This window comes from Streptomyces thermocarboxydovorans, assembly GCF_039524635.1.
Lineage (GTDB): Bacteria > Actinomycetota > Actinomycetes > Streptomycetales > Streptomycetaceae > Streptomyces > Streptomyces thermocarboxydovorans.
Map to the genome: position 1 here is coordinate 1 of NZ_BAAAGU010000011.1, position 57,246 is coordinate 57,246.

The 57,246-nt window shown below is 72.0% G+C and carries 48 protein-coding genes, 1 tRNA gene, 2 pseudogenes and 1 riboswitch (1 of these 52 only partly in view); of the genes and pseudogenes, 33 read left to right on the plus strand and 18 right to left on the minus strand.

From position 1 onward, the window contains the following. Positions 1-151: 151 nt before the first annotated feature. Positions 152-901, minus strand: a complete 750-nt coding sequence (locus tag ABD198_RS07025; protein WP_343998543.1) for a class II aldolase/adducin family protein — start codon at positions 899-901, stop codon at positions 152-154. A gap of 194 nt (positions 902-1,095) precedes the next feature. Here ABD198_RS07025 and ABD198_RS07030 point away from each other — a divergent pair, with 194 nt between their 5' ends. The 10 genes from ABD198_RS07030 (at position 1,096) to cobI (ending at position 14,991) form a co-directional block, all read left to right on the plus strand. Then, positions 1,096-1,848, plus strand: a complete 753-nt coding sequence (locus ABD198_RS07030) for a lysozyme (protein WP_343998545.1) — start codon at positions 1,096-1,098, stop codon at positions 1,846-1,848. A gap of 177 nt (positions 1,849-2,025) precedes the next feature. Next, positions 2,026-3,303, plus strand: coding sequence for an inorganic phosphate transporter (locus tag ABD198_RS07035; protein WP_343998547.1), 1,278 nt, complete (start codon positions 2,026-2,028; stop codon positions 3,301-3,303). A gap of 45 nt (positions 3,304-3,348) precedes the next feature. Further along, positions 3,349-3,573 (plus strand): hypothetical protein, encoded by a 225-nt coding sequence (locus ABD198_RS07040; RefSeq protein ID WP_343998548.1) that lies wholly within the window; start codon positions 3,349-3,351, stop codon positions 3,571-3,573. 127 nt (positions 3,574-3,700) lie between these two features. Continuing rightward, a riboswitch (cobalamin riboswitch) is annotated at positions 3,701-3,840 on the plus strand. A 133-nt stretch (positions 3,841-3,973) separates the two neighbouring features. Beyond that, positions 3,974-4,915 (plus strand): cobalamin biosynthesis protein, encoded by a 942-nt coding sequence (locus tag ABD198_RS07045; RefSeq protein ID WP_343998550.1) that lies wholly within the window; start codon positions 3,974-3,976, stop codon positions 4,913-4,915. Then, positions 4,912-6,447, plus strand: coding sequence for a cobyric acid synthase (locus tag ABD198_RS07050; protein ID WP_343998551.1), 1,536 nt, complete (start codon positions 4,912-4,914; stop codon positions 6,445-6,447). The genes ABD198_RS07045 and ABD198_RS07050 overlap by 4 nt, the downstream gene beginning before the upstream one ends. Next, positions 6,444-10,094, plus strand: coding sequence for a cobaltochelatase subunit CobN (cobN, locus tag ABD198_RS07055; protein ID WP_343998552.1), 3,651 nt, complete (start codon positions 6,444-6,446; stop codon positions 10,092-10,094). Before ABD198_RS07050 ends, cobN begins: the two co-directional genes overlap by 4 nt. 169 nt (positions 10,095-10,263) lie before the next feature. Continuing rightward, positions 10,264-12,252 carry a putative cobaltochelatase gene (locus ABD198_RS07060; protein WP_343998553.1) on the plus strand — a complete coding sequence of 663 codons (1,989 nt, stop codon included), beginning with the start codon at positions 10,264-10,266 and terminating at the stop codon, positions 12,250-12,252. Beyond that, positions 12,252-12,851, plus strand: coding sequence for a cob(I)yrinic acid a,c-diamide adenosyltransferase (cobO, locus tag ABD198_RS07065; RefSeq protein ID WP_343998555.1), 600 nt, complete (start codon positions 12,252-12,254; stop codon positions 12,849-12,851). The genes ABD198_RS07060 and cobO overlap by 1 nt, the downstream gene beginning before the upstream one ends. After that, complete coding sequence (locus ABD198_RS07070; RefSeq protein ID WP_343998557.1) at positions 12,845-14,263, plus strand: cobyrinic acid a,c-diamide synthase CobB; 1,419 nt, start codon at positions 12,845-12,847, stop codon at positions 14,261-14,263. Before cobO ends, ABD198_RS07070 begins: the two co-directional genes overlap by 7 nt. After that, the gene (gene cobI / locus ABD198_RS07075) at positions 14,260-14,991 is read left to right on the plus strand and encodes a precorrin-2 C(20)-methyltransferase (RefSeq protein WP_343998559.1); all 732 of its coding nucleotides are present in this window, start codon (positions 14,260-14,262) and stop codon (positions 14,989-14,991) included. The genes ABD198_RS07070 and cobI overlap by 4 nt, the downstream gene beginning before the upstream one ends. A 17-nt stretch (positions 14,992-15,008) precedes the next feature. On the opposite strand, the gene ABD198_RS07080 is transcribed toward cobI, so the two are convergent. Next, a complete protein-coding gene (locus ABD198_RS07080; protein ID WP_343998561.1) occupies positions 15,009-15,737 on the minus strand; it encodes a ZIP family metal transporter in 729 nt (242 codons plus the stop codon). Positions 15,738-15,847: 110 nt separating this feature from the next. Between ABD198_RS07080 and cobM the strand changes: the two genes are divergently transcribed. The 6 genes from cobM to cobC are packed head-to-tail and all read left to right on the plus strand — an operon-like array spanning position 15,848 to position 22,150. Next, positions 15,848-16,666, plus strand: coding sequence for a precorrin-4 C(11)-methyltransferase (gene cobM, locus ABD198_RS07085; RefSeq protein ID WP_343998563.1), 819 nt, complete (start codon positions 15,848-15,850; stop codon positions 16,664-16,666). Next, entirely contained in the window at positions 16,663-17,913 is a 1,251-nt protein-coding gene (cbiE, locus tag ABD198_RS07090; RefSeq protein ID WP_343998565.1) for a precorrin-6y C5,15-methyltransferase (decarboxylating) subunit CbiE, read from the plus strand. Before cobM ends, cbiE begins: the two co-directional genes overlap by 4 nt. Continuing rightward, the gene (gene cobJ / locus ABD198_RS07095; protein WP_343998567.1) at positions 17,910-19,592 is read left to right on the plus strand and encodes a precorrin-3B C(17)-methyltransferase; all 1,683 of its coding nucleotides are present in this window, start codon (positions 17,910-17,912) and stop codon (positions 19,590-19,592) included. The genes cbiE and cobJ overlap by 4 nt, the downstream gene beginning before the upstream one ends. Then, positions 19,589-20,185 carry a precorrin-8X methylmutase gene (locus tag ABD198_RS07100; RefSeq protein ID WP_343998569.1) on the plus strand — a complete coding sequence of 199 codons (597 nt, stop codon included), beginning with the start codon at positions 19,589-19,591 and terminating at the stop codon, positions 20,183-20,185. Before cobJ ends, ABD198_RS07100 begins: the two co-directional genes overlap by 4 nt. After that, the gene (locus tag ABD198_RS07105) at positions 20,182-21,096 is read left to right on the plus strand and encodes a sirohydrochlorin chelatase (RefSeq protein WP_343998571.1); all 915 of its coding nucleotides are present in this window, start codon (positions 20,182-20,184) and stop codon (positions 21,094-21,096) included. The genes ABD198_RS07100 and ABD198_RS07105 overlap by 4 nt, the downstream gene beginning before the upstream one ends. Next, complete coding sequence (gene cobC / locus ABD198_RS07110; RefSeq protein WP_425580429.1) at positions 21,068-22,150, plus strand: Rv2231c family histidinol phosphate aminotransferase CobC; 1,083 nt, start codon at positions 21,068-21,070, stop codon at positions 22,148-22,150. The genes ABD198_RS07105 and cobC overlap by 29 nt, the downstream gene beginning before the upstream one ends. Before the next feature lie 150 nt (positions 22,151-22,300). Here the strand turns inward: cobC and ABD198_RS07115 are convergent, their stop codons facing one another. From ABD198_RS07115 to ABD198_RS07135, 5 genes are all read right to left on the minus strand, one after another. Then, positions 22,301-23,239, minus strand: coding sequence for an SCO1860 family LAETG-anchored protein (locus tag ABD198_RS07115; RefSeq protein WP_343998575.1), 939 nt, complete (start codon positions 23,237-23,239; stop codon positions 22,301-22,303). Positions 23,240-23,538: 299 nt separating this feature from the next. Next, the gene (locus ABD198_RS07120; protein WP_343998577.1) at positions 23,539-24,630 is read right to left on the minus strand and encodes an amidohydrolase family protein; all 1,092 of its coding nucleotides are present in this window, start codon (positions 24,628-24,630) and stop codon (positions 23,539-23,541) included. Between the two features lie 44 nt (positions 24,631-24,674). Continuing rightward, positions 24,675-25,466: an amino acid ABC transporter ATP-binding protein gene (locus ABD198_RS07125; RefSeq protein ID WP_343998579.1), complete on the minus strand. Its 792-nt coding sequence runs from the start codon at positions 25,464-25,466 to the stop codon at positions 24,675-24,677. Continuing rightward, on the minus strand, positions 25,463-26,296 hold the full coding sequence (locus ABD198_RS07130; protein ID WP_343998581.1) for an amino acid ABC transporter permease: 834 nt from the start codon (positions 26,294-26,296) through the stop codon (positions 25,463-25,465). Before ABD198_RS07130 ends, ABD198_RS07125 begins: the two co-directional genes overlap by 4 nt. Further along, positions 26,293-27,144, minus strand: coding sequence for a transporter substrate-binding domain-containing protein (locus ABD198_RS07135; RefSeq protein ID WP_343998583.1), 852 nt, complete (start codon positions 27,142-27,144; stop codon positions 26,293-26,295). The genes ABD198_RS07130 and ABD198_RS07135 overlap by 4 nt, the downstream gene beginning before the upstream one ends. 173 nt (positions 27,145-27,317) lie before the next feature. Between ABD198_RS07135 and ABD198_RS07140 the strand changes: the two genes are divergently transcribed. The 6 genes from ABD198_RS07140 to thpD all read left to right on the plus strand — a co-directional run bounded on the left by ABD198_RS07140 (position 27,318) and on the right by thpD (position 33,005). Beyond that, positions 27,318-28,418 carry a pyridoxal-phosphate-dependent aminotransferase family protein gene (locus ABD198_RS07140; RefSeq protein ID WP_343998585.1) on the plus strand — a complete coding sequence of 367 codons (1,101 nt, stop codon included), beginning with the start codon at positions 27,318-27,320 and terminating at the stop codon, positions 28,416-28,418. A 230-nt stretch (positions 28,419-28,648) separates the two neighbouring features. After that, on the plus strand, positions 28,649-29,194 hold the full coding sequence (locus tag ABD198_RS07145; protein WP_343998587.1) for a DinB family protein: 546 nt from the start codon (positions 28,649-28,651) through the stop codon (positions 29,192-29,194). Between the two features lie 365 nt (positions 29,195-29,559). After that, complete coding sequence (gene ectA, locus ABD198_RS07150; protein ID WP_343998589.1) at positions 29,560-30,066, plus strand: diaminobutyrate acetyltransferase; 507 nt, start codon at positions 29,560-29,562, stop codon at positions 30,064-30,066. A gap of 285 nt (positions 30,067-30,351) precedes the next feature. Beyond that, complete coding sequence (ectB, locus tag ABD198_RS07155; protein WP_343998591.1) at positions 30,352-31,623, plus strand: diaminobutyrate--2-oxoglutarate transaminase; 1,272 nt, start codon at positions 30,352-30,354, stop codon at positions 31,621-31,623. Between the two features lie 65 nt (positions 31,624-31,688). Next, positions 31,689-32,087, plus strand: a complete 399-nt coding sequence (locus ABD198_RS07160) for an ectoine synthase (protein ID WP_343998593.1) — start codon at positions 31,689-31,691, stop codon at positions 32,085-32,087. Positions 32,088-32,093: 6 nt separating this feature from the next. Further along, the gene (gene thpD / locus ABD198_RS07165; protein ID WP_343998595.1) at positions 32,094-33,005 is read left to right on the plus strand and encodes an ectoine hydroxylase; all 912 of its coding nucleotides are present in this window, start codon (positions 32,094-32,096) and stop codon (positions 33,003-33,005) included. 157 nt (positions 33,006-33,162) lie between these two features. Here the strand turns inward: thpD and ABD198_RS07170 are convergent, their stop codons facing one another. From ABD198_RS07170 to ABD198_RS07180, 3 genes and pseudogenes are all read right to left on the minus strand, one after another. Further along, entirely contained in the window at positions 33,163-34,215 is a 1,053-nt protein-coding gene (locus ABD198_RS07170) for an aminotransferase class V-fold PLP-dependent enzyme (RefSeq protein WP_343998597.1), read from the minus strand. A 113-nt stretch (positions 34,216-34,328) separates the two neighbouring features. Next, a pseudogene (locus ABD198_RS07175) lies at positions 34,329-34,475 on the minus strand (DsbA family oxidoreductase); the annotation flags it as partial. Positions 34,476-34,633: 158 nt separating this feature from the next. Further along, on the minus strand, positions 34,634-36,163 hold the full coding sequence (locus ABD198_RS07180; protein ID WP_343998599.1) for an aldehyde dehydrogenase (NADP(+)): 1,530 nt from the start codon (positions 36,161-36,163) through the stop codon (positions 34,634-34,636). 110 nt (positions 36,164-36,273) lie between these two features. Between ABD198_RS07180 and ABD198_RS07185 the strand changes: the two genes are divergently transcribed. From ABD198_RS07185 to ABD198_RS07195, 3 genes are all read left to right on the plus strand, one after another. Then, the gene (locus ABD198_RS07185) at positions 36,274-37,047 is read left to right on the plus strand and encodes an IclR family transcriptional regulator (RefSeq protein ID WP_343998600.1); all 774 of its coding nucleotides are present in this window, start codon (positions 36,274-36,276) and stop codon (positions 37,045-37,047) included. A 3-nt stretch (positions 37,048-37,050) separates the two neighbouring features. Beyond that, complete coding sequence (locus ABD198_RS07190) at positions 37,051-37,524, plus strand: GNAT family N-acetyltransferase (RefSeq protein WP_343998602.1); 474 nt, start codon at positions 37,051-37,053, stop codon at positions 37,522-37,524. Positions 37,525-37,729: 205 nt separating this feature from the next. After that, positions 37,730-39,187 carry a peptidoglycan D,D-transpeptidase FtsI family protein gene (locus ABD198_RS07195; protein WP_343998604.1) on the plus strand — a complete coding sequence of 486 codons (1,458 nt, stop codon included), beginning with the start codon at positions 37,730-37,732 and terminating at the stop codon, positions 39,185-39,187. Between the two features lie 235 nt (positions 39,188-39,422). Here ABD198_RS07195 and ABD198_RS07200 read toward each other — a convergent pair whose 3' ends face one another. Next, positions 39,423-40,913, minus strand: coding sequence for an NCS2 family permease (locus ABD198_RS07200; RefSeq protein WP_343998606.1), 1,491 nt, complete (start codon positions 40,911-40,913; stop codon positions 39,423-39,425). A gap of 413 nt (positions 40,914-41,326) precedes the next feature. Between ABD198_RS07200 and ABD198_RS07205 the strand changes: the two are divergent. From ABD198_RS07205 to ABD198_RS07235, 7 genes and pseudogenes are all read left to right on the plus strand, one after another. Next, positions 41,327-41,578, plus strand: a pseudogene (locus ABD198_RS07205) (NAD-dependent epimerase/dehydratase family protein); the annotation flags it as partial. A 447-nt stretch (positions 41,579-42,025) separates the two neighbouring features. Further along, positions 42,026-42,793: a DeoR/GlpR family DNA-binding transcription regulator gene (locus ABD198_RS07210; RefSeq protein ID WP_167991392.1), complete on the plus strand. Its 768-nt coding sequence runs from the start codon at positions 42,026-42,028 to the stop codon at positions 42,791-42,793. Positions 42,794-42,902: 109 nt separating this feature from the next. Further along, positions 42,903-44,273: an ABC transporter substrate-binding protein gene (locus tag ABD198_RS07215; protein WP_343998610.1), complete on the plus strand. Its 1,371-nt coding sequence runs from the start codon at positions 42,903-42,905 to the stop codon at positions 44,271-44,273. Further along, positions 44,270-45,214, plus strand: a complete 945-nt coding sequence (locus ABD198_RS07220; RefSeq protein ID WP_343998612.1) for a carbohydrate ABC transporter permease — start codon at positions 44,270-44,272, stop codon at positions 45,212-45,214. Before ABD198_RS07215 ends, ABD198_RS07220 begins: the two co-directional genes overlap by 4 nt. Next, positions 45,214-46,092 carry a carbohydrate ABC transporter permease gene (locus tag ABD198_RS07225; protein WP_343998614.1) on the plus strand — a complete coding sequence of 293 codons (879 nt, stop codon included), beginning with the start codon at positions 45,214-45,216 and terminating at the stop codon, positions 46,090-46,092. Before ABD198_RS07220 ends, ABD198_RS07225 begins: the two co-directional genes overlap by 1 nt. Then, the gene (locus ABD198_RS07230; RefSeq protein WP_343998616.1) at positions 46,089-47,078 is read left to right on the plus strand and encodes a zinc-dependent alcohol dehydrogenase family protein; all 990 of its coding nucleotides are present in this window, start codon (positions 46,089-46,091) and stop codon (positions 47,076-47,078) included. Before ABD198_RS07225 ends, ABD198_RS07230 begins: the two co-directional genes overlap by 4 nt. A gap of 299 nt (positions 47,079-47,377) precedes the next feature. Then, on the plus strand, positions 47,378-48,622 hold the full coding sequence (locus ABD198_RS07235) for a TerD family protein (protein ID WP_343998727.1): 1,245 nt from the start codon (positions 47,378-47,380) through the stop codon (positions 48,620-48,622). A 141-nt stretch (positions 48,623-48,763) separates the two neighbouring features. Here ABD198_RS07235 and ABD198_RS07240 read toward each other — a convergent pair whose 3' ends face one another. From ABD198_RS07240 to ABD198_RS07265, 6 genes are all read right to left on the minus strand, one after another. Next, positions 48,764-49,408 carry a TetR/AcrR family transcriptional regulator gene (locus ABD198_RS07240; RefSeq protein WP_343998618.1) on the minus strand — a complete coding sequence of 215 codons (645 nt, stop codon included), beginning with the start codon at positions 49,406-49,408 and terminating at the stop codon, positions 48,764-48,766. A gap of 167 nt (positions 49,409-49,575) precedes the next feature. After that, positions 49,576-50,592: a 1-aminocyclopropane-1-carboxylate deaminase gene (locus tag ABD198_RS07245; protein WP_343998620.1), complete on the minus strand. Its 1,017-nt coding sequence runs from the start codon at positions 50,590-50,592 to the stop codon at positions 49,576-49,578. Between the two features lie 23 nt (positions 50,593-50,615). Then, the gene (locus tag ABD198_RS07250) at positions 50,616-51,257 is read right to left on the minus strand and encodes a GntR family transcriptional regulator (RefSeq protein ID WP_343998622.1); all 642 of its coding nucleotides are present in this window, start codon (positions 51,255-51,257) and stop codon (positions 50,616-50,618) included. Positions 51,258-51,364: 107 nt separating this feature from the next. Next, positions 51,365-52,948 carry a TROVE domain-containing protein gene (locus tag ABD198_RS07255; RefSeq protein WP_343998624.1) on the minus strand — a complete coding sequence of 528 codons (1,584 nt, stop codon included), beginning with the start codon at positions 52,946-52,948 and terminating at the stop codon, positions 51,365-51,367. 368 nt (positions 52,949-53,316) lie between these two features. Continuing rightward, positions 53,317-53,423 (minus strand) — tRNA-Ser (locus tag ABD198_RS07260). Between the two features lie 68 nt (positions 53,424-53,491). Further along, entirely contained in the window at positions 53,492-54,919 is a 1,428-nt protein-coding gene (locus ABD198_RS07265; RefSeq protein ID WP_343998626.1) for a hypothetical protein, read from the minus strand. A 229-nt stretch (positions 54,920-55,148) separates the two neighbouring features. Between ABD198_RS07265 and ABD198_RS07270 the strand changes: the two genes are divergently transcribed. After that, the gene (locus tag ABD198_RS07270; protein ID WP_343998628.1) at positions 55,149-56,948 is read left to right on the plus strand and encodes an endonuclease/exonuclease/phosphatase family protein; all 1,800 of its coding nucleotides are present in this window, start codon (positions 55,149-55,151) and stop codon (positions 56,946-56,948) included. Positions 56,949-57,242: 294 nt separating this feature from the next. Here ABD198_RS07270 and ABD198_RS07275 read toward each other — a convergent pair whose 3' ends face one another. After that, a protein-coding gene (locus tag ABD198_RS07275) for a DUF3618 domain-containing protein (protein ID WP_343998629.1) crosses the window boundary here: on the minus strand, positions 57,243-57,246 show its final stretch. Its footprint extends 332 nt past the window's final position; 4 of the gene's 336 nt are visible here — the last part of the coding sequence; the start codon falls outside the window, past its right edge; the stop codon is at positions 57,243-57,245.

A 57,246-nucleotide genomic window follows, 5' to 3' on the forward strand; every position in this document is an offset into this window, starting at 1 on the left:
GAAGTCGAGAGTGGGGGAGGGTGGGCGATGGGGGTGCCCCCGCTCGAGCGCAGCCGAGAGTGGGGGAGGCACCCCCTGCAGCGGGGCCAGCGCCTACCCACCCCCGCCCAGCACCCACCCCGGGCGCCCATCCCAGGCACACCACGGCAGCTCAGGACCCGCCCCCGTCACCCCCATCCTGCCCATACCCCCGCAACCGCTCCGCCACCTCATCAAGCTGAGCCGGCGAGAGCAGACTCGGCGTACGCCCCGGCACGGCAGACGCGGTCAGCCAAACCCGGCACATCCACTCCAGCTGCGCAGTCCGGTCATAGGCCTGGGTCAGCGTCGAGCCATACGTCACAGTCCCGTGGTTCTGCAAAAGGCAACCCGTGCGCCCGCTCAGCGCATCGAGCATGTTCTCGGCCAACTCCTCCGTCCCGTAAGTCGCATAGCGGGCAACCCGGACGGGCCCGCCGAGGGCCGCGGCCATGTAGTGGATCAGCGGGAGCTCGTGGACGAGCGTGGAGACGGCCGTCGCGTGCACGGCGTGGGTGTGGACGACGGCGCGGGCGTCGGTCGCGCGGTACACCGCCAGATGCATGGGCAGTTCGCTGGTCGGCACGAGCGTGCCGAGGACCTGGCGGCCGGTGAGGTCGACGCCGGTCACGTCGTCCGGCGTGAGCCGGTCGTAGGGCACTCCGGACGGTGTGACCAGGACCGTTTCCCCGACGCGCACCGAGACGTTGCCGGAGGTGCCGACGACCAGACCCTCGGCGGCGGTCCGGCGCGCGGTGTCCACCAGGTCGGCCCAGGCGCGTGCCTCCTCCTCGCTCACACGCCGCCTTCGCGATTCCCCCACGTCCCCCGCACCGTTTCCGACGCCACTGGCGTCACGCCGGTCGTCCCGCTGCTCAGCCATACCGTGATCCTGCCAGGAGTCCTCCAGGGCCCTTTGAGCCAGGGCACTTTAGGGCGGAATGCGACCCTCCGTAAGGGTGCATATCCCCCATTTCGACCAGCGGAATCACCTTGGCCGGAGATCGTCCCGTATTCAACGATCTTCCAGTAGCGTCGAGGCGTTCACGTGCACATCGCCATATCCGGGGGGAAACAATGGCCCGTGATCGCATGCCGGCGTCCCGTCGCCGCCGCAGGCTCCTCACCGCCTCCGTGGCCGCGCTCGCGCTCGGCGGGACCGTCCTCGCCGAGGCGCCGGCCACCTCGGCGAGCCGCCCGAAGGGGCACGACGTCTCGTCGCACCAGAAGAGCGTGAACTGGCAGAAGGCGAGGTCCAAGGGCGCCCGGTTCGTCTACGTCAAGGCGACCGAGTCCACCACCTACCGCAATCCGTACTTCCGGCAGCAGTACGACGGCTCCCGCAGGGCCGGGCTGATCCGCGGCGCCTATCACTTCGCGCTGCCGGACCGGTCCTCGGGCCGGACCCAGGCGGCCTGGTTCGTACGCAACGGGGGCGCCTGGAGAGCCGACGGGCGCACGCTGCCGCCCGCTCTCGACATCGAGTACAACCCGTACGACCGCAAGGAGAAGTGCTACGGGCTGAGCAAGGCCCGGATGACCGCCTGGATCCGCTCGTTCAGCAACGAGGTCCACCGGCGCACCGGGCGCCGTCCTGTGATCTACACCACCACCCACTGGTGGCGGACCTGCACCGGCAACAGCCCCGCCTTCGGCCGGGACCACCCGCTGTGGATCGCCCGTTACAGCAGGTCGGGGCCGGGTGCGCTGCCGGCGGGCTGGTCGTCGTGGACGTTCTGGCAGTACGACAACAGCGGCACTCTTCCGGGTGACCAGAATTACTTCAACGGGTCGCTCGGCCGGCTGAAGGCACTGGCACGGGGGGACTGAGCGGCCGTCTCGCCGCGCCGTCGCGGGGCCGGGCGTACCGTACGGGTCCGGCCCCGCCGTCCGGCGGAACAACAGCCGCCCCTTCCGGTCACCGCCGTGCCCCTCCCAGTTCATCTTCCGTTCACCCTGGTTACCTACGTTCGACCAGCCAATGACCTCGAACGATTGCCTGGGTAAATGGAAAGCTTCTCGCTGATCCTCGCGATTGTGGTGGTGACCGCACTCGCGTTCGATTTCACGAACGGTTTCCACGACACCGCGAACGCGATGGCAACGACCATTTCGACCGGTGCGATGAGGCCCAAGGCGGCAGTGGCCATGTCCGCCGTCCTCAACCTTGTCGGTGCATTTCTCTCGGTGGAGGTCGCCAACACGATCTCCAAGGGTCTCGTCGACGAGACCGGCATCCGTCCCGAGGTCATCTTCGCCGCCCTGGTCGGCGCGATCCTCTGGAACCTCCTCACCTGGCTGGTCGGTCTGCCGTCCAGCTCCTCGCACGCCCTGATGGGCGGTCTGATCGGCGCCACCGTCGCCACCGCCGGAATCGGCGCGGTGCACGGCGGCGTGCTGGTCACCAAGGTGCTGATCCCGGCGCTCGCCGCCCCGCTGGTGGCCGGCATCGCCGCGATGCTCGCCGCCCGGCTGACCTACCGCCTCGGCCGGAAGGCCGACGGCAAGGCCGCCGAGAAGGGCTACCGGGCCGGGCAGATCGCCTCCGCCGGCCTGGTCTCCCTGGCCCACGGCACCAACGACGCCCAGAAGACGATGGGCATCATCACCCTCGCCCTGATCGCCGGCGGCGCCCTCGCCCCCGACTCCGACCCGCCGCTGTGGGTCATCCTCTCCGCGGGCGTCGCCATCGCCCTGGGCACCTACCTCGGCGGCTGGCGCATCATCCGCACCATGGGCAAGGGCCTGACCGACCTTCAGCCGCAGCAGGGCTTCGCCGCCCAGACCAGCGCCGCCACGGTCATCCTGGCCTCCTCCCACCTCGGCTTCTCCCTGTCCACCACGCACTCCGTCTCCGGCTCGGTCATGGGCGCGGGCCTCGGCCGCAAGGGCGGCGTGGTCCGCTGGTCGACCGCCACCCGGATGTTCGTCGCCTGGGGTCTGACGCTGCCCGCCGCCGCGCTCGTCGCCGCTCTCGCCGAGTGGGTCTGCGGCTTCGGCGACTGGGGCACCGTCCTGGTGGCCGTCTTCCTGGTCGCCTCCAGCGCCGCGATCTGGAAGATCTCCCGGCGCGAGGTGGTCGACCACACCAACGTCAACGCCCCCGAGACCCCGGCCGAGGAGCCGGCCGGCGTGGTGACCCAGGCCATCGCCGCCGTCACCCCGCCGCCCACCGGCGCCCTCGAGGAGGAGCTGACGGCCACCGTCTCTGCCCCCACCGCTCCTGCCCCCACCGCTCCGGCGCCCGCCGACCCGGCGAACCCGCCGGCGAAGACCACCGTCTGACCGCCCCGTCCCTCACCCGGGCTCACGAAGGAAAGCAGCAGAGCAATGAAGATCGACTGGGCGGCCCTCGGTTCCGTCTTCGGCGTCAGCCTCGTGGTCACGGTGGCACTGGTGGCGCTGTTCACACTCGGCATCACCGGCCTGTCCCGCCGCGAACGGGCCGCCGAGCAGGGCCGGTCCGCGGCCCTGGCGCTCACCGGTGCCTACGCCTGCTTCGCCGCCTGCGCGGCGGCGGTGGGCTACGGGATCTATCTGATCATGGCAGCCTGATCCCCGCGAGCGTTTCCGGAGGGTGGTGCGAGGCGATGCCTCGCACCACCCTTTCGCGCTCCCCCACCCGAACCCCTCTGTGGGCCTCAGCACACTTCAGCCTCGCAGGTCAACGGCAAGTTGACGGCCCTTCCGGGGGCGTGGTGGACTGCCGGAGCCAAGTGCGGCGGCAGGAGAGGAAGCCGGTGGAAGTCCGGCGCGGTCCCGCCACTGTCACCGGGGTGACCAACCCCGGGAGCCAGGAACTCTCACCGCCGGTCTCGTCGAACCAGGGCGCGGACACCCTGAGTGAGGACATATATCGCCATGCGCGGCTGCCTGTTGAGGTCGATCAGCGACGCACCGCCCCGTACCGGGGCACCCCGGAGCATTCCCACCGGATCCGTCACCGGCTGAACCCATGGGTGCCGATCGCGTGTTCGCGTACGGCTCCGCCGCCGGCTTCCTCGGCGACCTGCTGCTCGGCGATCCCCGCCGCGGGCATCCGGTCGCGGCTTTCGGGCGGGCCGCGGCTGCCGTGGAACGTGTGCTGTGGCGGGACCATCGCGGCTGGGGCGCCGCGCACACCGCCGTCTGCGTCGGCGGGACGGTCGCCCTGGGCGGCCTGGCCGCCCGCTGCGTACGCCGCTCCCCCGCCGCCTCTCTCGCCCTGACCGGCGTCGCCACCTGGGCCGTGGTGGGCGGCACCTCGCTCGCCCGGGAGGCCCGCGCCATCGCCCGTGCCCTTCAGGCCGGTGACGTGAAGGCGGCCCGGGCACGGCTGCCGCATCTGTGCGGGCGCGACCCGCAGGCGCTGGACGCCGACGGCATCGCCCGCGCGGTGGTGGAGTCCGTCGCCGAGAACACCTCCGACGCGGTGGTCGGCGCCCTGGTGTGGGGTGCCGTCGGCGGGGTGCCGGGGCTGCTCGGCTTCCGCGCCGTCAACACGCTGGACGCCATGGTCGGCCACAAGTCGCCGCGCTACCGCCGCTACGGCTGGGCGTCGGCCCGCCTTGACGACCTGGCGGGCTGGCCGGGGGCGCGGCTGACCGCCGCCCTGGCCGCGCTCGCCGGTCCGGACCCGAAGGGCGCGGTGCGGGCCTGGCGGGCGGACGCCGCCAAGCACCCGAGCCCCAACGCGGGCCCCGTGGAAGCCTCGTTCGCGGGCGCGCTGGGTGTGCGGCTCGGCGGCACGCTGTCCTACGGCGGGCGCATCGAGCACCGGCCGGTGCTCAACGGGCAGGGGCGCGCGGTGACCGTGCCCGACATCGAACGGGCGGTACGGCTCTCCCGAAGGGTCGGCTGGCTCGCGCTGGGCGCCGGCGCCGTGGCGCGCAGGCTCATGAAGGGACGGGGCGCATGAACGGTGGGGGGCTGCTGGTCGCCGGGACCACCTCGGACGCCGGCAAGAGCGTGGTGACCGCCGGCATCTGCCGCTGGCTGGTCCGTCAGGGCGTCAAGGTGGCGCCGTTCAAGGCGCAGAACATGTCGCTGAACTCGTTCGTGACCCGGGAGGGCGCCGAGATCGGCCGGGCGCAGGCCATGCAGGCGCAGGCCTGCCGGCTGGAGCCCACGGCGCTGATGAACCCGGTGCTGCTCAAGCCCGGCGGGGAGCAGAGCAGCCAGGTGGTGCTGCTCGGCAAACCGGTCGGCGAGCTGAGCGCACGCGGCTACCACGGCGGACGCCAACAGCGGCTGCTGGGCACCGTGCTGGACTGCCTTGCGCAGTTGCGGGGCACGTATGACGCGGTGATCTGTGAGGGGGCGGGCAGCCCGGCGGAGATCAATCTGCGCCGGACCGACATCGTGAACATGGGGATCGCGCGGGGCGCGCGGCTCCCCGTGCTGGTCGTCGGCGACATCGACCGCGGCGGTGTCTTCGCCTCCTTCTTCGGCACCGTCGCCCTGCTCTCCCGCGAGGACCAGAAGCTGGTCGCCGGCTTCCTGGTGAACAAGTTCCGCGGCGACGTGTCGCTGCTTCAGCCGGGCCTCGACATGCTGCACGGCCTCACCGGGCGGCGCACCTACGGGGTGCTGCCGTTCCGGCACGGGCTCGGCATCGACGAGGAGGACGGGCTGCGGGTCTCGCTGCGCGGCGCGGTGCGCGAGTCGCAGGTGGCCGCGCCGGTCGGCGAGGACGTGCTGCGGGTCGCGGTGTGCGCGGTGCCGCTGATGTCCAACTTCACCGACGTGGACGCGCTCGCCGCCGAACCGGGCGTCGTGGTGCGGTTCGTGGACCGTCCCGAGGAGCTGGCGGACGCCGACCTGGTGGTGGTCCCAGGAACCCGCGGCACCGTGCGGGCGCTTGAGTGGCTGCGCGAACGGGGCCTGGCGGAGGCGCTGGTGCGCCGGGCGGCCGAGGGACGTCCCGTGCTCGGCATCTGCGGCGGTTTCCAGATCCTCGGCGAGCACATCGAGGACGAGGTGGAGAGCCGCCGGGGCCGGGTGACCGGGCTCGGGATCCTGCCGGTACGGGTGCGGTTCGCCCGCGAGAAGACCCTTACCCGGCCCGCCGGCCAGGCCCTCGGAGAACGCGTCGAGGGCTACGAGATCCACCACGGCATCGCCGAAGTCCTCGGTGGTGAGACGTTCATCTCCGATGACCATGGACACAGCCTGGACGGCTGCCGGGTCGGGCACACCTGGGGCACCCACTGGCACGGCTCGCTGGAGTCGGACGGCTTCCGGCGTGCGTTCCTGCGCGAGGTGGCCGCCGCCGCGGGCCGCCGCTTCACACCCGCCCCCGACACCTCCTTCGCCGAGCTGCGCGAACAGCAGCTGGACCGGCTCGGCGACCTGATCGAACAGCACGCGGACACGGACGCGCTGTGGCGGCTCATCGAGTCCGGCGCGCCGCAAGGACTGCCCTTCATCCCACCGGGAGCGCCCGCATGAGCACTGTGTTGTTGTTGTCGACCGCCGACACCGATCTGCTGGCGGCGCGGGCCGGCGACGCCGAGTACCGGATCGGCAACCCGACCCGCGTGGACGTCACCGACGAGCTGCCCGCGCTGCTGGACGGCGCGGACATCGCCGTGGTGCGGCTGCTCGGCGGCAAGCGGGCCTGGGAGGACGGGCTGGCCGCGGTGAAGGCCTCGGGCGTCCCGGCCGTGCTGCTCGGCGGAGAGGCCGTGCCCGACGCCGAGCTGATGGCCGAGTCGACGGTGCCCGCCGGTGTGGTGGCCGAGGCGCTGCGCTACCTGGTCGAGGGCGGGCCGGACAACCTCACCCAGCTGGCCCGCTTTCTGTCCGACACCGTGCTGCTCACCGGCGAGGGCTTCGACGAGCCACGGAAGATGCCCGCCTTCGGCGTGCACGGCGAACGCCCCCTGCTCGACGGCCGCCCGACCGTCGGCGTGCTCTTCTACCGGGCGCACGAGCTGAGCGGCAACACCGCTTTCGTCGACACCCTGTGCGACGCGATCGAGGCCCGCGGCGCCAACGCCCTTCCCGTGTACTGCGGTTCACTGCGCGGCGCGGACCCGGAGCTGTACACGCTGCTGTCGAAGGCCGACGCGCTGGTCGCCACCGTGCTCGCCGCCGGCGGCACCCACGCCTCGCAGGCGTCCGCCGGCGGCGACGAAGAGACCTGGGACATCGGCGCCCTCGCCGACCTCAACATCCCCGTGCTGCAAGGACTGTGCCTGACCTCCCCGCGCGCCGCCTGGGAGGAGTCGGACGCCGCGCTGTCCCCCATGGACGCGGCGATGCAGGTCGCCATCCCGGAGTTCGACGGACGGCTGATCACCGTGCCGTTCTCCTTCAAGGAGCAGGGCCCGGACGACGTACCGGTGTACGTCGCCGACCCGGAGCGGGCCGCGCGGGTCGCCGGGATCGCCGTGCGCCATGCGGCGCTGCGGCACAAGCCGAACGCCGAGAAGAAGCTGGCGCTGGTCTTCACCGCCTACCCGACCAAGCACTCCCGGGTCGGCAACGCGGTCGGCCTGGACACCCCCGCCTCGGCCGTACGCGTCCTGGACGCGCTCCGCGACGCCGGCTACTCGCTCACCGACTACCCGTCCGGCGGCGACGAGCTGATCCACCGGCTGATCGAGGCCGGCGGTCACGACGTGGAGTGGCTGACCGAGGAGCAGCTGGCCGCGGCTCCCGCACGGGTGCCACTCGCCGACTACCGGGCCTGGTTCGACAAGCTCGACCCCGAGCTGCGGGAGGCGATGACCGAGGCATGGGGCGAACCGCCGGGCTCGCTCTATGTCGACGGTGACGACATCGTGCTGGCGGCCCTGCAGTTCGGGAACGTGGTCGTGATGATCCAGCCGCCGCGCGGCTTCGGGGAGAACCCCATCGCGATCTACCACGACCCCGACATGCCGCCCTCCCACCACTACTTGGCCGCCTACCGCTGGCTGGAGAACACCTTCGGCGCCGACGCCATCGTGCACATGGGCAAGCACGGCACCATGGAGTGGCTGCCCGGCAAGGGCCTCGGCCTGAGCGCGGGCTGCGCACCGGACGCGGTGCTCGGCGACCTGCCGCTGGTCTACCCGTTCATCGTCAACGACCCCGGCGAGGGCACCCAGGCCAAGCGCCGCGGACACGCCACCGTGGTGGACCATCTGGTCCCGCCGATGGCCCGCGCCGACACCTACGGCGACCTGGCCAAGCTGGAGCAGCTGCTCGACGAGTACGCCTTGGTCTCCGACCTGGACCCGGCGAAGGCACCGGCGGTACGGGCGCAGATCTGGACCCTGGTCAAGGCCGCCGAGCTCCACCACGACCTGCATGTGGACGAACAGCCGGACGACGACGAGTTCGACGAGTTCGTCATGCACATCGACGGCTACCTCTGTGAGATCAAGGACGTGCAGATCAGGGACGGCCTGCACGTCCTGGGCGGCGGCCCGGTCGGTGAGCCGCGCGTCAACCTGGTGCTGGCGGTGCTGCGCGCCTCCCAGGTGTGGGGCGGTCAGGCCGACGCGCTGCCCGGCCTGCGGGCCGCGCTGGCCGAGCACTTCGGGCTCGCGGAGAAGGAGCTGCTGGTCGAGCCGGGCGCCCCGGTGAAGGTGCCGGCGGAGCTGACCGACCTCGTCGACGGGCCCTCCCGTACGGCCGCCGACGCGATCGATCTGCTGGAGCAGCTGTGCCGCCGGATCGCCGAGGGCATGGAGGAGCGCGGCTGGGCGGCCGACCAGGCGCCGGACCTGGTGCGCGAGGTGCTGGGCACCGAACTCCCCGCCGCCGTGGCCGTGCTGCGCTTCGCCTGCGAGGAGGTCGTACCGCGCCTGGCCCGCACCACGGACGAGATCACCCACATCCTGCGGGCCCTGGACGGCGGTTACGTCCCCGCGGGCCCCTCCGGCTCCCCGACCCGCGGCCTGGTCAATGTCCTCCCCACCGGCCGCAACTTCTACTCCGTCGACCCCAAGGCGATCCCCTCCCGGCTGAGCTGGGAGGTCGGGCAGTCGCTCGCCGACTCGCTGGTCCAGCGGTATCTGCGGGACACCGGCGAGTATCCGAAGTCCGTCGGCCTCACCGTGTGGGGCACCTCCGCGATGCGCACCCAGGGCGACGACATCGCCGAGATCCTGGCCCTGCTGGGCTGCCGCCCGGTGTGGGACGACGCCTCGAGGCGGGTCACCGGCTTCGAGATCGTGCCGCTGAAGGAGCTGGGCCGGCCGCGCATCGACGTCACGGTCCGCATCTCCGGCTTCTTCCGGGACGCCTTCCCGCACGTGGTCGGACTGATCGACGACGCGGTACGCGCGGTGGCGGAGCTGGACGAGCCGGCCGAGTCCAACTACGTACGGGCGCACGTGGCGGAGGACACCGCCGCCCACGGCGACCGGCGGCGCGCGACGGCCCGCATCTTCGGCTCCAAGCCGGGCGCCTACGGGGCGGGCCTGCTGCCGCTCATCGACGCCCGCAACTGGCGCAGCGACGCGGACCTCGCCGAGGTGTACGCGGTGTGGGGCGGCTACGCCTACGGGCGCGGACTCGACGGACGCGCGGCACGCGGCGACATGGAGACGGCGTTCAAGCGGATCGCCGTGGCCGCGAAGAACGTCGACACCCGCGAGCACGATCTCGTCGACGCCGACGACTACTTCCAGTACCACGGCGGCATGGTCGCCATGGTGCGCCATCTGACCGGGGCGAGCCCCGAGGCGTACGTCGGCGACTCCGCCACACCGGACCAGGTGAAGACCCGCACCCTGGGCGAGGAGACGCACCGGGTGTTCCGGGCGCGGGTGGTCAACCCGCGCTGGATGGCGGCGATGAGACGGCACGGCTACAAGGGCGCCTTCGAGATGGCGGCGACCGTGGACTACCTGTTCGGGTACGACGCCACGGCCGGGGTCGTGGACGACTGGATGTACGAGCGGCTCGCGTCTGAGTACGTCTTCTCGGCAGAGAACCAGGAGTTCATGCGGAAGTCCAACCCGTGGGCACTGAGGGGCATCGCGGAACGGCTCCTGGAGGCGGCGGACCGCGGGCTGTGGGGGGAGCCGGACCAGGAGACCCTGGACCGGCTCCGAGCGACCTACCTCGAGCTTGAGGCAGACCTGGAGGGCGACGAATGAACGCCCTCAACACCCCCGCGACGGCGGGGACCACTGGATGTACGAGTAACTCAGTGCCGAGTACGTCGGACCACCCCCGCGACGGCGAGGACCAGGTCTCGATGGTGGCTGCGTCGTCGACGCAGAAGCTGCCGTCGCCGCGGGAAGCACCCGAAGGAGTGAGCGCGCAGTGACCACCCCATTTCCGTTCACGGCCGTCGTCGGCCAGGACGACCTGCGGCTCGCTCTGCTGCTGAACGCGGTGTCGCCCGCGGTCGGCGGCGTGCTGGTGCGCGGTGAAAAGGGCACCGCGAAGAGCACAGCAGTACGGGCCCTTTCGGCGCTGCTGCCCGAGGTCGCCGTGGTGCCGGGCTGCCGGTTCTCCTGCGATCCCGCCGCGCCCGACCCCGGCTGCCCGGACGGGCCGCACGAGAGCGGGGGTGGCACGACGCGTCCCGCGCGGATGGTCGAGCTGCCGGTGGGCGCCTCCGAGGACCGGCTCGTCGGGGCGCTCGACATCGAGCGGGCGCTGGCGGAGGGCGTGAAGGCTTTCGAGCCGGGTCTGCTGGCAGAGGCGCATCGCGGGATCCTCTACGTCGACGAGGTCAATTTGCTGCATGACCATCTGGTGGACCTGCTGCTGGACGCGGCGGCCATGGGCGCTTCGTACGTCGAGCGTGAAGGCGTCTCCGTACGGCATGCGGCGCGGTTCCTGCTGGTCGGGACCATGAATCCCGAGGAAGGGGAGCTCAGGCCCCAGCTCCTCGACCGCTTCGGCCTGACCGTGGAGGTCGCGGCCTCGCGGGAGCCGGAGACCAGGGTGGAGGTCGTACGGCGGCGGCTCGCCTACGACGCCGACCCGGCGGCCTTCGCCGCGCGGTGGGCCGAGGAGGAGGCCGCCGTACGGCAACGCATCGTCGCCGCACGGGAGTTGCTGCCTGAGGTGCGGCTCGGTGACGGGGCGTTGCGGCAGATCGCGGCGACCTGCGCGGCCTTCGAGGTGGACGGCATGCGCGCCGACATCGTGATGGCGCGGACGGCGACCGCGCTGGCGGCGTGGGCCGGGCGGACGGACGTGCTGGCGGAGGACGTGCGGCAGGCGGCGCTGCTGGCGCTGCCGCACCGCCGGCGCCGCAATCCGTTCGACGCGCCGGGCCTGGACGAGGACAAGCTCGACCAGACGCTGGAGGAGTTCTCCGGGGACGACGATCCCGACCCGGACGGGGACGGTGGCGGTCCCGGTGGTGGCGGTGGGCAGCCGGAGCCGGACGAGGGGCCTGCGGGCGGGGGCAGCGGTGCCCGGCCCGAGGCCGGGGAGGACGGGGAGCCGCAGCCGTCGGGTGCCGGGGAGCAGTCGGCGGTACGGGCGGCGGAGCCGTTCCGCACCAAGGTGTTCAGCGTGCCCGGGATCGGTCAGGGTGCCGCGGGGCGGCGTTCGCGGGCGCGGACCGAGCACGGGCGGACCATGGGCGCCCAGCGGCCCCGGGGCGCGCTGACCAAGCTGCATCTGGCCGCCACCGTGCAGGCCGCCGCCCCGCACCAGCGGGCGCGGGGCCGGTCGGGGCGCGGTCTGGTCGTGCGCCGCGACGATCTGCGGCAGGCGAGGCGCGAGGGGCGCGAATCCAACCTCGTGCTCTTCGTCGTGGACGCCTCCGGCTCGATGGCCGCGCGGCAGCGGATGAGCGCCGTGAAGGGTGCCGTGCTGTCGCTGCTGCTGGACGCCTATCAGCGGCGGGACAAGGTGGGTTTGGTGACCTTCCGCGGGACGGGTGCCGAAGTGGCGCTGCCGCCCACCTCGTCCGTGGACGCGGCGGCGGCCCGGCTGGAGTCGCTGCCCACGGGCGGCCGCACCCCGCTGGCGGCGGGGCTGCTGCGCGCGCACGAGGTGCTGCGGGTGGAGCGGCTGCGGGATCCGGCGCGGCGTCCGCTGCTGGTGGTGGTGACCGACGGGCGGGCCACCGGTGGTCCGGAGCCGGTCGTGCTGGCCGGCCGGGCCGCGCGGCTGTTCGCGGCGGACGGGGTCGCCTCCGTGGTCGTGGACTGCGAGTCGGGTCCGGTGCGGCTGGGGCTCGCCGGGCAGCTGGCCGGTGAGCTGGGCGGCACCGCGGTGACGCTGGACGAGCTGCGCGCCGACTCGATCGCCGGGCTGGTCAAGGACGTACGAAGGAGGGCCGCGTAGTGCCGCAGGGACAGCCGAGTGTGGTGCCGGACGACGGGCTGACGACTCGTCAGCGGCGGCACCGTCCGCTGGTGATCGTGCACACGGGCATCGGGAAGGGCAAGTCCACCGCCGCCTTCGGGCTGGCGCTGCGGGCCTGGAACCAGGGGTGGCCGATCGGGGTGTTCCAGTTCGTCAAGTCGGCGAAGTGGAAGGTCGGCGAGGAGCGGGCGCTGCGGGTGCTCGGGAACTCCGGTGAGGGCGGGACCGTCGCCTGGCACAAGATGGGCGAGGGCTGGTCCTGGGTGCAGCGCGACGCGCAGATGGACAACGCGGAGAAGGCCCGCGAGGGCTGGGAGCAGGTCAAGCGGGACCTGGCCGCCGAGACGTACCGGCTGTACGTGCTGGACGAGTTCGCCTACCCGATGCACTGGGGCTGGGTGGACACCGACGAGGTCGTGGAGGTGCTGCGCGGCCGCCCGGGCACGCAGCACGTCGTGATCACGGGGCGGAACGCGCCGGAGAAGCTGGTCGCCTGCGCGGATCTGGTGACGGACATGTCGAAGGTCAAGCACCCTATGGACGCCGGGCAGAAGGGGCAGAGGGGCATCGAGTGGTGACGTCCCCTGCCCGTGTCCCCCGGCTGGTGATCGCGGCGCCGTCGTCCGGCAGCGGCAAGACGACCGTGGCCACCGGGCTGATGGCCGCGCTCACCGCGCGGGGGCTGTCCGTGTCCCCGCACAAGGTGGGGCCGGACTACATCGACCCCGGGTACCACGCGCTCGCCACCGGCCGGGTGGGGCGGAACCTCGACGCGTATCTGTGCGGGCCGGAGCTGATCGCTCCGCTGTTCCTGCACGGGGCGCGCGGCTGCGACATCGCGGTGGTCGAGGGCGTGATGGGGCTGTACGACGGTGCCGCCGGGGAGGGTGAACTGGCGTCCACCGCGCAGGTCGCGAAGCTGCTGGGGGCGCCGGTGGTGCTCGTGGTGGACGCGTCGTCGCAGTCGCGGTCGGTGGCGGCGCTGGTGCACGGGTTCGTGAGCTGGGATCCGGAGGTGCGGGTCGGGGGCGTGATCCTGAACAAGGTGGCCTCGGACCGGCACGAGGAGTTGTTGCGGGAGGCGCTGGAGTCGGTGGGGGTGCCGGTGCTGGGCGCCTTGCGACGGGCTGAGCGGGTGAGTACGCCGTCTAGGCATCTCGGGTTGGTTCCGGTTGCCGAGCGGGGGCTGTTGGCGGTTGAGGCGGTTGCGGCGATGGCTGCGAGCGTTTCAGCGGGGTGTGATCTGGACGCGGTTGTCTCGTTGGCGCGTACTGCCGGTGCCGTACCAGGGGGCGCTGCCCCCTGGACCCCCGCCTTGCCCGCCCACCACCCGAAGCTGTCGGCTGAAAAGGCTGACGAGGCTCGTCCGGAGCCCCGCGCTTCGGAGCGACCCGTCGTGGCCGTGGCCGGTGGGGCCGCGTTCACGTTCTCCTACGCCGAGCATGCGGAGCTGCTGGCCGCGGCCGGGGCCGAGGTGGTCACGTTCGATCCGTTGCGGGACGAGGAACTGCCGCCCGGAACACGCGGGTTGGTGATCGGGGGCGGGTTTCCGGAGGTGTACGCCGCCGAGCTGTCGGCCAATGAGCGGCTGCGCAAGGCCGTTGCCGGGCTGGCGGAGAGCGGCGCGCCCGTGGCCGCCGAGTGCGCCGGGCTGCTGTATCTGTGCCGGGAGCTGGACGGGCTGCCGCTGTGCGGGGTGCTGGACGCCTCCGCGCGGATGAGCGAGCGGCTCACGCTGGGCTACCGGGACGCCGTGGCCGTGGGTGACAGCTGTCTCGCCGTCGCCGGGACGCGGATGCGCGGGCACGAGTTCCACCGGACGGTCGTGGAGCCGGGGGCCGGGGACGTGCCGGCCTGGGGTGTGCGGGCCCCGAAGCCGCGCGTCGAGGGGTTTGTACGGCGCGGGGTGCACGCGAGCTATCTGCACACGCACTGGGCGTCCGAGCCCGGTGTGGCCCGTCGGTTCGTCGAGAGGTGCCGGACGTCATGAGCAGCCGTCTGATCGGAGTCGGGGTGGGTCCCGGTGACCCGGAGCTGGTGACCGTCAAGGGTGTGAACGCCCTGCGGGCCGCCGATGTGGTGGTGGTGCCGGTGATGGACACGGGCGAGCGGGGGCGGGCCGAGGCGACGGTGCTGCACTACGTGCCCGTGGAGAAGGTCGTCCGGGTGGTGTTCGCGCTGAACGAGCGCACGGACCGGGCACGGCGCGAGGCCGCCTGGGACGCGGCCGGTGAGCGGGTCGCCGGTCTGCTGCGCCGGCATCGCCGGGTGGCGTTCGCGACCATCGGGGACCCCAATGTGTACTCGACGTTCACGTATCTCGCGCAGACCGTCGCCGGGCTGGTGCCGGGCACGGTGGTGGAGACGGTGCCGGGGATCACCGCGATGCAGGATCTGGCGGCGCGGTCGGGTGCGGTGCTGACGGAGGGCACCGAGCCGCTGACGCTGGTGCCGGTGACGGCGGGGGCCGCGGTGCTCAAGGAGGCGCTGGCCGGGCCGGGGACGGTCGTGGCGTACAAGTTCGGGCGGCAGGCGGGCGAGGTCGCGGAGGCGCTGCGGGAGGCCGGGCGGCTGGAGGGTGCCGTGTGGGGTTCGGCGCTGGGGCTGCCGGAGGAGTCGGTGCGGCCGGCCGCCGAGCTGGACGGGACGCCGCTGCCGTATCTGTCGACGCTGATCGCGCCGCCGCGGCGCGACGGCGGGCGGGGTGGGAAGCTGTGAGCCGCCGCTGCCGCCGGTCAGTGGATCGTGCCCACCACCAGCCAGATGAACAGCACGCCCGCGATGGTGCACAGCAGTGTGGAGCGGGCGGGGTGCACGTGGTGCGCCTCGGGGAGGATCTCGGCCGCCGCGAGGTAGAGCAGTGCGCCGCCGAACAGGCCGAGGTAGCCGCCGAGCAGCGGCTCGGGGATGGTGAAGAACAGCGTGGAGGCGGCGCCGGCGACCGGTGCCACGGCGTCGGCGCAGAGCATCAGCAGGACCCGGCGGCGGGTGTTCCCGTACACGCTGGTGAGGGTGTACGTGTTGAAGCCGTCCGCGAAGTCGTGGGCGATCACGGCGACGGCGACGGCCGCGCCCATGCCTCCGCCCACCTGGAAGGCGGCGCCGATGGCCACGCCGTCCATGGCGCTGTGGCCGACCATCGCGGCGGCGGCCGTGAGGCCCACCTCGGGGCTGCGGCCGATGGCTTCCTCGCCCCCGTGCGCGGCCTGACGCGGCACCAGCAGATGCTCCATCAGGTGGGCCAGCAGGAAGCCGGTGACGAAGAGGAGCAGCGCCGCCGGTACGCCGTACACCTCCGTACCGGCGGCCTCCAGCGACTCGGGCAGGAGTTCCAGGCCGACCACGCCGAGCATCAGGCCGCCGGCCAGGCCCAGCACCAGGTGACGGCGGTCGGTGACACGGTGTGCCGCCCAGCCGCCGGCCAGCGTCATCAGGAACGCGCCGAGCGCGACGAAGACCGCCATGTGCTCTTCGTATCCGATCGGCAGCGGCTCGCGCACGTGTGACAGCCGCTGCCCCGCCCACTTTGTGACCCCCCTTGTCTCGCTCGTCCCGCAGGAGAGGACCGATTCCCATGGCCGATGCCCCCACCGGCAAGGTGACCTTCGTCGGCGCCGGCCCCGGTGCCGCCGATCTGCTGACGTTCCGGGCCGCGCGTGCCATCGCCGAGGCCGACGTCGTGATCTGGGCGGCCAGCCTGGTGCAGGCCGAGGTGCTGGAGCATGCGCGGGAGGGCGCGGAGATCCTCGACTCGGCGACGATGTCGCTGGAGGACGTCGTCGCCGTGTACGAGCGGGCGCACGCCCAGGGGCTGAAGGTGGCCCGGATCCACTCCGGTGATCCCGCTCTGTGGGGCGGCACCCAGGAGCAGCTGGACCGGTGCCGGGAGATCGGCATCGAGACGGAGGTCGTGCCGGGCGTGTCGTCGTTCTCCGCGGTCGCCGCGCTGGCGCAGCGGGAGCTGACGATTCCGGAGATCGCGCAGTCGGTGGTGCTGACCCGGCTGGGCGGTGGCAAGACGCCGATGCCGCCCGGTGAGGAGGTCCGCGAGTTCGCCCGGCACGGCACCACCATGGCGGTCTTCCTGTCGGCGGCGCGCAGCGGCCAGCTGGTGCGGGAGCTGCTGGAGGGCGGCTATCCGACGACCACGCCGGTGGTGGTGGCGTACCAGGCGACCTGGCCGGAGGAGCTGATCGTCAAGTGCACGATCGGCACGCTGGAGGAGACGGTCAAGCGGCACAAGCTGTGGAAGCACACCTTGTTCCTGGTGGGCCCGGCGCTGGACGCGCACGGCACGCGGTCGCATCTGTACCACCCGGGTCACTTCCACGGGTACCGCAAGGCCGACCCGGAGGCGCGGCGGGCGCTGCGGTCGCGGGGTGCCGGCACATGATCACCGTGGCCGGAATGGGGACGGATGCCTCAGGGGCGCACGTTCCTCAGGAGCTGCTCGCCGATGCCGCACTCGTCGTGGGCGGGCGGCGGCATCTGGAGGCCGTCGCGCTGCCGGGGACCGCCGAGCGGGTCGTGCTGGGTCCGCTGGCGCCGGCACTGGAGAGGATCGCCGGATGCGTGGCGGAGGGGCGTCCGGTGGTGGTGCTGGCGTCGGGGGATCCGGGGTTCTTCGGGATCGTGCGGGCGCTGGCCGAGCGCTTCGGTCCCGAGGTGCTGCGGGTGCGGCCCGGGGTGTCGTCGGTGGCCGCCGCGTTCGCGCGCCTCGGGCTGCCCTGGGACGACGCGGTGGTGGTCAGCGCGCACGGGCGGGACGCCCGGACGGCCGTCCAGCTGTGCCGGGCACATCCGAAGGTGGCCGTGCTGACCGGTCCGGGCGCCGGTCCGGCGGAGCTGGGGGCGGCGCTGGCCGAGCACTGCCCCGGCCGGGTGCTGGTGGTGGCGTCGGCGCTGGGCGACCCGGTGCGCGAGCGGGTGGAGCGGGTCACGCTCGCCGAGGCCACCGCGCGGGACTGGGGCACGGCCGTGAACGTGGTGCTGTGCCTGGACCAGTCGCGGGCCCTCGGGCCGGTGCGGACCGTGGCGGGCGGGTTCGAGCGGCCCGCCGGGTGGGCGCTGGACGAGGCGGAGTTCACCCACCGGGACTCGATGATCACCAAGTTCGAGGTGCGGGCGCTGGCGCTGGCCCGGCTCGGTCCGCGCCCCGGTGAGCTGGTGTGGGACGTGGGCGCCGGGTCGGGTTCGGTGGCCGTGGAGTGCGCGCGGCTGGGTGCCGCCGCCGTCGCCGTGGAGAAGGCCGCGGACGGGGTGGAGCGGATCCGCGCCAACGCGGCCGCGCACGGCGTCGATGTGCGCGTGGTGCACGGCACGGCCCCGGCCGCGCTGGAGGAACTCGACGATCCCGACGCCGTGTTCGTCGGCGGGGGCGGGCGGGAGCTGCCCGCCGTCGTCACCGCCTGCGCGCGGCGCGCCCGGCGGACCGTGGTCGTCGCCATGGCCGCGCTGGACCGGGTACCGGCCGCTCGCGCGGCGCTCACCGCGGCCGGACTCGCCTGCGACGGGGTGCTGTTGCAGTCGTCGCGGCTGGCGCCGCTGCCGGGCGATGTGACCCGGCTGGCGGCGGCCAATCCCGTTTTCCTGCTGTGGGGCGTACGTCCCGCGGCACACAGTGAAGGAGTTGCCCAGTGATCGGCCTGATCTCCGCCACGGCGGCGGGAGCGGCGGCGCGGGACCGGCTGGCCGCGGCGTGGCCGGACCGGACGCGGGTGTACGACGGTCCGGTGCGCGACGCGGTGCGGGCCGCGTTCGCCCAGTGCGAGCAGCTGGTGTGCTTCCTGGCCACCGGGGCGGTGGTGCGGCTGGTGGCGCCGCTGCTGGAGGACAAGCGGAGCGACCCGGGTGTGGTGTGCGTCGACGAGGGCGGGCGGTTCGCCGTGTCGCTGCTCGGCGGGCACGCCGGCGGGGCGAACGAACTGGCCCGTGAGGTCGGTGAGGTGCTGGGCGCCGAGCCGGTGGTGACGACGGCCACCGACGCCGTGGACCTGGCGGGACTGGACACGCTGGGCCTGCCGGTGGAGGGGGACGTCGCCGCCGTGTCGCGGGCGCTGCTCGACGGCGAGGAGGTGGCGCTGGATGCCGAGGTGGCCTGGCCGCTGCCGCCGCTGCCGGCCGGCGAGCAGGGCACGTACACCATCCGCGTCACCGACCGGCTCGTCACGCCCGGTGAGGGGGAGGTCGTGCTGCGTCCGCCGTCCCTCGTCGTCGGCGTGGGCGCGTCGCGGGGCGTCCCCGTCGAGGAGGTGCTGGCGCTGGTCGGGGAGGCGCTGCGGGAGGCCGGGGTGTCGCCCGCGTCGCTCGGGGAGCTCGCCACGGTGGACGCCAAGGCCGAGGAGCCCGGCATCGTGGCCGCGGCCCGGCACTTCGGCGTGCCGCTGGTGACGTATCCGGCCGAGGAGCTGGCCCGCGTCGAGGTGCCCAACCCGTCCGCCGCGCCGCTCGCCGCAGTCGGCACCCCCTCGGTCGCTGAGGCCTCGGCGCTCGTGCGCGGCGGTGAACTCCTCGTCCCCAAGCGCAAGTCGGCGATGGCGACCTGCGCGGTGGTACGGCGGCCCGGGCGCGGCCGGCTCGCGGTGGTCGGACTCGGACCGGGCGCCCGCGACCTGCTGACCCCGCGCGCGAAGGCGGAACTGCGGCGCGCCTCGGTGCTGGTGGGCCTGGACCAGTACGTCGACCAGATCCGCGATCTGCTGCGGCCCGGCACCAGGGTCGTCGAATCCGGTCTGGGCGCCGAGGAAGAACGGGCGCGCACCGCGGTGGCCGAGGCGCGGCGCGGGCAGTCGGTGGCGCTGATCGGCAGCGGGGACGCGGGTGTGTACGCCATGGCCTCGCCGGCGCTCGCGGAGGCGTCCGACGACATCGACGTGGTCGGGGTGCCCGGTGTGACGGCGGCGCTGGCGGCCGGGGCGATCCTGGGCGCCCCGCTGGGCCACGACCATGTCTCCATCTCGCTGTCCGATCTGCACACGCCGTGGGAGGTCATCGAACGGCGGGTGCGGGCGGCGGCCGAGGCGGACCTGGTGGTGACGTTCTACAACCCCCGCAGCCGGGGCCGCGACTGGCAGCTGCCGAAGGCGCTGGCGATCCTCGCCGGGCACCGGGCGCCGACGACCCCGGTCGGTGTGGTGCGCAACGCCTCCCGCCCGGACGAGTCCAGCCGGATCACCACATTGGCCGGGATCGACCCGGCCATGGTCGACATGATGACGGTCGTGACGGTGGGCAACACCGCGACCCGGACCGTCGCGGGGCGCATGGTGACGCCGCGCGGCTACCGCTGGCAGACGGATGCGAAGCAGGAGGCCCGGTGAACCGCGTCGTCCACCCCATCGAGCAGGAGTCCTTCCGCAGGCTGCGCGCCCGGCTGGACACCTCCCGCTTCCCGCCGCTGACCCGCGCGGTCGTGGAGCGGGTCATCCACTCCTCCGCCGATCTCGAGTACGCCTCCGATCTCGTCATGGACGAGGGCGAACTGACGAAGGCCCATGCCGCGCTGCACGCCGGGGCGCCGGTCGTGGTGGACGTGGAGATGGTCGCGGCCGGCATCACCCGCCGCGAGACCGTGTGCCGGCTGAAGGACGCCCAGGCCGGGCCGGGCCTGACGCGGTCGGCGCACGCCATGCGGCTCGCCTTCGAGGAGGTCGGACCGGGCGCCCTGTGGGTGATCGGCTGCGCGCCGACCGCCCTGGAGGAGCTGCTGACGCTGGACGCCTCCCCCGCGCTGGTCATCGGCCTGCCCGTCGGCTTCGTCGGCGCGGCCGAGTCCAAGGCGGCGCTGCGCGCGAGCGGGCTGCCCGCCGTGAGCAACCTGTCCGAGAAGGGTGGTTCGGCGGTGGCCGCCGCCGCGCTCAACGCCCTGCTGTACCACCCCGTTTCCCCCGACCCCTCCGAGGAGAACCTGTGACCACCCCGCCCGCTCTGCTCATCGCCGGCCACGGCACCCGGGACGACGCCGGGGCCGAGGCGTTCCGCGCCTTCGTGCGGGAGCTGGGCCGCCGCCACCCCGAACTGCCCGTCGCGGGGGGCTTCATCGAGCTGTCCCCGCCGCCGCTGGGCGAGGCCGTCACCGAGCTGGTCGGCCAAGGGGTGCGCCGGTTCGCGGCCGTGCCGCTGATGCTGGTGTCGGCCGGCCACGCCAAGGGCGACATCCCGGCGGCCCTTGCCCGCGAGAAGGAACGGCACCCGGGGATCTCGTACACCTACGGCCGCCCGCTGGGCCCGCACCCCGCGCTGCTGAGCGTGCTGGAGCGTCGGCTGGCGGAAGTGCTCGGCGACTGGGACCCGGCCGAGGTGACGGTACTGCTGGTGGGACGCGGCTCCACGGACCCGGACGCCAACGCGGAGGTGTTCAAGGCGGCCCGGCTGCTGTGGGAGGGACGCGGCTACGCGGCCGTGGAGACGGCGTTCGTCTCGCTGGCGGCGCCCGACGTGCCGAGCGGCCTCGACCGCTGCGCCCGCCTCGGCGCCCGGCGCGTCATCGTCCTCCCGTACTTCCTCTTCACCGGCATCCTCCCGGAACGCGTGAAGCGGCAGGCCGAGGAATGGGCGGCGGCCCACCCGGCGACCGAGGTGCGCTCCGCGGACGTCATCGGCCCGGAGCAGGAACTCCTGGACCTCGTCTGGGAACGCTACGAGGAGGCCGTACGCGGCGATCTGCGCATGAACTGCGACAGCTGCGTCTACCGGATCGCCCTGCCCGGCTTCGAGGACAAGGTCGGCATGCCCCAGCAGCCCCACTTCCACCCCGATGACGACGGCCACCACCATCACGGACACGGACACGGCCATGCCCACTCGCACTCCCACGCCCACTGAGCCGATGGACGCACACGACCTGCGGCACCACGGGGACGCCGAGGTGCGCGACGACGGCGCCGCCCTGACCGACCTGGCGGTGAACGTCCGCGCGAACACCCCGCCGGACTGGCTGCGCGACCGCATCGCCGCGTCCCTGTCCGGCCTGGCCGCCTACCCCGACGGCCGCGCCGCCCGTGCGGCGGTGGCGGCCCGGCACGGCCTGCCCACCGAACGGGTCCTGCTCACCGCGGGCGCGGCCGAGGCATTCGTCCTCCTGGCCCGCGCACTGAGGGTCCGCCGACCGGTCGTGGTGCACCCGCAGTTCACCGAGCCCGAGGCGGCCCTGCGCGACGCCGGCCACTCGGTGGACCGGGTCCTGCTCCGCGAGCCGGACGGCTTCCGCCTCGACCCGGCCCTGGTCCCCGACGACGCGGACCTGGTGGTGATCGGCAACCCGACCAACCCCACCTCGGTCCTGCACCCGGCCGCGACACTGGCCCGACTGGCCCGCCCCGGACGCACCTTGGTGGTGGACGAGGCCTTCATGGACGCGGTCCCCGGCGAACGGGAGTCCCTGGCCGGCCGCACGGACCTGCCCGGCCTGGTGGTCCTCCGCAGCCTCACCAAGACGTGGGGCCTGGCGGGCCTGCGCATCGGCTACGTCCTGGCCTCCCCTGACACCATCGCGGACCTCGAACGGGCCCAGCCGCTCTGGCCGGTCTCCACGCCGGCCCTCGCCGCGGCGGAGGCCTGCATGGAGCCCTGTGCCCTGGCCGAGGCGGACCGCGCGGCCCACCGCATCGCGGCGGACCGCGCCCATCTGGTCGCCGGCCTGCGCCGGTTCACCCCGCACGGCCTGCGCCTGACGGAACCCCCCGAGGCCCCCTTCGTCCTCATCCGCCTTCCCCACGCCCCCCAGATCCGCACCCGCCTCCGCACCCTCGGCTACGCAGCCCGCCGCGGCGACACATTCCCCGGCCTCGACACCAACTGGCTCCGCCTCGCAGTCCGGGACAGAGCAACGACGGACGGCTTCCTCAACGCCCTGGACAAGGCCCTGTCCGCCGGCTGAGCAGGGGGCTCCAAACCTCGGGCGCCCCTCAACCCACGGGCGCGCAACCCGGCCCGTTCACCTTTCAGCCCACCGAGTCGGGTGGTGGGGCGGGCATAGGTCCGGGGGTCCAGGGGGCGGAGCCCCCTGGTTGGGTGCCAGGAACCCGGGTCAGCTCTTCCGGCGACGGGACAGCAGCACCGCCCCCGCACCAACCCCCAGCAGCGCAACGGCCCCCGCCGCAACATACGGCGTTGCGGAATCACCGCCCGTCTCCGCGAGGTTGGCGACCTGCTCCTTCTCCCCCCGCTCCCCCTGCGGCTCGACCCCGGCCCCGGAGTCCTCCTCCGGAACCGCAGCCTCCTGCTGTCGCTCCTCCTGCTGCTTCTGAACCCCCGGCGCCTCACACCTCGCCTCGACCAACGTCACCGTGCCCTCCACCTCGGCAACATTCAGCTTCAGCGGATTCACCGACACCCTCAGCTGCAACGCCGTAGCCACCGCCGTCCGCGACGTCGTCTCCGTCTTCGACAGATCCAGCCGCACCTCACCGACCCCCGGCACCTTCACCTCGGTCGGCCCATCGGACGTCAGCCGGACCCGCTTCCCCAGCACCGTCACCGTCCCCGGCAACGTCGCCGACGCCAACGGCGTACGCCCCGCCTCACAGACCGCCTTGGAGCTGACCTTCTCCAGTTCGATCAGCCCCAGCCGAGGCAGCCCGGGCACATGCACCCGCGCCTTCGCCAGCGTCGCCGACGACTCCGCCTTGCCGCCCTCCACGGCGGCCACCGCATCGGCGACCTCCGCCCGCAGCACGGTGAACGGACGCCCCCCGTCGACGCCGTCCAGGCTCGCGGTGAGTGCCGTCTTCCGCGCACTCTGCGGCGCACTGACCTCGTTGAGGCTGAGCGCAAGCGGAACGTGCACGGACTTGCCGGCCAGGGCCACATCGAGATCGGTCCGCAGGACGACGGCGCCGGCCCCGCCCTTCTCCCCGGTCTCCCCCGGCTCCCCGGTGGCATACACGGAGCCCGCTCCGGCCAGCGCCGCGGGCCCCGCGGCGAGAACGGTGGCCGTGGCGACGGCGACCCAACGGCGTGCGGGCATACGGAACTTGGTGCTGTTCAAGGTGGTGGGACCCCCCATGAGACGTGTGGGACCCGGAAAGAATGTCCGCGGCGCACGCCGGTCGTCAGCGATCCGCCGACACTTCACCCCATCGGGGCGATCCCGCCGAGGTGTTCGAATCCAGAGGCACGGCCGTTCCCCCTCGCCACCCCGGCCCCCCTCTCCCGGGTGAGCGCGCGAGCACGCCCCCGCATCCCACGCTCCCCACCCCGGCGCCCCGCCCCGGCGCCCCGCCCCGGCGCCCCGCACCTCGCGCCCCGCGCCCCGCGCCCCTGCGCCTACGCGACCACCCGCCCGTTCAACACCACCCGGCGCGGATCCGTCAGCACCCGCACGTCCGCACGCGGGTCGGCCTCGTACACCACCAGATCCGCCGGAGCACCCTCCTCCAGCCCGGGCCGGCCAAGCCACCTACGGGCGGCCCAGGTCCCCGCCGCCAGCGCGTCGAGCGGCGGAATGCCGGCCGTCACCAGCTCACCGACCTCGGCCGCCGCCAGCCCGTGCGGCAGGCTGCCCCCGGCGTCGGTGCCGACGAAGACGGGGATGCCCGCGTCGTAGGCGGAGCGCACGGTCTCGTAGCGGCGCGCGTGCAGCCGGCGCATATGGGCCGACCAGTCGGGGAACTTCTTCTCGCCACCCGCCGCGAGATCCGGGAAGGTGGCGATGTTGACCAGGGTGGGCACGATCGCCACCCCCCGCTCGGCGAACAGCGGGATGGTCTCGTCCGTCAGCCCCGTGGCGTGCTCGATGCAGTCGATGCCGGCCTCGACCAGGTCCCGCAGGGAGTCCTCGGCGAAGCAGTGGGCGGTGACGCGGGCACCGAGCCGGTGCGCCTCGGCGATCGCCGCCTCGAGCGCCTCGCGCGGCCAGCAGGGGGACAGGTCGCCCAGGTCGCGGTCGATCCAGTCGCCGACCAGCTTCACCCAGCCGTCGCCGCGCCGCGCCTCCTGGGCGACATGGGCGACGAGGTCCTCCGGCTCGATCTCCCAGGCGTAGTTGCGGATGTAGCGGCGGGTGCGGGCGATGTGCCGCCCGGCCCGGATGATCTTCGGGAGGTCCTCGCGGTCGTCGATCCAGCGGGTGTCGGAGGGCGAGCCGGCGTCGCGCAGCAGCAGCGCGCCGCCGTCGCGGTCGGTGAGGGCCTGCTTCTCCGCGACGTCCTCGGGGACCGCGCCGTGCCGGTCGAGGCCGACGTGGCAGTGGGCGTCGACGAGTCCGGGCAGGACCCAGCCCTCGACGGTCCGGATGTCACGGGCGCCGGCGGGGCGGTCGTAGGAGATCCGTCCGCCGATCACCCAGAGTTCGTCGCGGACCTCCTCCGGCCCGACGAGCACCCTCCCCTTGACGTGCAGCACCGCGCGTTCACTCATACCCGGCACCCTAGCCAGGGGTCATCCGGCACCCTAGCCAGGGGTCACGGCGACTTGCTCACCTGGTCCCCGGTCCCCTCCTCGACCTCGGCCATCGCCGGGTCCAGCAGGCGGGACAGGAAGTGGCGGGTGCGCTCGTGCCGGGGGCGGCCGATCACCTCGTCCGGGGTGCCGTCCTCGACGATCACTCCGCCGTCCATGAAGACGACCCGGTCGGCGACCTCGCGGGCGAAGCTCATCTCGTGGGTGACGACCATCATCGTCATGCCCTCCTCGGCGAGCATCCGCATGACGGCGAGCACGTCGCCGACCAGTTCCGGGTCGAGGGCCGAGGTCGGCTCGTCGAAGAGCATCACCTCGGGGCCCATCGCCAGCGCGCGGGCGATGGCGACGCGCTGCTGCTGTCCGCCGGAGAGGGAGGAGGGGTAGGCGTCGGCCTTCTCGGACAGGCCCACCCGGGCCAGGTTCTCCGCGGCCACCCGCGCCGCCTCCGCCTTGCCGCGCCGCAGCACCCGGCGCTGCGGCAGGGTGAGGTTCTCGGTGACGGTGAGGTGGGGGAAGAGGTTGAACTGCTGGAAGACCATGCCGATGCGGCGGCGCACGGCGTCGATGTCGACGTCCGGGTCGGTGAGTTCGACCCCGCCGACGAAGACCTGCCCCTTGGTGGGCTCCTCGAGCAGGTTCACGCAGCGCAGCAGGGTCGACTTGCCGGAGCCGGAGGGTCCGATGACGCAGACGACGTCGCCCTGGCCGATCTCCAGGTCGATGCCGCGCAGCACCTGGTTGTCGCCGAACGACTTGTGCAGGCCGCTGACGCGGATCTCGGGGCGGCTCATCGCACGGCCTCCTGTGCCTTGGCCTCCATGCGGCGCACGACGAAGCCGAGCGGAATGGTGATCAGCAGGTAGCACAGCCCGGCGACCAGGATCGGCGTGGAGTTGGCGGTCTGGCTGGCCAGGTCGCGGCCGAACTTGGACAGTTCGCGCTCCTCCAGGGTGACGCCGAGGAACAGCACCAGCGAGGAGTCCTTGAACAGCAGGACGAGTTCGTTGGTGAGCGGCGGCAGGATGATCCGGAAGGCCTGCGGGATGATGATGGAGACCATGGCGCGGGCGGGCGAGAAGCCCAGAGAACGGGCCGCCTCCATCTGCCCCTTGGGCACGGCCTGGATGCCGGCGCGGATGGTCTCGGCCATGTAGGCGGCGGCGACCAGGCCGAGCGCCAGGGCCACCTTGCCGTAGGTGCCGCCGATGATCTCCGTGCCGGGGAAGGCGAGCGGTACGGCCACCCCGATGAAGATGAAGATCAGCAGGGCGGGCAGGCCGCGGAAGATCTCGATGTAGATGCCGGCCAGCCACCGGTAGGGCCCGACCGACGACAGCCGCATCAGCGCGATCACCATGCCGAGCGCGAGCCCGACGCCGAAGCCGGTCACCGTGTAGAGCACGGTGTTCTTCAGCGCCAGCGTGATGACGTCCGGGAACATCCGGTCGGCGATCTCGGGCTGCGCGAACTGGTTCTGCAGCCGTCCCCAGTCGGCGGAGACCGCGAAGAGGATCACCAGCGCGACGAAGACGGCGTACTGGATGCCGCGGGACAGGCTGCGCTTCTGCCGGCGGGTCAGGCCCTTGCGGCGGGGCGCGACGTCGGACTTCGTGTCGCTCATGAGGCGGACGGAGAGGCCGCGGAGTCGTCGTAGGGGCCGATCCACTGCTCGTAGAGCTTCTTGTACGTGCCGTCGGCCTTGGCGTCGGCGATGGCCTTGTTGATGGCCTCGCGCAGCGCGGTGTTGCCCTTCTTGACGGTGAAGCCGTACTGCTCGCCGGTGTCGATCTGCTCGGCGACCTCGAAGGCGTCGGCGTTGGCCTTGTCCTTCAGCCAGCCCTGGACCACCGGGTAGTCGATGACGACGGCCTTGGCCTGGCCGGTGCGCAGGCCGTTGAGGACCGCGTCGGAGGACTCGAAGGAGACGGGGTCGAAGCCCTGGCTCTTGGCGTAGTCCTCACCGGTGGTCTGCGCCTGGGCACCCAGGGTGATCTTCTTCGACTTGACGTCGGCGAGGGACTTCACGCCGCTGCCCTTGGGGACGAGGACGGCCTGGGTGGCGTTGAAGTACGGGTCGGAGAAGTCGACGTTCTTCTTGCGTTCCTCGGTGATGGTCATGCCGGCGGCGGCCAGGTCGCACTCGCCGGAGTTGAGGAAGGCGCCGGTCTTGAAGTTCTCGAACGGCGTGTCGACGATCTGCTGCTTCACCCCGAGGTCGTCGGCGACCAGGTCGATCAGCGCCACGTCGAAGCCCTGCACCCTGCCGTCGATCTCCGACTGGAACGGCGGGTAGGGCAGGTGGGTGCAGGTGGTCAGTTGGCCCGCCTTGACGAGCTCGACGCCGCCGGCGGCGGTCTTGCTGCCGCTCCCTCCGTCGTCGGTGGAGGTGCAGGCGGTCAGGAGCACCAGCCCGGCGGTGGCGGTCAGAGCGGCCGGGACGAGCGTCCGGCGCCGGGAGAGCTTCTTCACGGGGGCCTCCTGGTTGGGAACGAAGGGTTCCGATTATAAGGAGATGTTTGAGGAGCCCAAAACAAACGTAGGGAAGACCGGCCGCCCGACCTGAGAACCGGGCGCGCGGGCGGTCGCCGGCGGGTGGATACCCTCGGTGGCGTCGACCGACCCGCGAGCGAGAGAGACCCCCCGTGACCCACCCCCTCCTCGACCTGGCCCCGCTGAGCGCCGCGCACTTCGCCTCGATCGAGGACCGGGTGGCGCGGCTGCTGCGCACCGAGCAGGACGTCGTGATCATGCAGGGCGAGGCGCTGCTGCCGCTGGAAGGCGCGATCCGGGCGTGCGCGGGTCCCGGCACGACCGCGCTGAACGTCATCACCGGCCCCTACGGACAGACCTTCGGCGACTGGCTGCGCGACTGCGGAGCCTCGGTGATCGATCTCACGGTGCCCTTCCACACGGCAGTGACGGCGGCGCAGATCCGGGAGGCCTTCGCCGAGCATCCGGAGATCGACTTCGTGTCCCTGGTGCACGCCGAGGCGGCCACCGGGAACACCAACCCGGTCGCGGAGATCGGCGAGGTGGTGCGGGCGCACGGGGCGCTGTTCTACCTGGACGCGGTCGCCTCGATCGGCGCCGAGCCGGTACTGCCGGACGCCTGGGGCGTCGACCTGTGCGTGATCGGGGCGCAGAAGGCGATGGGCGGCCCGGCCGGGGTGTCGGCGGTGTCGGTGAGCGAGCGGGCCTGGGCCCGGATGGCCGCGAACCCGAAGGCGCCGCGCCGGTCGTATCTGTCGCTGCTGGACTGGAAGGAGCGGTGGATCGACGGCGGCCGCAAGGCGCTGCTGTTCGCGCCGGCGCAGCTGGAGATGCTGGCGCTGGAGGCCTGCCTGGAGCGGATCGAGGCGGACGGTCTGGACGCGGTGATGGCCCGCCACGCCTCCGCCGCGGCGGCCACCCGGGCGGGGGCCCTCGCCCTGGGCGGCGGCCTGCAGCCGTACGTGCACGACGCCCGCGAGGCGGCCCCGGTCGCCACGACCCTGCGGGCCCCGGAGGGCACCGTGGCCGCGGACCTGGTGGCCCGGGCGCTCGCCGCGGACCCGGCGCTCCCACTCAGCGCGGGCGGCGGCACGCTGGCCCGCGAGATGATCCGCGTCAACCACTACGGCCCGGACGCAACCCGCGGCGTCGTACGAGCAAGCCTGACCGCCCTGGGCACGGCCCTCGCGGAACAGAACCTCGAAGTGGACGTACAGGGCGCACTGCGCGCCGCGGAAGAAGCCTGGCGCTGACGCGCGACCGGGGCCCGCAGGACCGTAGGGGCCTCGGCTCGCGCCCCAGGGGCGCCGAGGCCGGCGGCCCGCAGGGCCACAGGGCCGCAGGGCCACAGGGCCGCAGGGCCACAGGGCCGCAGGGGGGCGCTCGCTCCCCGGCAGGGTCGCTCGTCACCCCCTGCTCGCCGGGGGGCCGGCCGTGGCGTGATCGGGTCGGTCGGTGTCGGGCGGCGTGCCATGCTGCACTCATGGCTGACGGTGCTCCCGGATCCCTGCAGACCTCGCAGACACTGCCCGACGGGCGGGCGATTCCGCCGCTGACCGGTGACGAGCGGCTGATGCTGGAGGGGTGGCTGGACTTTCACCGGGGCACGCTGCTGCTGAAGTGCTCGGGGCTCGACGACGCGCAGGTGCGGCGCGCGTCCGTCGAGCCCTCCGTGCTGACCCTGCTGGGCCTCGTGCAGCATCTCGCCGAGGTGGAGCGGAACTGGTTCCAGCGGGTGGTCGCGGGGCTCGACGTGCCGCCGGTGTTCGAGGATCCGACGGGTTACGCGCTCGATCCCGCGCGGGGGCTCGACGAGGCGGTCGGCATCTGGCGCCGCGAGGTCGAGCGCGGGCGTGAGCTGTGCGCCGGGCGATCGCTGGAGGACACCGGCCGGATGGTGGACGGGCCGGTCGCCGGTGCGGAGGTGAGCCTGCGGTGGGTGTACATCCATCTCATCGAGGAGTACGCGCGGCACAACGGGCACGCCGATCTTCTGCGGGAGCGCATCGACGGAGTGACCGGCGCATGAAATTCCACGGGACAGCCGCATTGTCCCGCACCTGCATCCGTGCATATTCTCCGGCGATATTCTTGGCTTATCTCTCTATTACCTCCGAGAGCAGCTTCCCATTCGCTTCTGCCCGCTTCTCGCGGACCTAAACGCCCCAATTTCAAGAACGATAAGCCGCGCATTCCGGACATCCCTCGGGGCTGTTATCCAGTTGTGACCGGCTCCACAGCCCGCCCGGTCCGTCCCTTATTTCCGCAGGAAAACGGGGCATTCCGCCGGTCCCTCACGCGGGCACGCACGCACGCGCGATAACACAGGCCAAGCTCTTCCGTAACCCCGTCAGGCGATGCAATTTTGAATTTACCTGGGTAAGTTCAAATTCCATGACTGCCGCACAAGCAGACCTGCAAATCGACCGCCCGACCGTGGCGGACGGAGCCGTGCTGTGGCGGATAGCCAGGGACTCGAAGGTCCTCGACCTGAACTCGTCGTACAGCTATCTGCTGTGGTGCCGGGACTTCGCCGCCACATCGGCCGTGGTCCGTGACCAGGGCGGTGAGCCGATCGGCTTCGTCACCGGCTACGTCCGGCCCGACAGCCCCGGCACCCTGCTGGTCTGGCAGGTGGCGGTGGACGAGAAGCACCGCGGCCGCGGCCTGGCCGCCGCTCTGCTGGACGGACTGGTCGCCCGGACCGCCGCGGAGCACGGGGTGACCACGGTGGAGACCACCATCACCCCCGGCAACACCGCCTCCGAGCGCCTGTTCACCGCGTTCGCCGAGCGTCACGGCGCCCGGCTGGAGCGCGAGGTGCTCTTCGAGACCGCCCACTTCCCGGACGGGCCGCACGACCCCGAGGTGCTGTACCGCATCGGCCCCCTCACGGACTGACCGACGGCCGTCGCGCGGCCGTCCGGCGACCAGCCGCCGACCGGCAACCGCGTGACCGACCAGCGTGACCGACCAGCGTGAATGACCAGCGCGAACGCACAGCGCGCGCCGACCGACGCCGACCCGCCCCGACGCCGACCGACGACCGACGACCGACGACAAGCGACCGACCGCCGACCGACGCCCACGGACCACCGGCGCCGACCGGCCCCCGAGCGCACACCGCACGACTCCCCGACCGCCCGACTTCCTCTGACCTCCCACGCCACCGAGGAGCGATTCGTCGTGACCATCACCCAGCCCGACCTCAGCGTCTTCGAGACCCTCGAGTCCGAGGTGCGCAGCTACTGCCGCGGCTGGCCCACCGTCTTCGACCGTGCGCACGGCAGCCGCATGTACGACGAGGACGGCCACGAGTACCTCGACTTCTTCGCCGGAGCAGGCTCACTCAACTACGGGCACAACAACCCCGTCCTGAAACGGGCGCTGATCGACTACCTGGAGCGTGACGGTGTCACGCACGGACTGGACATGTCGACCAGCGCCAAGCGCGCCTTCCTGGAGTCCTTCCAGAACTGGATCCTGCGCCCGCGCGACCTGCCGTACAAGGTCATGTTCCCGGGCCCGACGGGTACCAACGCGGTGGAGTCCGCGCTGAAGCTGGCCCGGAAGGTGAAGGGGCGCGAGGCGATCGTGTCGTTCACCAACGCCTTCCACGGCATGTCGCTGGGCTCGCTCGCGGTGACCGGCAACGCCTTCAAGCGGGCCGGCGCCGGCGTCCCGCTGGTGCACAGCACGCCGATGCCGTTCGACAACTACTTCGACGGCCAGGTCCCGGACTTCCTGTGGTTCGAGCGCATCCTCGAGGACCAGGGCTCCGGCCTGAACAAGCCGGCCGCCGTGATCGTCGAGACGGTGCAGGGCGAGGGCGGCATCAACGTGGCCCGGCCCGAGTGGCTGCGGGCGCTCGCCGACCTGTGCGAGCGCCAGGACATGCTGCTGATCGTCGACGACATCCAGATGGGCTGCGGCCGCACCGGTGCCTTCTTCTCCTTCGAGGAGGCGGGCATCACGCCGGACGTCGTCACCGTGTCCAAGTCCATCAGCGGCTACGGCCTGCCCATGGCGCTGACCCTGTTCAAGCCCGAGCTGGACGTCTGGGAGCCCGGCGAGCACAACGGCACCTTCCGCGGGAACAACCCGGCCTTCGTCACGGCGACCGCCACCCTGGAGGCGTACTGGGCCGACGGGGCGGCGATGGAGAAGCAGACCCGCAAGCGGGGTGAGCAGGTCGAGCAGGCGCTCGCCGCCATCGCCGAGGAGAACGCCGACGAGGTCAAGGAGTACCGGGGCCGCGGCCTGGTGTGGGGCATGGAGTTCCACGACAAGTCCCGCGCCGAGCGGGTCGCCCGGCGCGCCTTCGAACTCGGCCTGCTGATCGAGACGTCCGGCCCGGAGAGCGAGGTCGTCAAGCTCCTGCCGGCCCTGACCATCACCCCGGACGAACTGGACGAGGGCCTGACCACGCTGGCCCGGTCCGTCCGCGAGACCGCCTGACGAACCGGTCGCTCATCCGCCGTCACCGACGGCCACCACCACCATCTAGGAGGCATCGCAGCACCGTGATTGTCCGTTCCTTCAAGGAGATCGAAGGCACCGACCGGCATGTGAAGTCCGCGTCCGGCACCTGGGAGAGCAAGCGCATCGTCCTCGCCAAGGAGAAGGTCGGCTTCTCCCTGCACGAGACGATCCTGTACGCGGGTACGGAGACGTCGATGTGGTACGCGAACCACATCGAGGCCGTCGTCTGCGTCGAGGGCGAGGCGGAGCTGACCGACAAGGAGACCGGACGGACGTACACGATCACGCCCGGGACCATGTACCTCCTGGACGGGCATGAGCGGCACACGCTGCGCGTCAAGGAGGACTTCCGCTGCATCTGTGTGTTCAACCCGCCCGTCACCGGGCGGGAGGACCACGACGAGAACGGCGTCTACCCGCTGCTCACCGAGGAGGTGTGAGGTTTCATGACCACCGCGACCACCACCACCGGCACCCAGGTCCCCGACCTGTACCCGACGCGCGGCACCACCGAGGTGCTCACCCCGCGCCAGGACCCGGTCGTCTGGGGCGCGCCCGACGCCCCCGGCCCGATCACACCGGCCGACCTGGGAGCCTTCGAGCGTGACGGCTTCCTCGCCATCGACCAGCTGATCGACGAGGACGAGGTCGCCGTCTACCGGAACGAGCTGAACCGGCTCGTCTCCGACCCGGAGATCCGGGCCGACGAGCGCTCCATCGTCGAGCCGAAGTCCAAGGAGATCCGCTCGGTCTTCGAGGTCCACAAGATCAGCGAGGTGTTCGCGCGTCTGGTGCGCGACGAGCGTGTCGTGGGCCGCGCCCGGCAGATCCTCGGCTCGGACGTCTACGTCCACCAGTCGCGGATCAACGTCAAGCCGGGCTTCGGTGCCAGCGGCTTCTACTGGCACTCGGACTTCGAGACCTGGCACGCCGAGGACGGTCTGCCCCGGATGCGCACGGTCTCGGTCTCGATCGCGCTGACCGAGAACTACGAGACCAACGGCGGGCTCATGATCATGCCGGGCTCGCACAAGACGTTCCTCGGCTGCGCGGGTGCCACGCCGAAGGACAACTACAAGAAGTCGCTGCAGATGCAGGACGCGGGCACGCCCTCGGACGAGGCGCTGACCGCGATGGCCTCCGAGCACGGCATCAAGCTGTTCACCGGCAAGGCCGGCTCGGCGACCTGGTTCGACTGCAACTGCATGCACGGCTCCGGGGACAACATCACCCCGTTCCCGCGCAGCAATGTCTTCATCGTGTTCAACAGCGTCGAGAACGCGGCGGTGGAGCCGTTCGCCGCGCCCGTCCGGCGCCCCGAGTTCATCGGAGCGCGGGACTTCACGCCGGTGAAGTGACGCCACATCGACGCCGGTGACATGACGGCGAGTTCATCGCGGCCGTAGCCGCTGCGGCGCATCCGGACCGCGGGCCGGGCCTCCTCGTGTGGGACAGGGAGGCACCGGCCCGCTGCCGTGCCGCCGGTCGTGCCGTCGCCCGGCCGTTCCGCGGGGCTCAGCCGGACAGTGCGTCCAGCAGCCGGTCCACGTCGGCGGCCGTGTTGTACAGGTGGAAGGACGCCCGCAGGTTGCCGGCCCGGTCGGAGACCGCGATGCCCTTCTTCGCCAGCTCCGGCTGGAGACGGCCGAGTCCCGGCACGGACACGATGGGCGAGCCCGGCGAGGGCACGGGCTCGTGGCCCAGCTCGGCGAGTCCCGCCCGGAAGCGGTCGGCGAGGGCCAGGTCGTGGGCGCGGACGGTGTCGACGCCGATCTCCTCCACCAGGGTGAGCGACGCACGCAGTCCCGCGTAGGTGAACAGGGCGGGGCTGGTGTCGAAGCGCCGTGCGGAGCGGGCGAGTTCGGCGACCGGGCCGTAGCAGCTCTCCCACGGCCGTTCGCCGGCCACCCAGCCCGCCTGCACCGGCACCAGATCGCCGAAGTCCTCCGGCACCACCAGGAAGGCGGCCCCGTGCGGGCCGAGCAGCCACTTGAAGGTGATGGTGACGGAGTAGTCGAAGGCGTCACCGTCCACCGGCAGCCATCCGGCGGCCTGCGAGAAGTCGACGTAGGTGCGCGCCCCGTGCTGCCGTGCCGCCTCGCGCAGGGCGCCGAGGCCGGCGATCCTGCCGTCGGCGGACTGCGCGGCGCTGACCGCGACCAGCGCGGTGCCCGGCCGCACGGCCTCCGCGATCCGCGCCAGCGGCACGGCCCGCACCTTGAGGTCGCCGCGGGCGTGGAACGGGTTGAGGACGGAGGTGAAGTCGTCCTCGGCGGTGAGCACTTCGGAGCCGGCCGGCAGCGAGGCCGCGACCAGCGAGGTGAACAGCGCGACCGAGGCCCCGGCAGCCACCCGCTCGACGGGAACACCGGCCAGCCGTGCGTACGCGGCCCGGCACGCCTCCACATCGGCGAACAGCGGATCCAGCGCCCCGCCCTCGGCCCGCAGCCGTGCGGCGCGTTCGAGGGCGGTCACGGTGCGGGCCGGGAGCAGCGCGTTGCTCGCGGTGTTCAGGAAGGTGTTCTTCGGTGTGAACTCGGCACGGGCGAGGCTCTCGAAGGTCTCCATGGGACCACTCTGCGGCCCGGCGAACCCCTCGTCCATTGCTCAGATCTGCGCAGTATCCCTAAGCACTGCTTATGAATACGCCCTGACCTGTGCTTCTGACGCCTTCTCCGGCCCTACGGCTGCGGTACGGCGCACCCGTCCGGACCGCAGGCCTCGGCCCCGGACGCGCCGCCGTCGATCAGCCGCACCGGGGGCCGCTCGTCCCAGGCCCGGGTCAGCGCCCGGGTGAACACCTCGACGGGCTGCAGGACCGCCACCCCGGGGGCGTCGGCGGGCAGGGCGGTCTGATCACCAGGGAGTCGACGGTCCGTCGGGTTCCGATCATGACGTCCCAGACGTCGCCCGCCGGGCGGCGGTTCCGGGCCCGGCTACCGGCGTCCCAGACGTCGCTCGTTCGGGCCGCGGTTCCCGGGTCCGGCTACCGCTCCAGCCGCCCGTCGACCCTGCGGGGCAGGCCCAGGGGGTTGTCGTCCCGCAGTTCCGGGGGCAGCAGCGCCTCGGGCGTGTTCTGGTACACCACCGGGCGCAGCCAGCGTTCGATGGCCGTGCCGCCCACCGAGGTGGAGGTCGAGGTGGTGGCCGGGTAGGGGCCGCCGTGGTGCTGGGCCGGGGCGACGGCGACGCCGGTGGGCCAGCCGTTGACCAGGATCCGCCCGGCCAGCGGGGTCAGCTCGGCGAGGAGTTCCGCTCCGCGTCCCTGTCCCCGGGCCTCCTCGGCGGACAGCTGGACCGTCGCCGTCAGGTTGCCGGGCAGGCGGGAGAGCACCGCCCGCACCTCGGTCTCGTCGGTGTAGCGGGCCACCACGGTGACCGGTCCGAAGCACTCCTCGAGCAGCAGGTCGTGCTCCCCCTCGCGGGTCAGCTTCCCGGCCGGCACCGTCAGGAAGCCCGCGCTGACCGTGTGCTCGCTGCCGGCGCCCGGCGTCAGCGGGGACTCCACGCCGTCCAGCCGGGCGCGTTCGGCGACACCGGCGACGAAGTTGTCCCGCATCCGGTGGTCGAGCATCACCCCGGCCTCCACGTTGCTGACCGCGTCGGTCAGCGACTTGACCAGGCGGTCGCCGCCCGCGCCGGACGGCACCAGCACCAGTCCCGGCTTCACACAGAACTGGCCGACGCCCAGCGTCATCGATCCGGCCAGACCGGCGCCGATCTCCTCCGCCCGCTCGGCGGCCGCGGCCTCGGTGACGACGACCGGGTTGAGGGAGCCCAGTTCGCCGTGGAACGGGATCGGCACCGGGCGGGCCGCCGCCGCGTCGAACAGGGCGCGCCCGCCGCGCACCGAGCCGGTGAAGCCCGCCGCGGCGACCAGCGGATGCCGGATCAGCTCGAGGCCGGCGTCGAAGCCGTGCACCAGGCCCAGCACCCCGTCCGGCAGCCCGTGCCGTGCGGCGGCCCGGCGCAGCACCTTGGCGGCCAGTTCGGACAGCGCCGGGTGGTCGGGGTGGGCCTTGACGACGACCGGGCAGCCGGCCGCGAGGGCGCTCGCGGTGTCACCGCCGGTGACGGAGAAGGCGAAGGGGAAGTTGGAGGCCGAGTAGACGGCCACCACACCGAGCGGCACCTTGCAGCGGCGCAGGTCGGGCACGGGCGGGGTGGCGGTGTCGTCCGGGTGGTCGATGATCACGTCGAGGAAGGCGCCCTCCTCGACGATGCCCGCGAAGGCCCGCAACTGGTAGCAGGTACGGGCGAGTTCGCCGTGCAGCCGGACCGGGCCCAGCGCGGTCTCGGCGTCCGCGGTCTCGATCAGCCCCTCCCTGGCCGCTTCCAGTTCGTCGGCGCAGGAGCGCAGGAAGGCGGCGCGCAGCCCGCGGTCGGCCAGGGCGTGCCGCGCCTCGTGGGCGGCGCGGACGGCGGCGTCCACCTCCTGGGCTGTGGCCTCGACCGCGACCTGTTCGCGCTGCTTCCCGGTTCGGGGGTCGACACTCCAGACTGGTGCTGCTGCCACCGCGGTCCCTCCAGACCTGGGGACGTTCGATATGCTGAACGCTGTCTCCATGCGTGAACTCGCCTGGAGACTATATCCATAGTTCCTCGGCGGACGAAGGGGCAGGGGCGATGCCGGCAGGCCAGGCGAGCGGCGGGGGTCAGGTCAAGTCGGCCGTGCGGACCGTCGAGCTGCTGGAGTACTTCGCCGGACGCCCGGGGATGCACTCCCTCGCCTCGGTCCAGGAGGCCACCGGCTACCCCAAGTCCAGCCTCTACATGCTGCTGCGCACCCTGGTCGACCTCGGCTGGGTGGAGACCGACGCGACCGGCACGCGCTACGGCATCGGCGTGCGCGCGCTGCTGGTGGGCACCTCCTACATCGACGGCGACGAGGTGGTCGCGGCCGCCCGCCCCACGCTGGACCGGCTCTCCGACGACACCACCGAGACCATCCACCTGGCCCGGCTGGACGGCACCAACGTCGTCTATCTGGCCACCCGTCAGTCCCAGCACCATCTGCGGCCGTTCACCCGCGTCGGCCGCCGGCTGCCCGCCCACTCGACCTCGCTGGGCAAGTCCATCCTCGCCACCTACAGCGACGAGCAGGTACGCCGGATGCTCCCCGAGACGCTGTCCGCGCTGACCGAGAACACCATCACCGACCGGGAGAAGCTCATCGAGGAGCTGCAACAGGTGCGGGAGACGGGGTACGCGGTGGATCGCGAGGAGAACACCCTCGGGCTGCGCTGCTTCGGCGTGGCGATCCCGTACCGCACCCCCGCGCGGGACGCGATCAGCTGCTCGGTGCCCGTCGCCCGGCTCACCCCCGCACACGAGCAGACCGTGAAAGAAGCCCTGTTCGACGCACGCGACCGGCTCACCCTGGCCACTCGGAGGCTGTGACCCATGAACATCGCCCTGCGCGAGGTGCACGACAGCGATCTGCCGGTCTTCTACCGGCTGCTGAACGATCCCGAGGCCCTGCGCATGGCGGCCTTCACCCCGAAGGACCCGGCCGACCGGGACGCCTTCGACGCCCACTGGGCGAAGATCCTCGCCTCGCCCGACACGATCAACCGCACCGTGCTGCTCGACGGGGACGTGGTCGGCCACGCCTCGGTGTACGGGGAGGCGGGCGAGCGCGAGGTGACGTACTGGATCGACCGCGCCCACTGGGGCAAGGGCATCGCCACGGCAGCGCTGCGGGCGCTGCTGGCCGAAGTTCCCGAACGCCCGCTGCTCGCGCGGGTCGCCGCCGACAACGCGGGGTCGCGGCGCGTGCTGGAGAAGTGCGGCTTCGAGGTGTCCGGCAGCGTCATGTCGTACGCGCCGGCACGGGGCACGGAGATCGAGGAACTCGTGCTCACGCTGGAGGCCTGAGCGCGCGTCTCTCCGCCGTGCGGCGGATGCGGATCATCGCACGGCAGGACGCGCGCGGGGCGGCGGCACGGCAGCGTGGAGGCATGACCGCAGCCGCCACCGCGTCCGCGCGGACCGACCGATCCTCCAGGCTTCATGAACAATCGATGAGAAACCCGGCCGGACAGGAACGATCCGCCCCGCGCCGCTCGTCTGTCCCCACGGCATGAACAAGACGATCAGGCGCGCCTCGGTCTTCGTGCTGCTCCTGGTGCTCGCCCTGCTGTTCCGGGCGACCTGGGTGCAGTTCTACGACGGCCGGGCCCTCGCGGACGACAAGAACAACCGGCGGAACGCGATCGAGACCTACGCGGCGCCGCTCGGGAACATCATCGTGGCCGGTGAGTCGGTCACCGGCTCGGCGCGCACGACGGGCGGCGACCTCGCGTACAAGCGCACCTACCGCGACGGCCCGCTGTACGCCGCGGTGACCGGCTACGCCTCGCAGGCGTATGCGCCGACGCAGCTCGAGGGCATCTACGAGGACGTGCTCAACGGCACCGACAGCCGTCTGAAGACGGTGATGGACACCGTCACCGGCAAGCGGGCCGACCCGGGCAATGTGGTGACCACCATCGACCCGGCGGTGCAGAAGGCGGCGTACGAGGCGCTCGGCGACAAGAAGGGCGGGGCGGTCGCGATCGACCCGAAGACCGGCCGCATCCTCGCGGCGGTGTCGACCCCGTCGTACGACCCGGCGTCGCTGACCGACGCCAACACCGCGGGCCAGGCGTGGAAGAAGCTCACCGGGGACCCGGACAAGCCGCTCACCAACCGGGCGCTGCGCCAGCCGCTGCCGCCGGGCTCGACGTTCAAGCTGGTCGTCGCGGCGGCGGCGCTGGAGGAGGGACTGTACGAGTCGGTGGACGAGAAGACCGACAGCCCGGACCCCTATCCGCTGCCGGGCACCAGCCGGAACCTGACCAACGAGAACCCCAACGCCCCGTGCGAGGACGCCTCGATCCGGGTGGGTCTGCAGTACTCCTGCAACAACGTCTTCGCCAAGATGGCCGTCGACCTCGGCGAGGACAAGGTGCGGGCGATGGCGGAGAAGTTCGGCTTCAACGACGAGGAGCAGGACGTGCCGGTGCGCGCCCACCCGAGCGTGTACCCCTCGGACATGTATCCCTCGCAGACCGCGCTGACCGGCATCGGCCAGTTCGACGTGACCGCCACGCCGCTGCAGATGGCGATGGTGTCGGCGGCGCTCGCCAACGGCGGTGAGCTGGTCTCGCCGCACATGGTGTCGCGGGTCACCGACGGCGGCGGCGACGTGCTGCGCGACTACGGCGACGAGGCGCGGACGGAGCGGATCGTCTCCTCCGCCACCGCCGAGCAGCTCCAGTCGGCGATGCAGACGGTTGTCGAGGAGGGCACCGGCACCAACGCGCGCATCCCCGGCGCGACCGTGGGCGGCAAGACCGGCACCGCGCAGCACGGCGAGAACAACAGCAAGACCCCGTACGCCTGGTTCACCTCGTACGCGAAGTCCGAGACGACCGGCAAGGAGGTCGCCGTGGCGGTGATGGTGGAGCAGTCCGGCGCGGCCCGCTCGGAGGTCAGCGGCAACGGCCTGGCGGCCCCGGTCGCCAAGGCGGCCATGGAGGCGGCGCTGAAGGACTGAGGACCGGAAAGGAGCCGCTGAAGGACTGAGGACCGGAGGAAGCCGCTGAAGGACCGAGAACGCCATCGAGTCCCTGAAATCCGAGGAACTGCCGGAAGCGAGTGAACCTCACCGCGCGAAGCGGCGTCTGAACGGACGGGCCGCCCCCTTCCCCCCGGGGGCGGCCCGTCGCCGTACTGCCGTGCCGTGCGGGCTAATTGACGCTTACCCGACCGCTACTTGACGTACCCGACCGCTACTTGACGCCGAGCAGCTGCTCGATCGGGTCGATCGCGAAGTACACCAGGAACAGCGCCGAGGTGCCCCACAGCAGCCAGTGGACCTCCTTGGCCCGGCCGAGGACCGTCTTGATGACGACGTAGGCGATGAAGCCGGCGCCGATGCCGTTGGTGATGGAGTAGGTGAACGGCATGACGGCGATGGTGAGGAAGGCCGGGACGGCGATCTCGAAGCGGTCCCACTCGATGTGCTTGACCTGGACCATCATCAGGAAGCCGACGGCGACCAGGGCGGGGGCGGCGGCCTGGAGCGGGACGATGGTCAGCAGCGGCGTCAGGAACAGCGCGAGGGCGAACAGGCCGCCGGTGACCAGGTTGGCGAAGCCGGTGCGGGCGCCCTCGCCGACGCCGGCCGCGGACTCGATGTAGGAGGTCGCCGAGGAGGCGGAGGAGGCGCCGCCCGCGACGGCCGCGGCGCCGTCGATCAGCAGCACCCGGCCGAGGTTGGGCACCTTGCCCTCCTCGTCCAGCAGCCCGGCCTCGGCGCTGACACCGACGACGGTGCCCATGGTGTCGAAGAAGTCGGACAGGATCAGCGTGAACACCAGCAGGACCACGGTGACCACACCGGCCTGACCGAAGGCGCCGAACAGGCTGAAGTCGCCGATCAGCCCGAAGTCGGGGCTGCCGACCACCTGGTCCGGCCACTCGGGCGTGGTCAGGCCCCAGGTGCGCACCTCGGCGAGGGAGTTGATGACGAGAGCGACCAGCGTCATCACCACGATGCTGATCAGGATGGCGCCCTTCACCTTGCGGGCGAGCAGCGCGATGGTCAGCAGCACGCCGAGACAGAACACCAGCATGGGCCAGCCGGTGAGGGTGCCGCTGCCGCCGAGCTGCACCGGGACGGTGGTGTTCGCGGCGTCCGGGATGCGGGTGACGAAGCCGGCGTCGACGAAGCCGATGAGGGTGATGAACAGGCCGATGCCGACGCTGATCGCCTGCTTGAGGGGGCGCGGGATGGCGTGCATGACGGCCTCGCGCAGCCCGGTCACCACCAGCACGCAGATCAGCAGGCCCTCCAGCACGATCAGGCCCATCGCGTCGTCCCAGCTCATCAGCGGGGCCACCTGGAAGGCGACGACGGCGTTCAGGCCGAGTCCGGCGGCCAGCGCGAGGGGCAGATTGCCGGCAACGCCCATGATGACCGTCATCACCGCGGCCACCAGGGCGGTGGCGGTGGTGAGCTGGACGGGATCGAGCTGCTCGCCGAACTTGTCCTTGGCGCTGCCGAGGATGAGGGGGTTGAGCACCAGGATGTAGGCCATGGTGAAGAACGTGGCGAAACCGCCGCGTATCTCCCGGGCGAAGGTGGATCCCCGGGCGGTTATCCGGAAGAACCGGTCGAGGGCGTTGCCGCCGTCCGGCCGCGTGTCCGGGCCGGGCGAGGCGGCGGGCGTGGCAGGTGACGGAGCACCGGGGGTGGCGTTGGACGGCGCATCGGACATGGCGGGCTGCTCCTCGATCTGAGTGATCGTGTACGGACAACGCTGGCTGGATTGTGCCCGTGCCGCATCGAGTTCAGGTGTTGCTCGTGTTACGGAATCGCAGTCGTACCGGGGAGCCCGGGAGGAACGCCCCGAGGAGCCCGGGAGGTCCGCGCCGAGGAGCCGGAAGGAACGTCCCGAGGAGCCCGGGAGAAACGCCCGAGGAGCCCGGGAGGTCCGCGCCGAGGAGCCGGAAGGAACGTCCCGCGAGGCCTGGGAGGAACACCGATCCCGGCGCCGGAACCCATCGTTCCGCATCGCCGCGTCCAAGGCACCTTCCCGATCCGCTCGGCCGGTCCTTAGCCGCACGATGACCAGGCATGACGACGATGACGACCTGGACCGTGGTGCGGGTGCTGCGCGACCGCAACGCCGGTGCCCGCCTCTTCCACGCCGCCCTGACCGCCGGGAACGTCGGCCACACCGTGGTGTACGGCTCCTCCGCCAATACCCGCCTGTGGTGGGACCTGACCTCCGCGCGGGCGCTGGGCTACGACCCGCAGGACGACTCCGAGCCGTACGCCGCGAAGCCTCTCGCCGTGGAGGGCGAGCCGGACCCGGCCGACCCGGCCCAGGCCCGCCTGGGCGGCCACTTCGTGACCGACCCGCCGATCTGGCCGCACTGAGCACACCGACCGCACCGGCCGCACCGAGCGCACCCACCGCACCGGACCGGCCCCCGAGCGCGCCAACCGCACCTGCCGTACTGAGCGTATTGATCGCTCTGACCGAAAGCGCACCCCCTCGACCGAGCGGGCGGGCACGGAACGGGCCCGCCCGCGGCGCATTCGGTCACGGCGCCTGACCGGGATCCCCCCGCACCGCCCCGGCACGCAGCCCTGCCGGCGCCGGCGCCGGGCCCCGCCCGACCAGCGAAAAAGCTGCCACGGCCACGCATCGGGCGGGGCGCTCATGCCCCGTGTCCGAGCCGGGCAGCGGCCGGACCGAACGGGCACAATCGGGCAGGACCGTACGGGCAACAGACCTGGTCACCCGCGAGCACCCGCTGTACAAATTCCCACAAGGAAATCCAGGGCCCGAACGGGCAGCGCGACGGAGAGGCAGGTGACGACATGACCAGGACCGCGGAGGAACGCCAGCGCGAGATCGTCCGCCTGGCCCGCGCCACCGGCTCCGTGGACGTCACCGCGCTGGCCGCCGACCTCGGTGTGGCGAAGGAGACCGTCCGCCGTGATCTGCGCGCCCTGGAGGACCACGGGCTGATCCGCCGCACCCACGGCGGTGCCTACCCGGTGGAGAGCGCCGGCTTCGAGACGACGCTCGCGTTCCGCTCCACCAGCCATGTCCCCGAGAAGCGCCGTATCGCCGCCGCCGCGGCCGACCTGCTCGGCGACGCCGAGACCGTCTTCGTCGACGAGGGCTTCACCCCGCAGCTCATCGCCGAGGCGCTGCCCAGGGACCGCCCGCTGACCGTGGTCACCGCGTCCCTGCCGGTCGCGGGAGCACTGGCGGAGACAGGCACGATCTCCGTCCTGCTGCTCGGCGGCCGGGTCCGCTCCGGGACGCTCGCCACGGTCGACCACTGGACCACCAAGATGCTCGCCGGTTTCGTCATCGACCTGGCCTACATCGGCGCCAACGGCATCTCCCGCGAGCACGGTCTGACCACGCCCGACCCTGCGGTCAGCGAGGTCAAGGCACAGGCCATCCGCTCCGCACGACGGGTCGTCTTCGCGGGCGTCCATACCAAGTTCGGGGCGGTCAGCTTCTGCAAGTTCGCCGAGATCGGCACGCTCGAGGCGATCGTCACCAGCACCCTCCTGCCGGCCGCCGAGGCCCACCGCTACTCCCTCCTGGGGCCCCAGATGATCCGCGTCTGACGGTCCCGCCAAGCCGGGAGCACCCTTCGAGAACCACCGCCCTGTGACCCTCTGCGGTCCCGCACGTCCCCATACATCAGATTTGCACTGAAATTCCCTGGAGCATCCCATGCGAACCCAGAGCCGACGCTCGCCACGCACCCTGATCGCCGTGGCGGCGATAGGGACGCTGATCACTCCGCTCGCCGCCTGCTCGGGCGCAGGCGGGTCCGGCTCCTCCGGCGGCGGCGACTCCATCAACGTCCTGATGGTGAACAATCCGCAGATGGTGGATCTGCAGAAGCTGACCGCCGCCAACTTCACCAAGGAAACCGGCATCAAGGTCAACTTCACGGTGCTGCCGGAGAACGACGTCCGGGACAAGATCAGCCAGGACTTCGCCAACCAGGCCGGGCAGTACGACGTGGCCACCCTCAGCAACTACGAGATCCCGATCTACGCCAAGAACGGGTGGCTGCACTCCCTGGACGAGTACGTCGAGAAGGACACCGCCTTCGACCAGGACGACATCCTCCCGCCCATGACCAAGGCGCTCACCGCCGAGGACGGCAAGCTCTACGGCGAGCCCTTCTACGGCGAGTCCTCCTTCCTGATGTACCGCAAGGACGTCCTGGAGAAGGAGGGCCTGAAGATGCCGCCCAAGCCCACCTGGAAGCAGGTGGCCGAGCTGGCCGCCAAGGTGGACGGGGCCGAGCCCGGCATGAAGGGCATCTGCCTGCGTGGCCTGCCCGGCTGGGGCGAGGTGATGGCGCCGCTGACCACCGTGGTCAACACCTTCGGCGGCACCTGGTTCGACAAGGACTGGAAGGCCAGGCTCGACTCCAAGGAGTTCAAGGAGGCCACGCAGTTCTACGTCGACCTGGTCCGCGAGCACGGTGAGGCCGGCGCCGCCCAGTCCGGCTACGCCGAGTGCCTGAACAACATGACCCAGGGCAAGACGGCCATGTGGTACGACGCCACCGCCGGCGCCGGCTCCCTGGAGGCCAAGGGCTCCCCGGTCAAGGGCAAGATCGGCTACGTCCCGGCCCCGGTGGAGAAGACCGACAGCTCCGGCTGGCTCTACACCTGGGCGTGGGGCATCCAGAAGGCGTCCAAGAACCCGGAGAACGCCTGGAAGTTCATCTCCTGGGCCTCCGGCAAGGAGTACGAGAAGCTCGTCGGCGAGAAGGCCGGCTGGTCCAACGTGCCGGCCGGCAAGCGGACCTCGACCTACGACATCCCGGAGTACCGCAAGGAGGCCGCCGCGTTCGCGGACGTCACCCGTGACGCCATCGCCGCCGCCAGGCCCGAGGACCCGGGCGTGCAGCCCCGGCCCGCGCCCGGCATCCAGTTCGTCGGCATCCCCGAGTTCACCGACCTGGGCACCAAGGTCTCCCAGGAGATCAGCTCCGCCATCGCCGGACGGCAGTCGGTGGACAGCGCCCTGAAGAAGTCTCAGAAGCTCGCCGAGGCCGTCGCCGAGAAGTACGAGGCATCATGACCCTCACGACTGAGGCCCGGGTCGCCGCCGTCCCCGGACGGCCGGCGGCCCGCCGCCCCGACCGGATCCGCGCCTGGGCCACCCGGGCTCCGCTGCTGCCCGCCCTGATCTTCATGATCGTGGTCACGCAGCTGCCCTTCGTGGCCACCCTGGTGATCTCGTTCTTCGACTGGAACGCGCTCTACCCCGAGGACCGCCGCTTCGCCGGACTCGCCAACTACGGCGAGGTGCTCAGCGACCCCGATCTGCGCAACTCGGTGTGGACGACGATCCTGCTGACCGTCACCGTGGTACTGGTCAGCCTGCTGCTGGGACTGCTGCTCGCGCTGCTGCTCGACCGCCGCTTCCGCGGCCGGGCCGCCGTGCGCACCATGCTCATCGCACCGTTCCTGCTGGTGCCGATCGCCGCCGCGCTGCTGTGGAAGCACGTGCTGTTCAACCCCGAGTACGGGCTCTTCAACGGCATCCTCAACGCCATCGGCGGGGAGGGCGCCGCGCAGCCGGACTGGATCTCCGAGATGCCGCTGACGGCGGTGGAGGCCGCGCTGATCTGGCAGTGGACCCCGTTCATGATGCTGATCCTGCTCGCCGGACTGCAGAGCCGCGACCCGCAGCTGGTGGAGGCGGCCCGGATGGACGGCGCGAGCGACTGGCAGGTGTTCGTCCACATCACGCTGCCGCATCTGCGCCGCTACCTCGAACTCGGCGTGCTCCTTGGCTCGATCTACATCGTGCAGAACTTCGACGCCGTGTTCACCATCACCTCCGGCGGCCTGGGCACCGCCAACCTGCCGTACACGATCTACCAGACCTTCTACCAGGCACACGAGAACGGCCTCGCCTCCGCGGCCGGCGTCATCGTCGTGATCGGCTCGATCATCCTGGCGACCTTCGCGCTGCGCGTGGTGTCGTCGCTGTTCCGTGAGGAGGTGTCCCGCTGATGGCCACCGTCACTGCCGCGCGACCGGCCCCAACGCCCCGGCGGACCGGCCCCCGCGGCCGGTTCCGGGGGGCCGCCCTGGGCATCGTCGCCTGGCTGGCCGGGATCGTGTTCGTGCTGCCCATCCTCTGGATGGTGCTGACGTCCTTCCACTCCGAGGCGGACGCGGCGACCAACCCGCCGTCCGTGACGGCCGCGCTGACCCTGGACGGCTACCGCGAGTTCTTCGGGCTCGCCGGGGGCGCCAGCCCCTGGCCCGCCCTGATCAACTCCATGACCGCCTCGGTCGTGTCCACGCTGCTCACGCTGGCGCTGGCGCTGCCCGCCGCGTACGCGCTGTCCATCCGTCCGGTGAAGAAGTGGACCGACGTCCTGTTCTTCTTCCTCTCCACCAAGATGCTGCCGCTGGTGGCCGGCCTGCTGCCGATCTACCTGTTCGCCAAGAACACCGGCCTGCTGGACAACATCTGGGCCCTGGTCATCCTCTACACGGCCATGAATCTGCCGATCGCGGTCTGGATGATGCAGTCGTTCCTGTCCGAGGTCCCGGTCGCGATCATCGAGGCCGCGCAGATCGACGGCGCCCGGCTGCCGACCGTGCTGACCCGGGTGGTCGCCCCGATCGCCCTGCCCGGCATCGCGGCCACCGCCCTGATCTGCTTCATCTTCAGCTGGAACGAGCTGCTGTTCGCCCGGGTGCTGACCGGCGTGGTCGCCGAGACCGCCCCCGTCTTCCTCACCAGCTTCATCACCAGCCAGGGCCTGTTCCTGGCCAAGGTGTGCGCCGCATCGTTCGTCATCTCCCTGCCGGTGCTCGCCGCGGGGTTCGCCGCCCAGGACAAACTCGTCCAGGGCCTGTCGTTGGGAGCCGTCAAATGAAGGCCGCCGTCATCGAGTCCGTGGGCAAGGCTGTCGTCACCGAGGTCCCGGACCCGACGCCGGGACCGCGGGAAGTCGTCGTGGAGGTCGACGCGTGCGGCCTGTGCGGCACCGATCTGCACATACTCCAGGGCGAGTTCGCCCCCAAACTGCCGATCGTGCCGGGCCACGAGTTCGCGGGCGAGGTGGTGGGCGTCGGCTCCCAGGTCACCGAGGTCTCGGTGGGCGACCAGGTGGCGGTGGACCCCTCCCTCTACTGCTACGAGTGCCGCTACTGCCGCACCGGCCACAACAACATGTGCGAACGCTGGGCGGCGATCGGCGTGACGACCGCGGGCGGCGCGGCCCAGTACGCGGTGGCCCCCGTGGCGAACTGCGTCAGACTCCCCGAGCACATCCGCACCCAGGACGCGGCCCTGATCGAACCCCTGTCCTGCGCGGTCCGCGGCTACGACGTCCTGCAGTCCCGCATCGGCGCCCATGTGCTGATCTACGGCTCCGGGACGATGGGCCTGATGATGCTGGAACTCGCCAAGCGCACCGGCGCGGCCAGCGTGGACATGGTGGACATCAACCCCGACCGCCTCCGCACCGCCGTCCAGCTGGGCGTGTCCTCCTCCGCCGCCAGCGCCGACGAACTGGACCGCCCCCAGGGCTGGGACCTGGTCATCGACGCGACGGGCAACGCGGCGGCGATCCAGGACGGCCTGGACCGCGTTGCCAAGGCCGGCACCTTCCTCCAGTTCGGCGTGGCCGACTACGCGACCCGGGTCACCATCGACCCGTACCGCATCTACAACCAGGAGATCACCATCACCGGCTCCATGGCGGTGCTGCACAGCTTCGAACGAGCGGCGGAACTCTTCGCCACCGGCGTCATCGACCCCGACATCTTCATCAGCGACCGCCTCCCCCTCACCCAGTACCCCAAGGCGCTCGACCAGTTCGCCTCCGGCGTAGGCCGCAAGATCGTCGTCGTCCCCTGACCCCATCGCCCCCCTGTCCATCCCCCCTCCCCACCGAGCCCGGGCCGCTCCCCACCCAACCATCCGGCCCGGGCTCGCCTTTTGCCGACCGAGCACCCCTTCGGCCACTACTGAGCCAACCGAGCCGGGTGGTGGGCGGGCGAGGCCGGGGTCCAGGGGCGGAGCCCCTGGCGGGGTCGAAGGGGCGGAGCCCCTGGGGACGGGACGGGTAGGGGCGGCGGGGGCGAAAACACCCCCCGATCGGGCCACAGGTAAGGGAACGGCAAAACCGCCCCGCTCGTTCACCCGGCATGACAGCTATGACCCCCGGCTCGAACATCCCTCTCTCCGCCACCAAAGTGACGGTGGACGTCACCGCCCCCGTGCGGCTGGACGTCTCGGGCCTGCTGCTCACCTCCGCCGGCAAGGTGCGCTCCGACGACGACTTCATCTTCTACAACCAGCCCACCGGCCCCGGCGTGACCTACCGCTCCGGCGGCGGCACGGCCCCCGACGCCATCACCGTCGACACCACGGCCCTGCCCCCCGGCATCGAGAAGGTCGTCGTCACGGCCAGCCCCGACGCCCCCGGCCAGACCTTCCAGGGCATCGAACCAACGGCCACCATCCGCAACGCCGACGACAACTCCGTCCTCGCCACCTTCACACCCCCGCAGCTCGGCTCCGAGACGGCCCTCGTCATCGTCGAGATCTACCTCCGCAACGGCCAGTGGAAGGCCCGAGCCGTCGGCCAGGGCTACACCAACGGACTCGCCGGCATCGCCACCGACTTCGGCGTCACCGTCGACGAACCGGCCACCCCCACCCAGCCGGCCGCCGCGGCCCCCACCCCGCCGACCCCGCCGGCACCCCCGGTCACCCCGCCCCATCCCTCCATGCAGCCCCCGGCCACCGCACCGGCTCCTCCGGCGCCCGCCGCACCCGCACCCGCACCCGCACCCACCCCGCCCGCCGCCGCAGACACCGGCAAGATCAACCTCGACAAGGGCCGCGTCAACCTCCAGAAGAACCAGACCGTCTCCCTGATGAAGGGCGGCCGCCCGCTGCTCTCCCAGGTCAAGATGGGCCTCGGCTGGGAACCCGCCTACCGCGGCAAGGACATCGACCTCGACGCCTCCGTCATCGCCTACGGCCCCCAGCGCAACCACATCGACAGCTGCTACTTCGGCAAGCTGCAAATCCTCAGCGGCGCGATCCAGCACTCCGGCGACAACCTCACCGGCGAGGGCGCCGGCGACGACGAGGTCATCACGGTCGACCTCGGCCGCCTCCCCCAGGAGGTCACCGGCCTGGTCTTCACCGTCAACTCCTTCTCCGGCCAGAAGTTCACCGAGGTCGCCAAGGCGTACTGCCGCCTCCTGGACGGCACCACCGGCGAGGAACTCGTCCGCTTCGACCTCACCGGCGCCGAACCCCAGACGGGCGTGATGATGGCCAAGCTCATCCGCCAGTTCTCCGGCGAGTGGGAGATGACGGCGATGGGCAACTTCGTGAAGTCCCGCACCGTCCGAGGCATGGTCAAGCCCGCAGCCCAGGCCCTGTAACCGGGCCCCGAGCCGGCACGCGCCAGGCGCCCCCTCCCCCAGGGGGCGCCACCGCGAGCCCAGGGCCCCGCAGCCCAGGGCCCCGCAGCCCGCACACCCCACGCCCCAACGCGCAGCCCAGAACGCGCAAGCCCCCGGCGCTCACCCCCGAGCCCGAAGCCCCTCCATCAGCAACCCCACATACCGCCGCAACCGCTCCCCCACATCCTCCGCACCCTCCGCATCCCCCGCGTCCCCCGCGTCCCCCACGCTCTCCCCACCGACCGCCTCACCGCACGCCATCGCAACGCCGTGCACCAGCCGCAGCACATCCATCGCCCCGACATCCCGCCGCAACTCCCCCGCCCCCTGCGCGTCCCCCACCAACCGCGCGACGGCCTGCCTCAGCGGATCACAGCAGTCGGACGAGGCACCCCCGGCACCACGCCCCGCCTCCTCACCCCCACCCACCGAGGAACTCAACAGCGCCCGCAGCCCCCGCATCTGGATCATCCCCAGACCCAGTTCGTTCAGCCACGCCACCAGCGCCGCCCCCGCCGGCAACCGCTCCGCCAGCTCACCGGCCCGCTCCGCGATCGCCTCGATCCGGTCGGAGTACACCGCCTCCAGCAGCGCCCGCCGGGTGGGAAAGTGCCGGTAGAGCGTGCCCGCCCCGACCCCCGCCCGCTTGGCGATGTCGTCGAGCGAGGCCCCCTCGCCCTGCGCCGCGAACGCCTCCACCGCCGCCGCCAGCAACCGCTCACGATTGCGCCGGGCGTCCGCGCGCATGGGCCTGACCTGCGCCATTCGTCACTCCTCGGCCCGGGAACCTCCCTCGTACCCTACCGAGCCGCTGCGGACCCAGGCCCCCACCGAAGACACGGGAACGCGGGGATGCGGCGACGCAGGGACGCGGGGACCAGGGCCGCAGGGACGCGAGGATGCGGCGACGCGGGGACGCGGAACGCACCCGCTCAGAACAGCGCGCTGTACGCGTTCAGCGCCGGCTGCCCACCCAGATGCGCGTACAGCACGGTCGACTCCCGCGGAATCTCCCCGCGCGACACCAGATCGATCAGCCCCGCCATCGACTTCCCCTCGTAGACGGGGTCGGTGATCATCCCCTCCGTCCGGGCCGCGAGCCGCATCGCCTCCAGCGTCGACTCGTCCGGTATCCCGTACACGCCCGCGTGATAGCGCTCGTCCAGCTCCACGTCCGCCACGGTCAGCTCCCCCTGTACGCCGATGAGCCGCCCGGTGTTCTGCGCGATCCGCGCGATCTGCTCCCGCGTCTCGGCGGGTTTCGCGCTGGCGTCGATACCGATGACCCGCCGCTGCCGCCCGCCGGCCTCCTCCAGCGCACGGAACCCGGCGACCATCCCGGCCTGGGTGGACCCGGTCACCGAGCACACGATCACGGTGTCGAAGAAGACGCCCAGCTCCCGCTCCTGCTCGGCGACTTCCCGCGCCCACCGGGCGAACCCGAGCCCGCCGAGCGGATGGTCGGAGGCACCGGCCGGAATGGCGTACGGCTTGCCGCCGGCCTCCTCGACCTCCCTGAGCGCCTGCTCCCAGCTCTCCTTGAACCCGATGCCGAACCCGGCCCGCACCAGCCGCACATCGGCCCCGGCCAGCCGGCTGATCAGGATGTTGCCGACCTTGTCGTACACGGAGTCGGGCCAGTCCACCCAGCTCTCCTGCACGAGCACGCACTTCAGCCCGGCCCGGGCCGCCACGGCGGCGACCTGCCGCGTGTGGTTCGACTGCACCCCGCCGATGGACACCAGGGTGTCGCAGCCCTGCGCTAGCGCGTCGGCGACCAGGTACTCCAGCTTGCGGGTCTTGTTCCCGCCGTACGCGACACCGGAGTTGCAGTCCTCCCGCTTGGCCCACAGCGAGGCACCGCCGAGGTGAGCGGTGAGCCGCTCCAGCGGATGCACGGGCGAGGGCCCGAAGAGCAGGGGGTAACGCTCGTAGGAGTCAAGGGACATGATGGTCCTCCCGGTTCGGGTGCTCAGTCGGCGAGCTCTTCGAGCCCGCGCCAGATCTCCGCGGTGACCCGGACCGCCCGGTCCGTGTCTCCGTCCGCGCAGGCCTCGATCAGCCGTTCGTGCAGTCCCACCGAACGGCAGCTGCCGCCCTCGCCGAAGCGCCGGCGTTCCAGGCGGCGGATCAGGGGGGTGTAGCGGGCGATGGTCGCGGCGGCGGCGCGGTTGCCGCTCACCCGGACCAGCACGTCGTGCAGCTCGTCGTCGGCGCGTACGGCCCCGTCCACGTCACCGGATTCCACGGCCGCGGCGAAGCGCTCGTTGGCGGCCCGCATGGCCGTGATGCCGTCGGCGGCCAGCCGGGGCACGGCGACCCGGGTCACCAGTTCGTGCATGGCGCCGACCACCGCGGCGGCGTCCCGCACATCGGCCGCGACCAGCGGTGTCACCCGTGTGTAGCTCTGCGGTTTGCTCTCCAGCAGCCCCTCGTCCACGAGCCGCGAGAACGCCTCCCGCACCGGCGCCCGCGACAGCCCGAGCCGCTCGGCGAGCTCGGCGTCCCGCACCACCGCACCGGGCTCCAGCTCACCGGCCACGATGGCGTCCCGGATCGCCTCATAGGCACGGTCCCTGAGCAGGGTGCGGCGCACCGGCCGGATGGTCTCCATGGACTGAAATGTTAGATGTCAGTCGCCCGAACGGAAAGACCCCGGCCCGCACTCACCATGCGGACCGGGGTCCTCGGGGTTGAGCCTGGGTTGAGCCTCCTGGCTCCTCACGCGACCCACGGCCAGTCGGCGTCACGCCCCGCCTCGAGCAGCGGGACCATGCGGAACGCCGCGTCCGACAGGCCGCCGAAGGTGTGCCGGTTCGCCGTGCCCGACGGGCCGTGGCCCGCCCGGTACCCGGCGAGGTTCCAGGTGTAGACCGGCACATCGGCGGGGATCTGCGAGGTCGGGTCGCCGTGGCGGCTGTAGGCGTACTGCTCGTCGGTGACGATCAGCACCCGGTCGTGCTTCCGGTAGTGCCGGCGGACTGCCTCGGTGGTGTCGGTGCCGCCCAGGTCGCCGAAGCGGTCCAGGATCTTCAGCACCGACTCCCCCTTGCGGAACCGCACCGGCCGGCTGCCGGTGCCGAACTCGACCAGGTCCGCCTGCTCCGCCCGCAGCGCGATCGCCGTGCCGAAGACCGCCGCGGCGTCCGCGCGGGTCAGCTCGGAACGGTCGGACATGCGCGAGTAGAACATCGAGCCGGAGCGGTCGACGAGCACCAGCGTGCGTCCCCGCAGCGCGGGCACATTGGCCAGCGAGTGGCCGAGTGCCTGCTCCAGCGGGTACGACCAGCGCAGCGACGGCACGTGCTGGTACGCGGCCAGGTACCGGAAGGGGAACTGCCGCGACCGCCGCACCTCGTCCGGGTCGCTGATCCGGGCGGCGACCTGTGCGGCGACCTCGTCCGAGACGCCCGCCTCGTCGAAGTTCCGCAGGTTGCGCACCAGCGCCATGGCGCCCATGGACGGGATGACGGCCTCCCAGGCCGCCCGGTCCATCGGCCCCTGCAGCCAGCCGGCCAGCGCCTCCCAGGTCATGCCCGCCGCCGCGAGCCGCTCGGCACCGCCAGGAGCGGTGACCACCGCACGCCGCTCGGCGACGGGCAGGGCCATCAGCTCGCGGTGCGCGCCGAGCACGGGAACGGCCGCGGGCGGCTCCGCGGTGTCCGGGTGGAACCGGCGGTCCAGGGCGTACCGGAACAGCTCGCCCTGCCACGGCTTGTCCGGGTCGGGGGCCGCGTGCACCAGGTTGAGGATGTCGCCGAAGCGGTAGCCCTTGGAGGGGGTGTCGTACTTCAGCAGCGCCTTGCCGGTGTAGAGCCGCCGCACGGCGTCCGCGATGCCGCGCTTGACGGGCTTGGGGATGCTGCGGCCGTACCGGGAGGTCCAGTACGCGAGCAGCTCTCCGGGCTCGTCGGGCCGGCGCAGCACCGAGGCGATCACCTGACGGCCCGTCGGACCGCCGGTGGCAGCGGCCTCGAGGCGGGCCTTGACGTACTCGGCGGCGCCCACCACGGAGGCGGTGCGCAGGTTGCCCTCGCCGCGCAGCCAGCCGAGCAGGCCGGCGGTCCACTCGGGGTCGGTGACGGCGAGCTCGCGGACCAGCCCGGTGAACCGGTCGTCCCGGTCGGTGCCGGTCTCGTAGAAGGTCTGCTCGCTCACGAAGTGGGACACGGCGAGCAGGAACAGCTCGGAGCGGGCGTCCCGCTCGTGGCCCCGGCCGCCCTCGTAGGTGCGCAGTACGCGCCCGGTGGACGTCACCCGAGAGGCGGGACGTGCCTTGGCCGCCCTGGTGTTGAATCGCGCCATGCTGAATTCCCCCGAATTCTTGGTTCATTTCGGGGAGGCGCGGCAGGAGGAAAGTGCCCGAGAAGGGGAGTCGGCGACGGGAAATTGCCGGACGCGTCTTCCGCTTCCGCCACACCGGAACTCGGTCCGGTGACGGGATTCGAACCCGTACCCCTTTCGGGATCCGGTCCTGAAGTACCCGTTGCCTGCGCACCGGGCACCCACCTCGTGCCGCGCCTCCCGAGATCAGTTCGGCGGCGGCCTGGAATCCATGGGAAAGGAAGGAGCCGCAGCCATCGCACCGGGAGGTGCGTGACGTTCAGGTGTCCAGAGATCGAGTTCGGCGGAACCGACGTGGTGCTCTGCCTCTGAGCTACACCGGCACCGCGTGCCGATGGCGGGACTCGAACCCGCGACCTCTCCATTTCGAGTGGAAGTAGGTCCTGCCTTCGCACCTGGACGCGTATCACTCTAGAAGTGGACTCCCGCCACCGGCGACCGAATTAATTCCCCGTCGCTTCCGCCAGTTCCACAGCCCAGCGGCAAACGATGCCGGACCCGGGATCAACCGCCCCGCTGCGACCGCGCCTTGAACGCGGCCTTGCGGGCCTCCTTCGCCACCTTCTTGTCCGGGTGCAGCCGCCCCATCGCCTCCAGCACGTCCGCCGTGGCCGGGTGGTCCACCCGCCAGGCCGTGGCGAAGAAGCCGCTGTGCTGCCGGGCCAGCCCCTCCACCAGAGCCTGCAGCTCCTCGGAGTTGCCCTCGGCGGCGAGCTGGGCGGCCAGGGTGTCGATGGTCAGCCAGAAGATCATCGCCTCGGTGGGCGGGGGCACGTCGCTCGCGCCCTGCTCGGTCAGCCAGACCCGGGCGAGGCCGCCGAGCTCGGCGTCGTCCAGCACCTCCCGCAGCGCGGGCTCCGCGGAGCCGCCGACCAGCGACAGCGCCTGCTGGCAGCGCAGCCGCCTGAGCGGCGCGCCCTCGTCCGAGCCGCGGGCGGCGGCCAGCAACTCCCGTGCCGCGGCGAGCGGTTGACGGCGGGCCAGCCACTGCTGGGTCTCCGCGTGGGCGGCCGCCGGCGGGAACGCGGCGGTGCCGTCGAGCAGCACGTCCGCGCCCTTGTCGGCGAGGTCCCCGACGGCCGGGGCGTCGAAGCCGGCCTCCTGCAGCCGGGCGCGCAGCCCGTACAGGCCGAGCGGGGTCAGCCGCACCATGCCGTAGCGGGAGACGTCGGTGTCGTCGACGGGCTCGTCCTCGGCCTCGCCGAGCAGCGACTCGTCGACGGGCTGGTACTGCACGAGTCCCACGGGCTCCAGCAGCCGGAACTGCTCGTCCAGCCGCATCATCGCGTCGGAGACCTGCTCCAGCACGTCGTTGGTGGGTTCCGTCATGTCGTCCGGCACGATCACGGACGCGGCCAGCGCGGGCAGCGGCACCGGCGCGGGCGACGACTCCGGGTCGCCGACGGTCATCAGGTACAGGTTGCCGAGGATCCCGTCGAGGAACTCCGCCTCAGCCTCGGGATCCCAGTCGAGCGAGTCCAGGTCGAGGGTCCCGGACCCGTCGCTGCCGGCGATGGCGTCGACCAGTCCGCCCAGGTCGGGGGTGCCGGCGTCGGCGATCACCGCCTCCAGGGCGGAGCGCCAGACGCCCAGCACGTCCTGCGGGGATCCTCCGGTGAGCAGCGCCAGGTCGTCGCCCGCCCGGACGGTGCCCTCCTCCTCGTCGACGACCTCGACCAGCCCGGCGTCCACGGCGATCCGCCATGCCTCACTGGCCTCGGCGCCGGCGTCCTCACCGCTGAGCCCCAGCGCCTCGGCGGCCGCGGGCAGTTGCTCGTCGACCAGCCCGCCTCCGGCGTCGACGCGGGCCTGGGGCCCGGCCCAGCGGGCGAGCCGTGCGGCGCGGGAGAGCAGCGGCGTGGAGAGCGCATCGCGCGCCAGCTCCGCTTCGGGGTGCAGTAGCACCGGCGGCAAGGTGGAGCTGTCTGACATCGGCTGGTTCTCCTAGGGCGCCTGCTGTGACTCAGTCGCCAGCCTAGACGGATTTCCACCCATGCCGCCCACTTCATCTCCTCATCGGTGACGGCGCATGGCCGAAACCTTGACAAGTGCCCTGGCCTGGCTGGACATTGACGCGCGTAGAAATCGACGGACCGCCCGATTTCTCCACGCGTCACCACCCTCGTCCCGGCGCTCCACACATCCCCCGGAGGGATCCCCGTTGCCGAGCAAGTCGTCCTCCCGTCTCGCCGCGCTCACCGTCGCAGCGGTGTGCACCGCGGCGCCCCTCGCCCTGCCGGCCCCGGCGCACGCCGACTCCGTGCGCATCCATGACCTGCAGGGCGGCACCCGCATATCCCCCTACGTGGGCCAGCAGGTCACCGACGTGACCGGAATCGTCACCGGTGTCCGCACCTACGGCTCCTCCCGCGGCTTCTGGATCCAGGACCCGGACCCGGACGCCGACCCGGCCACCAGCGAGGGCATCTTCGTCTTCACCAGCTCCACCCCCAAGGGTGTCGCCGTCGGCGACGCCGTGACGGTCTCCGGCACGGTCACCGAGTACGTGCCGGGCGGCACCGCCTCCGGGAACCAGTCCGTCACCGAGATCACCCGGCCCGCCTTCACGGTCACCTCCTCCGGCAACCCGCTCCCGGCGCCCACGGTGATCGACGCCCGCAGCGTCCCCTCCGCCTACACCGCCAACGGCTCGCTCAACACCCTCCCCCTCCGCCCCGGCACCTACGCCCTGGACTACTACGAGTCCCTGGAGGGCATGAACGTCCAGGTCCGCGACACCCGCGTGGTCGGCGCGACCGACCCGTACACCGAGCTGTGGGTCACGGTGAAGCCCTGGGAGCACCGCAACCGCCGGGGCGGCACGGTCTACGGCTCCTACGACTCGCAGAACACCGGCCGCGTGCAGATCCAGTCCCTGGGCCGCGCCGCCGACTTCCCGGACGCGAACGTCGGCGACCGCCTGACCGGCCCCACCACCGGCCCCCTGGACTTCAACCAGTACGGCGGCTACACCCTGGTCGCACGCGAGCTGGGCACCCTTGAGTCCCGCGACCTCCAGCGCGAGACCACCCGCAAGCAGTCCAAGCACGAACTGGCCGTCGCCACCTACAACGTCGAGAACCTCGACCCGGGCGACGAAACCTTCGCCGCCCACGCCGACGCGATCGTGAACAACCTGCGCTCGCCCGACATCGTGTCCCTGGAGGAGATCCAGGACAACAACGGCTCCACCGACGACGGCACCGTGGCGGCCGACCAGACCCTCGCCAAGCTCATCGACGCCATCGAGGCGGCCGGCGGCCCCCGTTACGAGTGGCGCGCGATCGACCCCGCCGACAAGGCCGACGGCGGCGAGCCCGGCGGCAACATCCGCCAGGCCTTCCTCTTCAACCCCGAGCGCGTCTCCTTCGTGGACCGCCCCGGCGGCGACGCCACCACGCCCGTCGGCGTCACCAAGGTCCGCGGCAAGGCCGCCCTCACCCACTCCCCCGGCCGCGTCGACCCCACCTCCGAGGCCTTCACCAACAGCCGCAAGCCCCTCGCCGGCGAGTTCACCTTCCGGGGCCGCACGGTCATCGTGATCGCCAACCACTTCTCCTCGAAGGGCGGCGACCAGAGCCTCACCAGCCACAACCAGCCGCCGACCCGCTCCTCGGAGACCCAGCGCCATCTCCAGGCGAAGGCGGTCCACGACTTCACCGCGAAGATCCTCAAGACCCAGAAGAACGCGAACGTCATCGCCCTGGGCGACATCAACGACTTTGAATTCTCCGGGACGACCAGGATCCTCGAAGGAACGAACACGCTCTGGTCGGCGATCAAGTCCCTGCCCAGGAGCGAGCGTTACTCCTACGTCTACCAGGGCAACAGCCAGGTCCTCGACCAGATCCTGATCAGCCCGTCCATCCGCCGCTTCTCCTACGACAGCGTGCACATCAACGCCGAGTTCCACGACCAGATCAGCGACCACGACCCGCAGATCCTGCGCTTCCGCCCGTAGCAGGGCGCACCCGCCCACGGCGGGCAGGGGACGGGCGGTGGTGTCCGCCCGCAGCGGCTGGCGCGTCAACCGGAGCAGTCCGCAAGAAACCGATTCCGCGCCAGACCGAGGACGGACACCACCGCCCCGGCCCCGACTCACCCACCCCCGCAGGCGCTACGCGCACCCCCACCGGGCCCGCGGTTGCGCCGCAGGCATCTTCACGCGCACTCCCACCGGGCCGCAGCTGTACCGCAGCACGGCTTGATGCGCACCCCCACCGGACTGCACCGGCCCAAATCCCCGAAGGGCACCTCAC

Bases quoted from the DNA above. Each gene is read 5' to 3' on its own strand.
- ABD198_RS07025 (WP_343998543.1), bottom strand. From the start codon at position 901: ATGGCTGAGCAGCGGGACGACCGGCGTGACGCCAGTGGCGTCGGAAAC.
- ABD198_RS07030 (WP_343998545.1), top strand. From the start codon at position 1,096: ATGGCCCGTGATCGCATGCCGGCGTCCCGTCGCCGCCGCAGGCTCCTC.
- ABD198_RS07035 (WP_343998547.1), top strand. From the start codon at position 2,026: ATGGAAAGCTTCTCGCTGATCCTCGCGATTGTGGTGGTGACCGCACTC.
- ABD198_RS07040 (WP_343998548.1), top strand. From the start codon at position 3,349: ATGAAGATCGACTGGGCGGCCCTCGGTTCCGTCTTCGGCGTCAGCCTC.
- ABD198_RS07045 (WP_343998550.1), top strand. From the start codon at position 3,974: ATGGGTGCCGATCGCGTGTTCGCGTACGGCTCCGCCGCCGGCTTCCTC.
- ABD198_RS07050 (WP_343998551.1), top strand. From the start codon at position 4,912: ATGAACGGTGGGGGGCTGCTGGTCGCCGGGACCACCTCGGACGCCGGC.
- cobN (WP_343998552.1), top strand. From the start codon at position 6,444: ATGAGCACTGTGTTGTTGTTGTCGACCGCCGACACCGATCTGCTGGCG.
- cobI (WP_343998559.1), top strand. From the start codon at position 14,260: ATGAGCAGCCGTCTGATCGGAGTCGGGGTGGGTCCCGGTGACCCGGAG.
- ABD198_RS07080 (WP_343998561.1), bottom strand. From the start codon at position 15,737: ATGGCGGTCTTCGTCGCGCTCGGCGCGTTCCTGATGACGCTGGCCGGC.
- cobM (WP_343998563.1), top strand. From the start codon at position 15,848: ATGGCCGATGCCCCCACCGGCAAGGTGACCTTCGTCGGCGCCGGCCCC.
- cbiE (WP_343998565.1), top strand. From the start codon at position 16,663: ATGATCACCGTGGCCGGAATGGGGACGGATGCCTCAGGGGCGCACGTT.
- cobC (WP_425580429.1), top strand. From the start codon at position 21,068: ATGCCCACTCGCACTCCCACGCCCACTGAGCCGATGGACGCACACGAC.
- ABD198_RS07115 (WP_343998575.1), bottom strand. From the start codon at position 23,239: ATGCCCGCACGCCGTTGGGTCGCCGTCGCCACGGCCACCGTTCTCGCC.
- ABD198_RS07120 (WP_343998577.1), bottom strand. From the start codon at position 24,630: ATGAGTGAACGCGCGGTGCTGCACGTCAAGGGGAGGGTGCTCGTCGGG.
- ABD198_RS07125 (WP_343998579.1), bottom strand. From the start codon at position 25,466: ATGAGCCGCCCCGAGATCCGCGTCAGCGGCCTGCACAAGTCGTTCGGC.
- ABD198_RS07130 (WP_343998581.1), bottom strand. From the start codon at position 26,296: ATGAGCGACACGAAGTCCGACGTCGCGCCCCGCCGCAAGGGCCTGACC.
- ABD198_RS07145 (WP_343998587.1), top strand. From the start codon at position 28,649: ATGGCTGACGGTGCTCCCGGATCCCTGCAGACCTCGCAGACACTGCCC.
- ectA (WP_343998589.1), top strand. From the start codon at position 29,560: ATGACTGCCGCACAAGCAGACCTGCAAATCGACCGCCCGACCGTGGCG.
- thpD (WP_343998595.1), top strand. From the start codon at position 32,094: ATGACCACCGCGACCACCACCACCGGCACCCAGGTCCCCGACCTGTAC.
- ABD198_RS07170 (WP_343998597.1), bottom strand. From the start codon at position 34,215: ATGGAGACCTTCGAGAGCCTCGCCCGTGCCGAGTTCACACCGAAGAAC.
- ABD198_RS07185 (WP_343998600.1), top strand. From the start codon at position 36,274: ATGCCGGCAGGCCAGGCGAGCGGCGGGGGTCAGGTCAAGTCGGCCGTG.
- ABD198_RS07190 (WP_343998602.1), top strand. From the start codon at position 37,051: ATGAACATCGCCCTGCGCGAGGTGCACGACAGCGATCTGCCGGTCTTC.
- ABD198_RS07195 (WP_343998604.1), top strand. From the start codon at position 37,730: ATGAACAAGACGATCAGGCGCGCCTCGGTCTTCGTGCTGCTCCTGGTG.
- ABD198_RS07200 (WP_343998606.1), bottom strand. From the start codon at position 40,913: ATGTCCGATGCGCCGTCCAACGCCACCCCCGGTGCTCCGTCACCTGCC.
- ABD198_RS07210 (WP_167991392.1), top strand. From the start codon at position 42,026: ATGACCAGGACCGCGGAGGAACGCCAGCGCGAGATCGTCCGCCTGGCC.
- ABD198_RS07215 (WP_343998610.1), top strand. From the start codon at position 42,903: ATGCGAACCCAGAGCCGACGCTCGCCACGCACCCTGATCGCCGTGGCG.
- ABD198_RS07220 (WP_343998612.1), top strand. From the start codon at position 44,270: ATGACCCTCACGACTGAGGCCCGGGTCGCCGCCGTCCCCGGACGGCCG.
- ABD198_RS07225 (WP_343998614.1), top strand. From the start codon at position 45,214: ATGGCCACCGTCACTGCCGCGCGACCGGCCCCAACGCCCCGGCGGACC.
- ABD198_RS07230 (WP_343998616.1), top strand. From the start codon at position 46,089: ATGAAGGCCGCCGTCATCGAGTCCGTGGGCAAGGCTGTCGTCACCGAG.
- ABD198_RS07235 (WP_343998727.1), top strand. From the start codon at position 47,378: ATGACCCCCGGCTCGAACATCCCTCTCTCCGCCACCAAAGTGACGGTG.
- ABD198_RS07240 (WP_343998618.1), bottom strand. From the start codon at position 49,408: ATGGCGCAGGTCAGGCCCATGCGCGCGGACGCCCGGCGCAATCGTGAG.
- ABD198_RS07245 (WP_343998620.1), bottom strand. From the start codon at position 50,592: ATGTCCCTTGACTCCTACGAGCGTTACCCCCTGCTCTTCGGGCCCTCG.
- ABD198_RS07250 (WP_343998622.1), bottom strand. From the start codon at position 51,257: ATGGAGACCATCCGGCCGGTGCGCCGCACCCTGCTCAGGGACCGTGCC.
- ABD198_RS07255 (WP_343998624.1), bottom strand. From the start codon at position 52,948: ATGGCGCGATTCAACACCAGGGCGGCCAAGGCACGTCCCGCCTCTCGG.
- ABD198_RS07265 (WP_343998626.1), bottom strand. From the start codon at position 54,919: ATGTCAGACAGCTCCACCTTGCCGCCGGTGCTACTGCACCCCGAAGCG.